Annotated in this window: 65 protein-coding genes (1 of these 65 running past the window's edge); 8 read left to right on the top strand and 57 right to left on the bottom strand. The window is 32.1% G+C overall.

Going from position 1 to position 57,671, the window contains the following annotated elements; translation table 11 throughout:
* The 20 genes from JOC47_RS07150 to pta all read right to left on the bottom strand — a co-directional run.
* A protein-coding gene (locus tag JOC47_RS07150) for an alpha-amylase family glycosyl hydrolase (RefSeq protein WP_204701378.1) crosses the window boundary here: on the bottom strand, positions 1-1,182 show its 5' portion. It extends 1,077 nt beyond the left edge of the window; only the first 1,182 of its 2,259 coding nucleotides appear in the window; the start codon lies at positions 1,180-1,182; its stop codon lies beyond the left edge, outside the window.
* A gap of 69 nt (positions 1,183-1,251) precedes the next feature.
* Positions 1,252-1,938 carry a 4Fe-4S binding protein gene (locus JOC47_RS07145; protein WP_204701377.1) on the bottom strand — a complete coding sequence of 229 codons (687 nt, stop codon included), beginning with the start codon at positions 1,936-1,938 and terminating at the stop codon, positions 1,252-1,254.
* A gap of 336 nt (positions 1,939-2,274) precedes the next feature.
* Entirely contained in the window at positions 2,275-3,852 is a 1,578-nt protein-coding gene (locus JOC47_RS07140; protein WP_204701376.1) for a bacteriohemerythrin, read from the bottom strand.
* Positions 3,853-3,898: 46 nt separating this feature from the next.
* Positions 3,899-5,083 carry a hypothetical protein gene (locus JOC47_RS07135; protein ID WP_204701375.1) on the bottom strand — a complete coding sequence of 395 codons (1,185 nt, stop codon included), beginning with the start codon at positions 5,081-5,083 and terminating at the stop codon, positions 3,899-3,901.
* Positions 5,084-5,203: 120 nt separating this feature from the next.
* Positions 5,204-5,899 (bottom strand): ribonuclease III, encoded by a 696-nt coding sequence (rnc, locus tag JOC47_RS07130; RefSeq protein ID WP_204701374.1) that lies wholly within the window; start codon positions 5,897-5,899, stop codon positions 5,204-5,206.
* Between the two features lie 17 nt (positions 5,900-5,916).
* On the bottom strand, positions 5,917-7,158 hold the full coding sequence (fabF, locus tag JOC47_RS07125; RefSeq protein ID WP_204701373.1) for a beta-ketoacyl-ACP synthase II: 1,242 nt from the start codon (positions 7,156-7,158) through the stop codon (positions 5,917-5,919).
* Positions 7,151-8,122 (bottom strand): NAD(P)H-dependent flavin oxidoreductase, encoded by a 972-nt coding sequence (locus JOC47_RS07120; RefSeq protein WP_204701372.1) that lies wholly within the window; start codon positions 8,120-8,122, stop codon positions 7,151-7,153. The genes fabF and JOC47_RS07120 overlap by 8 nt, the downstream gene beginning before the upstream one ends.
* Before the next feature lie 71 nt (positions 8,123-8,193).
* Positions 8,194-8,421 carry an acyl carrier protein gene (locus tag JOC47_RS07115; protein ID WP_204701371.1) on the bottom strand — a complete coding sequence of 76 codons (228 nt, stop codon included), beginning with the start codon at positions 8,419-8,421 and terminating at the stop codon, positions 8,194-8,196.
* 501 nt (positions 8,422-8,922) lie between these two features.
* Positions 8,923-9,672, bottom strand: a complete 750-nt coding sequence (gene fabG, locus JOC47_RS07110; RefSeq protein ID WP_204701370.1) for a 3-oxoacyl-[acyl-carrier-protein] reductase — start codon at positions 9,670-9,672, stop codon at positions 8,923-8,925.
* Positions 9,673-9,705: 33 nt separating this feature from the next.
* Entirely contained in the window at positions 9,706-10,635 is a 930-nt protein-coding gene (gene fabD, locus JOC47_RS07105) for an ACP S-malonyltransferase (RefSeq protein ID WP_204701369.1), read from the bottom strand.
* Positions 10,636-10,737: 102 nt separating this feature from the next.
* Positions 10,738-11,676, bottom strand: a complete 939-nt coding sequence (gene fabK / locus JOC47_RS07100) for an enoyl-[acyl-carrier-protein] reductase FabK (protein ID WP_204701368.1) — start codon at positions 11,674-11,676, stop codon at positions 10,738-10,740.
* A gap of 15 nt (positions 11,677-11,691) precedes the next feature.
* Positions 11,692-12,684 (bottom strand): beta-ketoacyl-ACP synthase III, encoded by a 993-nt coding sequence (locus JOC47_RS07095; RefSeq protein ID WP_204701367.1) that lies wholly within the window; start codon positions 12,682-12,684, stop codon positions 11,692-11,694.
* A gap of 4 nt (positions 12,685-12,688) precedes the next feature.
* Positions 12,689-13,687: a phosphate acyltransferase PlsX gene (gene plsX, locus JOC47_RS07090; protein ID WP_204701366.1), complete on the bottom strand. Its 999-nt coding sequence runs from the start codon at positions 13,685-13,687 to the stop codon at positions 12,689-12,691.
* Position 13,688: 1 nt separating this feature from the next.
* On the bottom strand, positions 13,689-14,270 hold the full coding sequence (fapR, locus tag JOC47_RS07085; RefSeq protein WP_204701365.1) for a transcription factor FapR: 582 nt from the start codon (positions 14,268-14,270) through the stop codon (positions 13,689-13,691).
* A gap of 164 nt (positions 14,271-14,434) precedes the next feature.
* A complete protein-coding gene (locus tag JOC47_RS07080; RefSeq protein WP_204701364.1) occupies positions 14,435-15,271 on the bottom strand; it encodes a sensor histidine kinase in 837 nt (278 codons plus the stop codon).
* 12 nt (positions 15,272-15,283) lie between these two features.
* On the bottom strand, positions 15,284-15,742 hold the full coding sequence (locus JOC47_RS07075) for a hypothetical protein (protein ID WP_204701363.1): 459 nt from the start codon (positions 15,740-15,742) through the stop codon (positions 15,284-15,286).
* A gap of 151 nt (positions 15,743-15,893) precedes the next feature.
* Positions 15,894-16,061, bottom strand: coding sequence for a 50S ribosomal protein L32 (gene rpmF / locus JOC47_RS07070; RefSeq protein ID WP_204701362.1), 168 nt, complete (start codon positions 16,059-16,061; stop codon positions 15,894-15,896).
* 35 nt (positions 16,062-16,096) lie between these two features.
* Positions 16,097-16,570, bottom strand: coding sequence for a YceD family protein (locus JOC47_RS07065; RefSeq protein ID WP_204701361.1), 474 nt, complete (start codon positions 16,568-16,570; stop codon positions 16,097-16,099).
* A gap of 101 nt (positions 16,571-16,671) precedes the next feature.
* A complete protein-coding gene (locus JOC47_RS07060; RefSeq protein ID WP_204701360.1) occupies positions 16,672-17,865 on the bottom strand; it encodes an acetate/propionate family kinase in 1,194 nt (397 codons plus the stop codon).
* A gap of 55 nt (positions 17,866-17,920) precedes the next feature.
* Complete coding sequence (gene pta / locus JOC47_RS07055; protein ID WP_204701359.1) at positions 17,921-18,919, bottom strand: phosphate acetyltransferase; 999 nt, start codon at positions 18,917-18,919, stop codon at positions 17,921-17,923.
* Between the two features lie 438 nt (positions 18,920-19,357).
* On the opposite strand from pta, the gene JOC47_RS07050 reads away from it, so the two are divergent.
* Positions 19,358-20,647: a nucleotidyltransferase gene (locus JOC47_RS07050; protein WP_204701358.1), complete on the top strand. Its 1,290-nt coding sequence runs from the start codon at positions 19,358-19,360 to the stop codon at positions 20,645-20,647.
* Here JOC47_RS07050 and JOC47_RS07045 read toward each other — a convergent pair.
* From JOC47_RS07045 to mgsA, 4 genes are all read right to left on the bottom strand, one after another.
* The gene (locus JOC47_RS07045; RefSeq protein WP_204701357.1) at positions 20,644-21,645 is read right to left on the bottom strand and encodes a PDZ domain-containing protein; all 1,002 of its coding nucleotides are present in this window, start codon (positions 21,643-21,645) and stop codon (positions 20,644-20,646) included. The two genes, JOC47_RS07050 and JOC47_RS07045, sit on opposite strands and share 4 nt — an antisense overlap.
* Positions 21,629-22,423, bottom strand: a complete 795-nt coding sequence (locus tag JOC47_RS07040; protein ID WP_204701356.1) for a patatin-like phospholipase family protein — start codon at positions 22,421-22,423, stop codon at positions 21,629-21,631. The genes JOC47_RS07045 and JOC47_RS07040 overlap by 17 nt, the downstream gene beginning before the upstream one ends.
* Before the next feature lie 233 nt (positions 22,424-22,656).
* Entirely contained in the window at positions 22,657-22,824 is a 168-nt protein-coding gene (gene fdxA / locus JOC47_RS07035; RefSeq protein ID WP_204701355.1) for a 4Fe-4S ferredoxin, read from the bottom strand.
* 115 nt (positions 22,825-22,939) lie between these two features.
* A complete protein-coding gene (mgsA, locus tag JOC47_RS07030) occupies positions 22,940-23,311 on the bottom strand; it encodes a methylglyoxal synthase (protein ID WP_204701354.1) in 372 nt (123 codons plus the stop codon).
* A gap of 314 nt (positions 23,312-23,625) precedes the next feature.
* Between mgsA and JOC47_RS07025 the strand changes: the two genes are divergently transcribed.
* Entirely contained in the window at positions 23,626-23,886 is a 261-nt protein-coding gene (locus JOC47_RS07025; RefSeq protein WP_204701353.1) for a CPF_0552 family protein, read from the top strand.
* 38 nt (positions 23,887-23,924) lie between these two features.
* Here the strand turns inward: JOC47_RS07025 and JOC47_RS07020 are convergent, their stop codons facing one another.
* From JOC47_RS07020 to JOC47_RS07010, 3 genes are all read right to left on the bottom strand, one after another.
* The gene (locus JOC47_RS07020) at positions 23,925-24,809 is read right to left on the bottom strand and encodes a M15 family metallopeptidase (protein WP_239550976.1); all 885 of its coding nucleotides are present in this window, start codon (positions 24,807-24,809) and stop codon (positions 23,925-23,927) included.
* A gap of 65 nt (positions 24,810-24,874) precedes the next feature.
* A complete protein-coding gene (locus tag JOC47_RS07015) occupies positions 24,875-26,860 on the bottom strand; it encodes a sensor histidine kinase (protein WP_204701351.1) in 1,986 nt (661 codons plus the stop codon).
* Between the two features lie 67 nt (positions 26,861-26,927).
* Positions 26,928-27,881, bottom strand: coding sequence for an NAD(P)-dependent oxidoreductase (locus JOC47_RS07010; protein ID WP_204701350.1), 954 nt, complete (start codon positions 27,879-27,881; stop codon positions 26,928-26,930).
* 181 nt (positions 27,882-28,062) lie between these two features.
* Between JOC47_RS07010 and JOC47_RS07005 the strand changes: the two genes are divergently transcribed.
* The 3 genes from JOC47_RS07005 (at position 28,063) to JOC47_RS06995 (ending at position 30,663) form a co-directional block, all read left to right on the top strand.
* On the top strand, positions 28,063-28,836 hold the full coding sequence (locus tag JOC47_RS07005) for an HD domain-containing protein (protein WP_204701349.1): 774 nt from the start codon (positions 28,063-28,065) through the stop codon (positions 28,834-28,836).
* 95 nt (positions 28,837-28,931) lie between these two features.
* Positions 28,932-29,420: a hypothetical protein gene (locus JOC47_RS07000; protein WP_204701348.1), complete on the top strand. Its 489-nt coding sequence runs from the start codon at positions 28,932-28,934 to the stop codon at positions 29,418-29,420.
* Between the two features lie 55 nt (positions 29,421-29,475).
* Positions 29,476-30,663, top strand: a complete 1,188-nt coding sequence (locus JOC47_RS06995) for an SAM-dependent methyltransferase (protein ID WP_204701347.1) — start codon at positions 29,476-29,478, stop codon at positions 30,661-30,663.
* 65 nt (positions 30,664-30,728) lie between these two features.
* On the opposite strand, the gene fsa is transcribed toward JOC47_RS06995, so the two are convergent.
* From fsa to JOC47_RS06945, 10 genes are all read right to left on the bottom strand, one after another.
* Positions 30,729-31,376, bottom strand: coding sequence for a fructose-6-phosphate aldolase (fsa, locus tag JOC47_RS06990; protein WP_204701346.1), 648 nt, complete (start codon positions 31,374-31,376; stop codon positions 30,729-30,731).
* 63 nt (positions 31,377-31,439) lie between these two features.
* On the bottom strand, positions 31,440-32,384 hold the full coding sequence (gene rbsB / locus JOC47_RS06985) for a ribose ABC transporter substrate-binding protein RbsB (protein ID WP_204701345.1): 945 nt from the start codon (positions 32,382-32,384) through the stop codon (positions 31,440-31,442).
* Between the two features lie 22 nt (positions 32,385-32,406).
* Positions 32,407-33,342, bottom strand: a complete 936-nt coding sequence (locus JOC47_RS06980; protein WP_204701527.1) for an ABC transporter permease — start codon at positions 33,340-33,342, stop codon at positions 32,407-32,409.
* Between the two features lie 44 nt (positions 33,343-33,386).
* On the bottom strand, positions 33,387-34,883 hold the full coding sequence (locus tag JOC47_RS06975; RefSeq protein WP_204701344.1) for a sugar ABC transporter ATP-binding protein: 1,497 nt from the start codon (positions 34,881-34,883) through the stop codon (positions 33,387-33,389).
* Positions 34,883-35,287, bottom strand: coding sequence for a D-ribose pyranase (gene rbsD, locus JOC47_RS06970; RefSeq protein WP_204701343.1), 405 nt, complete (start codon positions 35,285-35,287; stop codon positions 34,883-34,885). The genes JOC47_RS06975 and rbsD overlap by 1 nt, the downstream gene beginning before the upstream one ends.
* A complete protein-coding gene (gene rbsK / locus JOC47_RS06965) occupies positions 35,284-36,201 on the bottom strand; it encodes a ribokinase (RefSeq protein WP_204701342.1) in 918 nt (305 codons plus the stop codon). Before rbsK ends, rbsD begins: the two co-directional genes overlap by 4 nt.
* Positions 36,202-36,267: 66 nt before the next feature.
* Positions 36,268-37,281: a substrate-binding domain-containing protein gene (locus JOC47_RS06960; RefSeq protein WP_204701341.1), complete on the bottom strand. Its 1,014-nt coding sequence runs from the start codon at positions 37,279-37,281 to the stop codon at positions 36,268-36,270.
* Between the two features lie 269 nt (positions 37,282-37,550).
* The gene (locus tag JOC47_RS06955) at positions 37,551-37,907 is read right to left on the bottom strand and encodes a DUF2178 domain-containing protein (protein WP_204701340.1); all 357 of its coding nucleotides are present in this window, start codon (positions 37,905-37,907) and stop codon (positions 37,551-37,553) included.
* A 13-nt stretch (positions 37,908-37,920) separates the two neighbouring features.
* Complete coding sequence (locus tag JOC47_RS06950) at positions 37,921-38,955, bottom strand: threonine aldolase family protein (RefSeq protein ID WP_204701526.1); 1,035 nt, start codon at positions 38,953-38,955, stop codon at positions 37,921-37,923.
* A 13-nt stretch (positions 38,956-38,968) separates the two neighbouring features.
* Complete coding sequence (locus JOC47_RS06945) at positions 38,969-39,487, bottom strand: methylated-DNA--[protein]-cysteine S-methyltransferase (RefSeq protein WP_204701339.1); 519 nt, start codon at positions 39,485-39,487, stop codon at positions 38,969-38,971.
* A 270-nt stretch (positions 39,488-39,757) separates the two neighbouring features.
* On the opposite strand from JOC47_RS06945, the gene JOC47_RS06940 reads away from it, so the two are divergent.
* Positions 39,758-40,498, top strand: coding sequence for a gamma-glutamyl-gamma-aminobutyrate hydrolase family protein (locus JOC47_RS06940; protein ID WP_338035333.1), 741 nt, complete (start codon positions 39,758-39,760; stop codon positions 40,496-40,498).
* Positions 40,499-40,535: 37 nt separating this feature from the next.
* On the opposite strand, the gene JOC47_RS06935 is transcribed toward JOC47_RS06940, so the two are convergent.
* The 11 genes from JOC47_RS06935 to JOC47_RS06885 all read right to left on the bottom strand — a co-directional run bounded on the left by JOC47_RS06935 (position 40,536) and on the right by JOC47_RS06885 (position 50,743).
* Entirely contained in the window at positions 40,536-42,329 is a 1,794-nt protein-coding gene (locus JOC47_RS06935; protein WP_204701338.1) for an alpha-amylase family glycosyl hydrolase, read from the bottom strand.
* A 279-nt stretch (positions 42,330-42,608) separates the two neighbouring features.
* Positions 42,609-43,724 carry an ROK family protein gene (locus JOC47_RS06930; protein ID WP_204701337.1) on the bottom strand — a complete coding sequence of 372 codons (1,116 nt, stop codon included), beginning with the start codon at positions 43,722-43,724 and terminating at the stop codon, positions 42,609-42,611.
* A gap of 86 nt (positions 43,725-43,810) precedes the next feature.
* Positions 43,811-44,464: a 4Fe-4S binding protein gene (locus JOC47_RS06925; protein WP_204701336.1), complete on the bottom strand. Its 654-nt coding sequence runs from the start codon at positions 44,462-44,464 to the stop codon at positions 43,811-43,813.
* Between the two features lie 89 nt (positions 44,465-44,553).
* Positions 44,554-45,354 carry an epoxyqueuosine reductase gene (locus JOC47_RS06920; protein ID WP_204701335.1) on the bottom strand — a complete coding sequence of 267 codons (801 nt, stop codon included), beginning with the start codon at positions 45,352-45,354 and terminating at the stop codon, positions 44,554-44,556.
* 285 nt (positions 45,355-45,639) lie between these two features.
* The gene (locus JOC47_RS06915) at positions 45,640-46,716 is read right to left on the bottom strand and encodes a serine hydrolase domain-containing protein (RefSeq protein WP_204701334.1); all 1,077 of its coding nucleotides are present in this window, start codon (positions 46,714-46,716) and stop codon (positions 45,640-45,642) included.
* 236 nt (positions 46,717-46,952) lie between these two features.
* Entirely contained in the window at positions 46,953-47,912 is a 960-nt protein-coding gene (locus tag JOC47_RS06910) for an alpha/beta fold hydrolase (protein ID WP_204701333.1), read from the bottom strand.
* Between the two features lie 15 nt (positions 47,913-47,927).
* Entirely contained in the window at positions 47,928-48,107 is a 180-nt protein-coding gene (locus JOC47_RS06905) for a hypothetical protein (protein ID WP_204701332.1), read from the bottom strand.
* 148 nt (positions 48,108-48,255) lie between these two features.
* A complete protein-coding gene (locus tag JOC47_RS06900) occupies positions 48,256-49,434 on the bottom strand; it encodes an ATP-grasp domain-containing protein (protein WP_204701331.1) in 1,179 nt (392 codons plus the stop codon).
* A 194-nt stretch (positions 49,435-49,628) separates the two neighbouring features.
* A complete protein-coding gene (locus tag JOC47_RS06895; RefSeq protein WP_204701330.1) occupies positions 49,629-50,240 on the bottom strand; it encodes a GNAT family N-acetyltransferase in 612 nt (203 codons plus the stop codon).
* 14 nt (positions 50,241-50,254) lie between these two features.
* Entirely contained in the window at positions 50,255-50,404 is a 150-nt protein-coding gene (locus JOC47_RS06890) for a hypothetical protein (protein WP_204701329.1), read from the bottom strand.
* Between the two features lie 15 nt (positions 50,405-50,419).
* On the bottom strand, positions 50,420-50,743 hold the full coding sequence (locus tag JOC47_RS06885) for a DUF5412 family protein (RefSeq protein WP_204701328.1): 324 nt from the start codon (positions 50,741-50,743) through the stop codon (positions 50,420-50,422).
* Between the two features lie 169 nt (positions 50,744-50,912).
* Here JOC47_RS06885 and JOC47_RS06880 point away from each other — a divergent pair, with 169 nt between their 5' ends.
* Together JOC47_RS06880 and JOC47_RS06875 are read left to right on the top strand one after the other, a co-directional pair.
* On the top strand, positions 50,913-51,137 hold the full coding sequence (locus tag JOC47_RS06880) for an AbrB/MazE/SpoVT family DNA-binding domain-containing protein (protein ID WP_204701327.1): 225 nt from the start codon (positions 50,913-50,915) through the stop codon (positions 51,135-51,137).
* A gap of 31 nt (positions 51,138-51,168) precedes the next feature.
* A complete protein-coding gene (locus tag JOC47_RS06875) occupies positions 51,169-51,525 on the top strand; it encodes a type II toxin-antitoxin system death-on-curing family toxin (RefSeq protein WP_239550972.1) in 357 nt (118 codons plus the stop codon).
* Positions 51,526-51,826: 301 nt separating this feature from the next.
* On the opposite strand, the gene JOC47_RS06870 is transcribed toward JOC47_RS06875, so the two are convergent.
* From JOC47_RS06870 to JOC47_RS06830, 9 genes are all read right to left on the bottom strand, one after another.
* Positions 51,827-52,135 carry a type II toxin-antitoxin system RelE family toxin gene (locus JOC47_RS06870; RefSeq protein WP_204701326.1) on the bottom strand — a complete coding sequence of 103 codons (309 nt, stop codon included), beginning with the start codon at positions 52,133-52,135 and terminating at the stop codon, positions 51,827-51,829.
* 11 nt (positions 52,136-52,146) lie between these two features.
* The gene (locus tag JOC47_RS06865) at positions 52,147-52,443 is read right to left on the bottom strand and encodes a type II toxin-antitoxin system Phd/YefM family antitoxin (RefSeq protein WP_204701325.1); all 297 of its coding nucleotides are present in this window, start codon (positions 52,441-52,443) and stop codon (positions 52,147-52,149) included.
* A gap of 520 nt (positions 52,444-52,963) precedes the next feature.
* Positions 52,964-53,707, bottom strand: coding sequence for a hypothetical protein (locus JOC47_RS06860; protein ID WP_204701324.1), 744 nt, complete (start codon positions 53,705-53,707; stop codon positions 52,964-52,966).
* 40 nt (positions 53,708-53,747) lie between these two features.
* On the bottom strand, positions 53,748-54,668 hold the full coding sequence (locus tag JOC47_RS06855; RefSeq protein ID WP_204701323.1) for a hypothetical protein: 921 nt from the start codon (positions 54,666-54,668) through the stop codon (positions 53,748-53,750).
* A complete protein-coding gene (locus JOC47_RS06850; protein WP_204701322.1) occupies positions 54,665-55,156 on the bottom strand; it encodes a hypothetical protein in 492 nt (163 codons plus the stop codon). The genes JOC47_RS06855 and JOC47_RS06850 overlap by 4 nt, the downstream gene beginning before the upstream one ends.
* 20 nt (positions 55,157-55,176) lie before the next feature.
* Complete coding sequence (locus JOC47_RS06845; protein WP_204701321.1) at positions 55,177-55,602, bottom strand: hypothetical protein; 426 nt, start codon at positions 55,600-55,602, stop codon at positions 55,177-55,179.
* 513 nt (positions 55,603-56,115) lie between these two features.
* The gene (locus tag JOC47_RS06840) at positions 56,116-56,457 is read right to left on the bottom strand and encodes a HepT-like ribonuclease domain-containing protein (protein WP_204701320.1); all 342 of its coding nucleotides are present in this window, start codon (positions 56,455-56,457) and stop codon (positions 56,116-56,118) included.
* Positions 56,454-56,744, bottom strand: a complete 291-nt coding sequence (locus JOC47_RS06835) for a nucleotidyltransferase family protein (RefSeq protein WP_204701319.1) — start codon at positions 56,742-56,744, stop codon at positions 56,454-56,456. The genes JOC47_RS06840 and JOC47_RS06835 overlap by 4 nt, the downstream gene beginning before the upstream one ends.
* 250 nt (positions 56,745-56,994) lie before the next feature.
* The coding region (locus JOC47_RS06830) for a Fic family protein (RefSeq protein WP_204701318.1) at positions 56,995-57,671 on the bottom strand (677 nt) is incomplete at its 5' end.

The raw sequence follows: 57,671 nt of genomic DNA, 5'->3' as shown, positions 1-57,671 counted from the left end.
TGAACCACTATTATCATCAATTAGCTCCCAGAGCGGATTAAATTGATTAGAGGTATGATTAAACACCTGATCAATAATTACCGCTAATCCATGCTTATGAGCAACATTAACAAGCTTTCTAAAATCATCAGGGGTGCCAAAATCCTGTTCTACAGACATAAAACTACAGGGGTCATAGCCTAACCCAAAAGAACTCCAAGATTCAGATGTAGGCATTAGAGCTAAAGTATTAACTCCTAAATCACTAAAATATCCACTCTTAATTCGGCTAATAACTCCTTGAAAAGTACTTTGGTCCTGCAAAGGTATATCTGAATCTCCATCTGTAAACCCATACACATTTAATTCATAGATAATCAAATCACTCATACTAGGAGTTTGCCATTTATCATCACTCCAGTTAAAAGAAGTCGGGTCTACAACTTGACAATTCAACCTGCGATAGTCTTTACTATACACTCTAGTATAAGGATCATAAACCCATCTTTCTATCCCTCCAGTACCACCTTGTACATAAAATTTATATTCTATTTCATCTATCTCACTTTCAAATTGTTGCGGATCAACTCTAGTCCACCAAATATTAGGCTGGTCATAATAACCACAGTATAAATCTAACTCAATAAATTTTTCTTCTTCTATATTACACGCTTCACAATAACCTGGAGTCTTAAATCCATTAATATTGGACCCTAAATAAACTCTACCTGCGCGCGGATGAAATAAAGCAAAACTAATTGTCCCATCTTTTAACTTATGCGTCCCTAATAATGATTTAGTATTGAAATCAGCTACGTCAGTAGTCGGTAAGTAAAAATTATCTTCAGGAATCAAATCCTTGATTGATAGATAAATATCGTTAATATCACCTTTTATAGTAGCAGGTTTTACTGTGTAAATATTATGCCAATTAGATTTACACCAAATCTCTCCTCCTAAATTAGCACTATAAAATCTATCACTATTATCCGCTTCCCAAATTGTATGCTCTCCTTTTTTATCTTTAAATTTAAAATTAAAACTACTACGATTTAAAATAACATCATAATAATATCCATAATCATCTTTACCTACAGGAAAAAATTCACGTTCTAAACTCCCTGTCCCCTGTGTCCAAACCCATAAAATTGGATTAGCAAAATTGTCACTATTATCGTAATGAATTCTCACTTTTTTACGCATTAAAAAACCTCCTATTCTCATTTTTTATTATGAGCCAATAGGAGGTAAAACATTACTGAATTTATGAAATTAATTTTTATTGACTTTATTTAAAGCATCAACCGGACAAGAATCAATACATTCATTGCAATGTAAACAGTCTAAATTACAATCTCCTTTTTCAGAAAAATTATGTGGTTCTAAATCTAAAGGACAATTTTCTGAACATAAACCACAGTCAACACATTTCTCCTCATCTACTTTAATCTGCATCGGGTTAGATACAAATTTTCTCTTTATTTTAACTACTAATGCAGATAAAGAACCCATTGGACAAAATGCACACCAAGTGCGTTGATGAAATATGACTCCTAAACTAACTGTAATAATTGTAGTTACAAAAATAATTTTATAAAATACCAATCCAATAGCTGCTAAATTTCCATTAGCATTAATAATTCCTGTTACAAAATTATAAATTAAGAATAAGAAAAATCCAATTCTGAAGTAAACACTCTTGAAAAAACTAGGAATTTCTGTACTACGGCTAATCTTACTCAATAAATTATCATTAAATTGTCCCCGGGGACAGTGATTACCACACCATATTCGCCCTTCTTTCCAACTAGCTGCCACTACTGGAGCAATCATACAAAAAACTGCTACTATGCCAATCACTGGGAACTTCCACCCTACTATTAAAAATAACAACAATAACATCCAGGCTGATTCTCCAATTACTTCTGCTAGATTTAACTTTTCTAATATTCTTTCCATTATAATCCTCCTATATCTTATTTTCTTATAACCCCCACCCAGGGAGTATGGGTTATATTTTATAATCTTTGTTACTGTTTGTCAAATTTTTATTAAAATATGTTCATAAGTGACTAAGTATTAACTGTATTTAACTTCTAAATTTCAATCATCAGCTTAAAACTTTAAACTTTCTTCAAAAAATAAACTAGAATAAAAAAATTAAGCCTAAATAATTTCTTATAACAAAGAAACTACTTAGGCTTAAACTAACTGTAAGACTATTTATAATTTTGCTATTACTTTTTTAACTCATGCCTCAAACCTTATAGCTAAAGCTAATTACTGAACATTAACTCATTCTTCCTGCTGTGCAATATGAGCTCCTAATTCTTGATCAATTCCCTTAACATGATTTACTAGCCAGCGACTAACCATTTTATTTAACTTGACTAAATCAGCACTACCCATTTCTCCATTTTCTAATTTAGACTTAGCTTCTTTTACTTCTGCTACAAAATTATCATGAATCTCTTTGTGATGTTCATAGTCTGGATAATTATACTGTTGCTGAATCTCTTCTTCAGTTTCAAAATGATTAATAGTATACTGAGCTAAAAAATCTATGACTTCTTCTATTTCTGCTTGACTTTTATCTTTTTCAGTCATAGAAATTAATTTATTAACCTGTTCAAATAGTTGCTGGTGCTGTTGGTCTATCTTATTTATCCCAATAGAATATTTATCTTTCCAAATTAATGAGTCTACTTCTGTACTACTAAAATTAAATTGATGTAATAACTGATTCAAATCTTCAACTACTCCTCTTAATTCTTGAGAAGAATTAGCAATCTCTCTTGACATCTCATCAATATCGGCCGTTGCTGCTTGAACCTCTTTACTGTTTTCTGCTAAATCTTGAGCCGCATGAGAAGTAGTTTCAATTTTAGCAGTAGTATCTTGACTAGCTTGAGAAATTTGCTTAAATACTTGGCCTGTCTCCTCAATCACTTCTTCCTCTTCTTCGACATAAGATTTAACTTCTTTAATTGATTTTAATCCTTTAGCTGCTTTATTTTGAGTCTCAGTAATTAATCCCGCTATTTTTTCTGTAGCCTGATTAGTATCTTCAGCTAAACTCCTTATTTCCTCTGCTACTACAGCAAAACCAGAACCAACTTTAGCTTGCTCACTGTTTTCTAAGTTGCTACTAGTCGAACCAGCCCTAGCAGCTTCAATAGATGCATTCAAAGCTAACATGTTTGTTTGTTCTGCTATATCTTCAATCAATTCAATTATTTGACCTATTTCTTGAGAATTTTGTTCTAAATCATGAATGATTTCTACAGAATTGCTTACTGAATCATTAATATCATGCATAGTAGATAAAATATCTTCGATTTTTTGCTGCCCTGCTTGAGTTTTAGAGTCAGATTCTTGGGCCAAACTAGTTACTTCCTGTGTACTAGCTGAAATTTGTTGAATACTAGCTGAAATAGTTTCAATCAAATCTGTAGTATCCTCAATTGTAGCATTACCCTCTTCAGAAGAAGCAGATAATTCCTTACTATAAGTTTCTAGTTTATCTAAATTACTCAAAATCTCCTCAATCCTACTTCGTAATTTTTGCTGCATTTGATTCAAATTTTCCTTTATTGCCCCAAGTTCTCCAGTTTCGGTGACTGTTAATTCTTTTACATCTAAATTTCCTGCTGCTAATTCTTGTGTAAAACGATTAATTTCTCCTGTAAATTGGTCTATACTATTATTTAAAAACCGAATACTACTTAATATCACTGCTATCAAAACTATATATGCACTAATTTTCAACCAATTAGACGTTAAATTAGGTACATAAATTACTGCTGCTAAAACTGATAAAACTATAGTTAATATCATAAGCCACATTTTAGTTTTTAAACTAAGTTTACTCAAAAATAAAACACCTCCTTACTTCTAATAACTGATTTTTAAACTGAAATTAATATGTTAACATTAACATATATCCGTGAGCATCAACTTCATATTGACTCAAATTACCAACATAAACTATTTGACCTGGATTAATTTTAGTACTACCTTTTAACGCTCCAGACTTCTTTTCAGCAAATTTCTTAGCTTTAATTTTTTGACCTTGATTATTAATTATCACTGAATAAACTACATCTTTATAACTAATTGAGTTTAGATTACCAAACTTTAAAGGAACAGAAATTACTCCACCAAGGGCAATCTGCCCTGCAGATATTTCTTCAGCAGTATAAAACACAGAATAAGAACTTTTTTTATCCTGTATTAATTTTTCCCATCGCTTTTCCCCAGACTGATTCAACTGTACAACATAAGCAGAACTATGTTCATCATTTGCTTCTCCTACAGCAATTAAATGACCATTCTCTAAAAGTTCTAAGTCATACAATGAACTACTACCCTGAGAAAAATAATTTTTAGACCATTCTTGCTTTCTATCTTTTAGTTTTAGCAGCCATGCCTTTTGCCCCGCCTGCTGATTTGTATGCCCAGCAATATAATAATCTTTAACTCCACTACTTATAATCGCTTGAGCAGAAGTGAAATTACTCCCTCCAAATTTTTCAGTCCATTGTTTTTGGCCTTGAGAATTAACTTCAACTACATAAGCATTGGTATTTAAATCATCTTCTGCAGTTAAATACTCAATTTCACCTACTAATACTATATTATCTTCAGCATTAACTATAAGATCATAAAACACACTAGCAAATTGATTATCGAATTTCTTTTCCCATTCTTTTGCACCCGACTTATCAATTTTCACTACATAAGCATCAGTAGACAAATCCAAAGCCTCAGCATTGCTACCAACTAATATAAAGCCATCAGCTGTCTGCTGAATATTATAAAATTCATCATCCCCAGTTCCGCCAAAACTATGCGACCATAATATTTCTCCCGAAGTATTTATTTTAGCTACAAAGGCATCTCTTCCATCCTCATAAGTTTCACCCTTAACTGTCCCAACTACTACTACCGCATTTGAATTAGTAGTTATAACTTCATTAAATTTAAGTTTTTCTTTAAAATCATAAACAAATCCAGGCTCAGGGCTATTTAATAAACCAGTAGCAACTACAAGATAAATTAAAACTAAAATTATATTAATTACCGTAAATTTAAGCCATCCCATCTCAGCCCTCCTCCATAGTCAAAAAATTATACTTCTTTACTAAAAATTATACTCAATTATTTAAATTAAAGCAATCTTTACTACTTTTTATATACAAAAAAGCAGCCCGTTAAATACGAGCTACCTGTCTAATTTATCAATTGCTTCTTTAGCTGAACTTTGTTGAGCCCTTTTCTTACTAGAGCCAGTGCCAACTCCTAAAACTTCTCCTTTAAATTTAACTTGGACAGTAAAAGATTTATTATGATCAGGTCCTTCTTCCTTGATCACTTCATACTGGGGACGATAGTCAGAATTTTTCTGTAATAATTCCTGGAGCAAAGTTTTATAATCTTGAATATGATTACCTTCTTCTACCATTTGAATATTAGGAATTAATAAATCCAAAATGAAAGTTCTTGCTACTTCTAAACCTTGATCCAAATAAACACTACCTATTAAAGCCTCAAAGGCATCAGCTAGAATAGAATTTCTTTGTCTACCGCCAGTAGCATCTTCTCCTTTACCTAATAAGAGATAATGACCTAAGTCAATTTCTCTACTCTTTTCAGCTAAAGTAGGAGCACTAACCACTACTGACCTAATCTGAGCCAGTTCTCCTTCAGGGTGGTCAGGATATTCAACAAATAAATATTGATTGACTACTAAGTCTAAGACGGCATCACCTAAAAACTCCAAACGTTCGTTATCTTTTAAGTTATTACTCCGTCTTTCATTAGCATAAGATTTGTGAGTTACAGCTCGTTTTAATAATTCTAATTGATTGAACTCAATTTCTAATTTTTCCTGTAGTTCTAATAAATTTTGCCTATTCATATTATCTATCCCCAACTTTATTCAGTATATTCTTTAAACAATAATGTTGCATTATGGCCTCCAAACCCTAATGAATTAGATAATGCTGAGCTAACTTCACTCTCTCGTGCTTCGTTAGGAACATAATCTAAATCACATTCTGGATCTTCATTTTCATAATTAATTGTTGGTGGAATAATATTATCTTTAATTGATAATACAGATGCAATTGCCTCAACTCCACCAGCACCACCAAGTAAATGTCCTGTCATTGATTTTGTAGAGCTTACTGGTAATTGATAAGCATAATCGCCAAATGTCTTTTTAATAGCTGCAGTTTCTAACTTATCATTAGCTGGAGTAGATGTTCCATGAGCATTAACATAATCCACATCTTCAGGGCTCATTTCAGCTTTATCAATAGCCATATCCATTGCTCTAGCTGCTCCTTCTCCACCTGGTGCTGGAGCCGTAATATGGTGAGCATCACTAGACGCACCATAACCAACTAACTCTGCATAAATATTTGCTCCTCTTTCTTGAGCACTCTCTAAAGTTTCTAAAACAAGTACTCCTGCTCCTTCTCCCATTACAAAACCATCTCTTTCTTTATCAAAGGGACGACTTGCTTTAGTAGGGTCATCATTTCTAGTACTCATTGCTTTCATAGAAGCAAAACCTGCACAAGCAGTAGGTGTAATAGATGCTTCAGTTCCACCAGCAATCATAGCATCAGCATCGCCTCTTCTAATAGTTTCAAAAGCTTCTCCAATAGAATGTGTTCCTGTTGCACAAGCAGTAACAATTGAACTACATGGACCTTTAGCACCCGTGTAAATAGATACCTGTCCAGCAGCCATATTAGAAATCATCATTGGAATCAAAAATGGGCTAACTCGATTTGGTCCTCGTTCCATCAATCTTTCATGCTGTTCTTCAAAAGTTTCAATACCACCAATACCAGAGCCAACTAGAACCCCTACTCTTTCTGCAATTTCTTCAACATCTAAACCAGAATCTTCTACAGCTAAATTTGATGCTGCAACTGCAAATTGAGCATACTTATCCATTCTTCTTGCCTCTTTACGATCTAAACCAAAGTCTGCTGGAGAAAAATCCTTTACTTCAGCAGCTATTTGAGTTCTGATTTCTGATGCATCAAAAGAAGAAATTTGATCAATTCCTGTCTCCCCATTAATTAAAGAAGACCAAAATTCATCCAAACTATTCCCAATTGGAGATATAACTCCCATTCCTGTTACCACTACACGTTTACTCATCTTCATCTTCCCTCCCTAAATATTTTTTCGCATCACTAACTAAATCTTTCATTATATCTTTAACAGGTAATATATTATTAATCAACGGAGCTCTTTCACCGGCAAATACTAGACCTTCCTTCATGTTACCATCATGAGCTTGCCGTAATGCTTTCATAATACAAAAATCTTGTGAACATTTTTTCAAACATAAATAATCACATGCATCACCAGTTTCAACAACATCTTGGTCTAAGCGATCAGTAAATTCATTGCTTAAAGCCCGACCTGGTAATCCAACTGGGCTTTCAATTAAAGTATCTTCACCTTCTTGAGCAGATATATATAATTCCTTAAATTCTTTTTCTACTTCACATTCTTCACTAGCTACAAATCTAGAACCCATCTGTACTCCTGAAGCACCAAGCTTAAGATATTCTGCAATATCTTGACCATCAATAATTCCACCTGCTGCAATCACAGGAATATCTACCGCTTTAACAATCTTTTTGACTAATGGTTTAAGCTCTTTATCAGTCCCTAAATGTCCTCCTGCCTCTTTTCCTTCTACAACAATAGCAGAAGCTCCTAACCTTTCAGAAATTTTAGCTAATTTAACCGAGGAAACAATAGGTACAATTTCTACATCATTCTCTTTTCCCATAGAAAATAAATCCCGAGAAAAACCTGCTCCAGCTACAATTAAATCTATTCCTTCACTAATAGAGGCCTGGACTAATTCTTTAAACTTTCTTACTGCAACCATAATATTAACACCTATGATTCCAGAGGACTTTTCTCTTGCTTCTCTAATTTCTTCCTTTATTTCCTCCACACTCATTCCAGAGCCTGCTATTAATCCAATTCCTCCTTCATCTGCTACTGCTGCCGCTAATGGAGCAGTAGACACTCTATATGCCATACCACCTTGCATGATTGGTATTTCAGCTACTAAATCACCGATACGTAGTTTAGGTAATTTCAAATCTATTCCCCCTGACTAAAGTGGATAAATCCCACTGGGAGTGCCCAGTGGGGTCTTTAGTTTAATTTAAATTATAAAATATCTTCAATATAATCTATAGCATCCTGAACAGTTCCAATTTCTTCAGCATCTTCATCAGGAATTGCTACATCAAATTCATCTTCAAAAGCCATTACCACCTCTACAATATCTAATGAATCAGCTCCTAAATCATCAAAAGTAGCATCTTCAGTTACCTCTTCAAGATCAAGAGCTAATTCTTCAGCGATAATTTCTTTTACTTTTTCTGCAACATCCATATCCTTCACCTCCTTAATAAAGATAATTAAAATATAGTTATCAGTTATTAGTAATGAGTAATCAGATAAAACCAAAAAGATAAATTCAAAACCAATAAACCTTCTTTGCTACTTAATAGTAAATATTACTAAGTAAATTAATTTTATTATTAAAAACTACCAATGTCAAGTTTCTACTCCACTAGTATGGTTTGTTTTTTCTGTTTTCTGATTACTGTTTTAATGTTTTTTCTCTTTACTCTTATATCATAATTCATAATCTACTATGCCGTTTATTATTAATTGTTATTACACAGACTTGGCATGCCAAGTCTCTACTTTTATCTCTCATCTTTTATCTTTTATCTCTTCACTTTTTACTCTTCACTAGTTACTGCTTCATTGTATCCTCCGTGTTTTTTAAAAATCAAAAAAACACTTCGTGCAGCCCTAATCTATTTAACCTTTGCATTACTAACTGCGCAATCTATATGCAGTGCTTATTGCTTGACTCTCTACTGGCTACATCGCCATGCCGCCGTCAACTCGAATTACTTCACCAGTAATATATTTAGCAGCATCACTAGCTAAGAATAAAACAGTATCAGCAACATCTTCTGGTTGACCTAAGTCTTCTAATGGAATATTAGCTGTCATTTCTTCAATCACATCATCTGATAGCTCATCAGTCATTGCTGTTTCAATAAAACCAGGTGCTACAGCATTAACTGTGATATTTCTCTTTGCCATTTCCCGAGCAACAGATTTAGTAAAACCAATCAACCCTGCTTTAGAAGCAGAATAATTAGCTTGACCAGCATTACCCATTAATCCTACTACGGAAGCGATATTAATAATTGTTCCTTCACGCTGCTTCATCATAACTCGACTCACAGCTTTAGTAGTATTAAAGGCTCCTTTTAAATTAACATCTAAAACTGAATCCCAATCTTTTTCACGCATTCTCATTAATAATTTATCGCGAGTAATACCTGCATTATTAACTAAAATATCAATCTTATCGAATTCTTTTCTTGTTTCTTTAATCAGCGCTGTTACCTCTTCGCTATCTGTTACATCTGCTTTGACTGCTATTGCTTCAGCACTCAAATCTTTAATTTCATCAACTACTGCTTCAGCATTTTCAGCTTCACCATCTACAGGATAATTAACTACAATTTTAGCTCCATTAGCAGCAAATTTTAAAGCAATTTCTCTCCCGATTCCTCTTGAACTACCAGTGATAATTGCGACTTTATCTTCAATTTGCATAGTGTCACCTCACCTTTAATTAATTTACTCTATTTATAATTTCTTTTTTGTCTTCTGTAAAGATCGTTGATTACGAACATTTAGAGCAGTTACACTTCTATCTATACGGCGCATAAATCCTTTTAAGACCCGATTAGGGCCAACTTCAATAAAAGTATCTACATCATCAGCAATCATCTTTTCAATTGATTCTTCCCATCTTACTGCCCCACTCATCTGTTTAATCAATGCTTTTTTTATCTCTTGGGGGTCAGTTGTCGGCTCAGCATTAACATTAGGTACTACTGGAATCTCAGGCTGATTAAACTCTACATCTTCTAAATAATCAGCAAATTTTTCTCCTGCACTTTCCATTAAACTAGAATGGAAAGGTCCACTAACATTAAGCACTACTGCTTTTCTAGCTCCCGCCTCTTTTGCTAATTCTGTAGTTTTTTCTACTGCTTCTTTTTCTCCAGAAATAACAATTTGACCAGGGCAATTATAATTAGCTGGCTCTACAATCCCATACTGACTGCCTTTGTCACAAACTTCTTCTACTTCAGCAGCATCTAAACCAATTACTGCCGCCATAGTACCATTACCTTCGGGATCAGCTTGACTCATTAATTCGCCTCGTTTGCGAACTAATTTAACCCCTGCTGCAAAATCCAACACTCCTGCTGCTACAAGAGCTGCATATTCACCTAAGCTATGTCCAGCCACTACATCAGGAGTAATTCCTTCTTCTGCTAATAATCTATAAAAAGCAATACTTGTTGTCAAAATTGCTGGCTGAGTATTAATTGTTTCCGTCAATTTATCTTCAGGTCCAGAAAAACATAATTCTTTAATATCAATATCTAAAACTTGATTAGCCTCAGCAAAAGTTTCTGCTACTACATCATACTCTTTAGCTAAATCTTGGCCCATACCCACTCTTTGTGAGCCTTGACCGGGAAAAATAAATGCAAGTTTATTCATGCTCTTCCTCCTATCTCACTATTATTATATCAATAATTATAAATCCTAATTACTCTTAAATAATATTTATATTTAATTTTACCTTATAATCTAATTTTATTCTTAAGCACTATGATTTTCTTTTAAAATTTGTTGCGCTTTAGTAGCCACATCATCTATGATTTCAGCCGCAGGTTCAACTTGTGAAATCATTCCTGCTACTTGGCCCGCCATGACTGAACCTTCTTCTACATCACCATCAATAACTGCTTGCTTTAAGCGGCCGACACCTAATTCTTCAATTCTTTCTTTATCAGCATCTTGCTTCTCTAATTTTTGAATTTTACGCGTTAATTTATTCTTTAAGTTTCTTACTGGATGACCAGTTGAACGACCAGTCACTACTGCATCGCGATCACGAGCATTAATAATTGCTTCTTTATAATTTTCATGAGCAATACATTCTTCAGCACAAACAAAGCGAGTTCCCATTTGTACTCCTTTAGCACCTAAACTCAAAGCCGCCGCAAAACCTCGTCCATCAGCAATGCCTCCTGCAGCAATTACAGGTAAATCAATAGCATCAACAATTTGAGGAACTAAAGCCATTGTGTTTAATCGTCCAATATGACCTCCTGCTTCATTCCCCTCAGCAATTAAGGCATCAACACCATATCTAGCCATCCGTCTAGCAAAAGTAACAGAAGGGGCAATTGGAATCACTTTAGACCCTACTGACTTAAACTTATCTAAATACTTAGCTGGATTTCCAGCACCTGTGGTAACAACAGGAACCTCCTCTTCTACTACTGCATCTACTACTTCATCTACATAAGGAGATAACAACATGACATTAACTCCAAATGGCTTATCAGTAACTTCTTTCACTTTTCTTATCTCTTCTCGCACTACATCGGCTGGAGCATTTCCAGCACCAATAATTCCTAAACCTCCAGCCTGAGAAACTGCAGCAGCTAATTCTCCAGTAGCTACCCAAGCCATTCCTCCTTGAATAATAGGATATTCAATTTCTAATAAATCACATAATTCAGTTTGAATCACAACTATTCTCCCCCTTTAAGTCCATTCTATTACTGTTGCTCCCCAAGTTAAACCTCCACCAAATCCTACTAATACTACAATATCTCCCGATTCAATTTGATTATCTTTAACTGCTTCATCTAAAGCTAATGGAATTGAAGCTGCAGAAGTATTCCCATATTTATCTAAATTAATATAAATTTGTTCTCTACTCAAATCTAATCTCTTAGCAGCAGCATCAATAATTCTAGTATTAGCTTGATGAGGAACTAAAAAGTCAATATCATCTTTATCTAATCCAACTTTTTCTAAAGCTTCTACAGCTGCTTCGCCTAAAATCTTAACTGCAAATTTAAACACTGGTTTGCCATCCATTCTAACATAATGACTACGCTCCTCTAACACTGCTTGAGAAAAAGGCTCCTTTGAACCTCCACTAGGAATTTCCAATACATTTCCTCGTGAACCATCAGCTCCTAAAGTGTTAGATAGTATTCCACCTTCATCACTAGGAGTCAGCACAGCTGCTCCAGCTCCATCACCAAATAAAACACATGTGTTACGGTCTTCCCAGTCGATAACTTTAGATAACACCTCTGTACCTACTACTAAAATATTATCATAAGCACCTGTTTCTACATACTGAGTTGCAGTAGACATGCCGTAAATAAATCCCGTACAGGCTGCTGCTACATCAAAAGCCGGGACATCTGTAATCCCCAATTTATCCTGAAGTACACAGCCAGTAGAAGGAAAACCAGGATGATCTGGTGTAGAAGTAGCCACTAAAATCAAATCTAAATCACTAGCTTCTAATCCAGCATTTTGCAAAGCCTCTCGAGAAGCATGATAAGCTAAATCAGAAGATGCTACATCATCAGCTGCAATTCTTCTTTCTTTAATTCCCGTTCTTTGTCTAATCCATTCATCATTAGTATCAACCATTTCTTCTAAGTCTTCATTAGTTAATATTTTATCTGGAGCATAAGAACCTACCCCAGCAATTTTTGCCCTTCTCTCATTGCTCATACTATTAATCAGTCCTTTCATCTATATCAGCTTTAATTAATTCTGGCAAGTTAGCTTCTGCTGCTTCTTCAGCATTTTTAATTGCATTTGCAATTGCTTTAGCATTTGAACTACCATGACTAATTATTGTCACACCATCAATCCCTAATAATGGCGCTCCACCATATTCTGTATAATCAAGTTTTTGCTTTAATCGTTTCAAAACTGGTTTTAAAAAGAGACCACCAATTTTAGCTAGCCAACTTTTTTCTACTTCACTTTGGAGTAATTTAAAAATAGTTTTTACTAATCCCTCAACAGTTTTCAAAACAACATTACCTACAAAGCCATCACAAACTATAATATCAAATTCACCAGTAAAAATATCACGACCTTCAGCATTACCAACAAAATTTAAATCATTTTGTTCTTCGAGCAATTCATAAGTCTTTTTAGTTAATTTATTTCCTTTTTTCTTCTCTTCTCCAATACTTAGTAAACCAACACTGGGATTATCTATAGCAAAAATTTCTTTCATATAAACATGCCCCATTAAAGCCTGCTGCTCTAAATTTTGAGCTTTGCTATCTACATTAGCCCCTGCATCTAATAATAGAGTTTGCCCTTCTAAAGCTGGAAATACAGTTCCAATTGCTGGCCTTTTAACTCCTTTAATCCGACCAATATTAAAAGTAGCAGCAGCCATCACTGCTCCTGTACTACCAGCCGATACAAAAGCATCAACTTCATTATCTGCAACTAAATTACTACCAATAACAATTGATGAATCTTTCTTTTTCCGCAAAGCTCTTGTTGGAGATTCATTCATAGTAATCACTTGAGAGGCAGGTTCAACCCTAATTTGCTGTTGATCATAATTATAATTATTAAGTTCAGTCCTAATTGCTTCTTTTTGTCCGACTAAAATCAATTCAGCACTAGTATCTCGACTAGCTTTAATTGCTCCTTTAACTATTTCTTGCGGAGCATCATCGCCTCCCATTGCATCAATAGCAATTTTCAATTTATCTGCCTCCCTCTCTAATTTCCTCTTCTTCAAGTGCAAAAACAACGAATTCTCCTTGGAAAATCATTTTATCATTAACCTTAGTTGTTACTTCTATCGTAAACTTATTATCTTCTATAGATTGAACTTCAGCTGTAGCAAGCAATCGTTCTCCAAGACTAACTGGCTGTTGATAACGAATATTAGCCGAACCAGTTACTGCTACATCGGTATCTATAATTGCTACTGCTAATGAATTAGCCTGAGCAAAAATATGATGTCCCCTTACAATTTCCGCTTTTTCTAACACCATATCTGCCGTTGTTTCTAAAACTGATGAACCAAATTTATTCAACTCTATCTCTACCAGTTCACCAATTATTTCTCTACTCTGTACTGACTTCACTTTAGAATAAGTTTGACGTGCTACAGACTTAATCCGTTTTCTAGCTTCAGGTATTTCCAATTCTCTTCTATCTAAACGAATTGTTTGAATACTAACTCCGAATTTGTCTGCTAACTTTTTATCAGTTAAAAAAGGATCATCAGCTAAGAGTTGAGCTAATTTTTCCTGCCGTTCTTCTTTATTTAAATTTTTCATTATTATCACCCGTTCTCATTCTCGATTAATACCTGGTACTAATTTAAACCACTATTATTATACATAATCTCAACCTAAATTTCAAGAGAAAGAAGCAAAATTCCAGCTAAAGAATTATATAACAAAGTTAGACCACTATTAAGTTTAATTAGAAATTAATAGTTTCAGAGCCGACAAATGAATTCTGTGCCATAATCTTCATTAGAGATAATTTCTAAGCTACCATTAGCTTTATCAATTAAAGATTTAATTATGTAAACCCCATAACCTCTATCTTCACCTTTAGTAGACTGACCAGGCTGCTTAATCTTTTCTTTTAATTCTGCCTCTATAAATGAACCATTGTTATAAACAGAAACTACATAGTCATCATCTTCTTTAACGCCTTCAACCTTCACTTGAGGTTCCTCATCGTGAGTAGCAGCTTCTAATGCATTATCAATTAAATTATAGAATAATCTAAATAATTGATTAGTACTCAACTTTTTTATATTAAAACCTTTCTCAATCTGATAACTCAAATCAACCCCTAATCTTCCTGCCTTCTGTTTCTTTTGTTCTACAATCAATTCTAAAGTAGATATCTTATAATCACCCTGTTCTAAATTACTTATTTCTGCCCCTGTTTCCTGCACATAATCCACAATTTGATCAATCTTACCCATTTGAGCCATCATAGCAATTGTCTGCAGTTGATTGATAAAATCATGGCGCTGTGACCTCAATTGTTCAATAAATTTTTGTTGTTCTTCTGCTTTAGTTTTAATAATTTGATAAGATAAGAATTTATTCAATAACTGATCAAAATCTTTTAAAAAATAAAGATTGTACACAGAAGCAACTATGTTACAAACAATAATAACATCTAATACTAAGCCATAGAAGGGAATCATATCTGTCCCCAAATTATTAATTGACAATACATATATCAGAGAAAATGATTGCAGCAAAGTTACAACTATCACACGCTTTATTTTTTCAATTTCTTCTTCGGATTTCATATCGACTCCTTTCTACTCAACTTGTCTTAAATCAGCAATATAAAAATCTGTATAATAAAGCACTAACGCCATTATCAATATCGGTGATTTTATACCCAGACCATATAAATAAAACACAAAATTTTTATTGTGAGCTACCTCTTTAAAAGGCACCCCAGTTATGTATGTTATTAAATCTATACTTATAATTTCCATCATAAAAATAATTGAATAAACTGTCACTATTGGAATAATACTGCTAAACCAACTTTTCTTGAAATAATATCTCAGCCCTAAAATTAAAATTGTAACCCCTAATACTGTCTGCAGCAAAATAGTAGACACAAACACTCTCACTCCAGCAATTATTACTACTGATAAAGCAATCAACTTGATGAATTTATGTTTATCAAAATTAATTCTATACAATTTCAATCCTACATAAAAATTTAGCGACATAGCAAACATTCCAAATATCATATCTACTAACACTTCAACTACCCCCATCCAATTATATTATATGACGAAAAATTACTTCTTTCAATTTTTATCGACATTTTTTATTTATCGTTAAACAAATTCACATTCTTTTATAGCAAAGAAAAAAGCAAGACAGTAAACTGCCTTGCTTTTAATAGCCTCACTATTTTACTTTTCTCCCTTTGTAATGTCCACACTCAGGACAAACCTGATGAGACTTTTTCATCTCATGACAATGAGGACATTCAGATAAATTAGGTGGAGTTAAATTTTTATGAGTTCTTCGCTTTCTTTTTCTTGTTTTAGAAGTTCTTCTCTTTGGTACTGCCATCTCTAATACACCTCCTTAGTTCACATTAAAACTAATTACTCTTTATCTAATAGTTGTCCTAACTTAGCTAAACGAGGGTCAACCTCGTGCATCATGCAATCACAACTATCTTCATTTAAATTAGTCCCACAATTAGGACATAAACCTTGACAGTCTTCATCACACACCGTCTTCATTGGAATAGCTAATGTAATATGGTCTAACCATGACTCCTCTAAATCAAGTTCATCATGTTCGACTTCAGCCTTATCAAACTCAGCCTCATATTCAAAATGAAGCGGCATTTCAAATTTCTCTAAGCAGCGACTACACGGCACCTTAATTCTAAGATCAGCTTTAGCAGTCACCACAAATTCATCTTCAGCATTAATCACACGTCCAACTAGTCTAATATCATCAATAAACATCACTTCTCGACCTTGAATTTCTTGGTCAAAAAATGGGATCGTCAAATCAACCTGCTTAATTGCACCTAGAGTTTCTTTAATTTCTTCTACATCTATCTTCATCTTAATCACCTTCTTAAAACCCGAGATTAAGCTGCAAGGATCTCAATCAAACTAAACACAGCGTTTTAATTATAATACAACTTAAATAATTTTGTCAAGGGTTATTCAGCAACTAATTCTTTAGTATCTCTTGCAATTACCAATTCTTCATTCGTTGGAATTGTAAATACTTTAACCTCAGCACCATCAGAACTAATCTCTTGTGTTTCACCACGTACATCATTCTTATCCTCATCTATTTCAATTCCTAAGTAATCTAAATCTGCGCAAATATCTTCTCTCATAGCAATTGCATTTTCTCCAATACCAGCTGTAAAGACAACTGCATCTACACCATTCATAGCAGCAGCATAAGACCCAATATACTTTCTAACGCGATAAGCAAACATATCTAAAGCTAACTGAGCTCTTTCATTACCTTCTTCAGCAGCTTCTTCGATATCTCTAGTATCACTACTAATACCAGAAACTCCTAAAAATCCACTTTTGTTATTCATAACTTCATCCATCTCTTGTGGCGATAAATCTTCTTTTTCCATAATAAATGGTACTGCTGCTGGGTCAAGGTCTCCACATCTAGTCCCCATCATTAAACCTTCTAATGGAGTCAAGCCCATGCTTGTATCATAAGACTTACCATTTTTAACAGCAGCAACACTAGCACCATTACCTAAATGACAAGTAATAATCTTTAAGTCTTCAATATCTTCGCCCATCTCTTCAGCAGTTCTTTGAGCTACAAATTTATGAGATGTTCCATGGAATCCATAACGCCGTACACTATAATCTTCATAATATTCATAAGGTAAAGCATACATATAAGCTTGTTCAGGAATAGACTGATGAAAAGCAGTATCAAAAGTAACTACTTGTGGTGCTTCAGGAATCAATTCCTCACAAACCTCAACCCCCATTAAGTTCGCTGGATTATGTAACGGGGCCAAATTAGAGCTTTCTTTAATCTTTTCTTTCACATCTTCATCTACAATTACAGAAGAATCAAAATATTCGCCACCGTGAACAACTCTATGACCAACAGCATTAATTTCATCTACATCAGAAATAACACCTTTATCATCATCCGTTAAAGTATTAATTACTAATTCCATTCCTACTTCATGGTCAGCAATTTCTTCTTCAATTTCAAACTCTTCACCAGCAACTTCTTGTTCTAATCTTGAACCCTCAATTCCAATTCGTTCTACTAAACCTTTAGCCAACACAGATTCATTTTCCATATTAATTAATTGATATTTAATTGAAGAACTACCGCTATTAATTACTAAAACTTTCATTGAAACTCCTCCTTATATTATTGACAATTTTAATTTATTTTTCCTCTCCAAATATTTAACAATTTTGAGCTTGTACTGCTGTAATTGCAGCTACATTAACGATATCTTGCACATTACACCCTCTTGATAGATCATTAACTGGCTTAGCAATCCCTTGTAAAATAGGGCCAATTGCTTCAGCATGAGCTAAACGTTGTACTAATTTATAACCAATATTTGCAGCTTCTAAATTAGGGAAAACTAATACATTAGCTTCACCTGCAATTTCACTTTCAGGATATTTTGTTTTAGCTACTTTAGGTACTAGAGCAGCATCAGCCTGCATTTCCCCATCAATTTCTAACTCTGGATCTAATTCTTTAGCTTTAGCAATAGCATCTACTACCTTATCCACTGATTCATGCTGCGCACTACCATTTGTAGAGAAGGATAACATAGCAACTTTAGGATCAATTTTAGTTAAATTATTTGCAGTCTGAGCTGAAGATACAGCAATTTCAGCTAATTGCTCAGCATCAGGGTTAGGATTAACAGCACAGTCTCCAAAGACTAAAACTCCATCTTCCCCATAATCTTTATCGCCAACAATCATCACCAAAGCACCTGAAATAACCGAAATTCCTTCTTTAGTACCAATAATTTTAATTGCTGCTTTAAGTACATTTCCCGTTGCATTTTCTGCTCCAGCAACTTTACCATCTGCTTCACCTTTTTCAACCATCATCGAAGCAAAATAAAGCGGGTCTTTAACTTGCTCTAATGCTTCTTCCTCAGTAATATCCCTATGTTTTCTTAATTCATAATAAGTCTCTCCATATTCCTCTAACTTATCAGATTCAACTGGATTAATAATTTCTGCCCCATCTAAATCAACACCATGTTCTAATGATATTTCTCTAATTTCTTTTTCTTCTCCTAGCAATACAACATCTGCTATCCCTTTCTCTAAAATTAATGGTGCTGCTTTAATCGTTCTTAATTCCGTACCTTCTGGCAATACAATTTTCTGTTTGTCCGATTTAGCTTGTTGATGAATGTTCTTGATAAAACTCATAAATTGTCCCCCTTATTTTTTATAACATCTTATAAAATTTTACTAGCTTTTAACCCCCAATGATTTTCTGCATGAAATTCATTGCCAATAACTAACAACCATATTTAATCATACCCAACATATGAAATACTAGATAAACATGTTAATCTCCTTGTTATTTCATCAAATAATTTAGGATTTTTTAAAGTTTAAATCATTTAATAAATCAAAAGATTAACAACTGTCTGACAATTATTTATTTTATACCTGCCCACCAACTATTCTTTACTAATTAAATCAAATATATGTCAATTGATATTTAACTCATAATTAGATACAATAATACACAGTAACTAGTAAATAGTGAAGAGTAACAAATAAAGTAGTTTTTTTCTATTTACTCATTACTATTTACTGACCACTGATTACTCATAACTGTTTTAAAAAGGAGTTTTTTCTATGAAAATTTTAGGTATCATTACAGAATATAATCCATTTCATAATGGCCATCAAATCCATCTTCAAGAATCTATAGCTGAAAGCGGGGCTGATGCTTCAATCTGTATTATGAGCGGTTCTTTTTTACAGCGAGGCACCCCTGCTTTAATTAATCAATGGGCACGTACAGAAATGGCTTTAGAGCAAGGAGTAAATTTGGTAATTCAACTTCCAATCAGCTATTCTATACGTAGTGCAGAACACTTTGCTTTTGGTAGTGTAAAATTATTAGATGCTACAAATATAGTTGATTCACTCTGCTTTGGCAGTGAAAGTGGAAAAATTCAACCATTACAGTTCTTAGGACAATTATTAGCTCAAGAACCCCCTCAATTAAGTGAACTAATCCAAAAGAAATTAGAATCTAATCTTTCTTATCCTCAAGCAAGGGCTGCAGCTGTTGGAGAATATCTACAGAAACAAAACACAGAAATTGATCTTTCACAACATCAAATTGCAGAAATACTCCATAATTCTAATAATATTTTAGGCATCGAATATATCAAAGCCCTAACTAAGCTCAATAGTTCCATTAAACCGCTTACTATTCAACGTCAAGGAGCAGATTACAATACTCAACATTTAGAACAAGTCTCTAGTGCTACAGCAATTCGCAAACAAATTAAAAAATATCAAGAAAACAATGATCCTTTAATCACTGATCAACTACAAGAAACTATGCCAGCAACAACAGTAAACATTTTAGAAAAAGAATTCACGGCCGGACGAGGACCTATTTATCCTCAAGATTTATCAAATCCATTATTAGCTATTTTAAGACGAAATTCGCGGGCTAAATTTAAAAACTATGAAGATGTTAGAGGGGGCCTAGAAAATCGCATCAAAGACGCGGCTCTTAATTCCTCTTCGTGGGTAGAGCTAATAAATAAAATAAAAACCAAACGTTTTACTCAAACACGAATCCAAAGAATCTTAGCCCAAATTTTACTGAACTTAAAAGAAAATTCCTTAAGAGAATTTGACCAAGCCGGTGGGCCACTTTATTTTAGAATATTAGGTTTTAACCAGCAAGGAAAAGAATTACTACATAAAATAAAATCACAAGGAGACCTACCGTTGATCTCCCGTGTTGCTAATCATTTTAAGAGTAATTACCAACCTCAAAACTTATTACAAAAAATGTTGAGTTTTGATGTACAAGCTACTAATATTTATAATTTAGCTTACCCAAATCATAAGTGGAAGCCAGGTAATTCAGATTATAAACAAGCTCCAATTATTAAAGCTTAATTTTTTAGATAATTAATTATATCACTGAATTTTTCTACTTTAACTAATTTAACCCCATGATTTTTCATCTCTTGGGCCAATTCCCAATTACCAGCAGGGACAAAAAACAACTCTGCTCCTTCCTCTTTAGCAGCAGCAATTTTTTGCTTAATACCATCAATCTTAGAAATTTCTCCTTCTAAATTAATTGTTCCTGTCCCAGCAATTTTATTGCCGTTAGTAATATCTTTTTTAGTCAAATAATTATAAATACTTAAAGCAAACATGCTGCCTGCTGAAGGACCGCCAATCTGCCCAGCATCAATTTCAATCTTAATTGGAAAATTATATTTTCGCTTATAAGGAGAAATCAAAACTCCAATTGAAGGCTCTTTGCTATTTTTCTTAAGCGCTTTAGTCTTAATTGAAAAAGTTTTTTTCTTTTTATCCCGCTTGATTGTAATTTCTACTTTATCTCCTAGCTTTCTATCTTTAATCTTGTTCACAGTTTCAGTCAACAGTTGTACTTTAGCTCCATCTACTTCTACAATAATATCTCCTTCTTGCAAACGTCCATAACCATTACTCTTTTCTAAAACTTGAATTATTTCTACTCCTTGTCCCGTTATTTGTGGTTGATAACCTACTTGCTCTAAGGCTACAGCTTGAGCTTTCAATTGACTCTCTGTCATCATTTCTTTCATTAAATCAAAGTATTCTTCTAATTTAACATCTTCAGGTAAAAAATCCATAGACTGCAGTTCATATAATTCTGGATTAAAGATCTTGACCCATAAATAATCAACTATATTAGCACGCTTCATGGAGACAGTAGTTAACATAATTTGTCCTGCAGTATCATAAGATTGAGCTTCAATATTTATCATTGGAGAAATATCTTTTGCAATTCCTGGTGAAACAAGATAATAATTTATAGGATATAAAAACAAAATTCCTGCTAATACAAGAATAATAACTAATGCGACAGTAAACTGATTATTTTTAATTAGCTTCTTCACTCTCTAACCCCCTAGCTCTTAACTTTTTTATTTTTTCGATATTCTTTTGAGTTGCTTGATAACCTAAATCAATACATTCTTGACTACGCTCTAATTCAGTAGCTCCAATCCCCTTCAGCTTAGGCTCAATTAATAAATCTGCCCCCACCCTTTTACTTTGCGCTAATTCTTGCTGCATAATATCAATAGAATTCAGAATCACATCAAAAATATTATTAACATCTCGTGACTGAGAATCTATAGGACTAACCTCAACTCCAATTACAATATCTGCCCCTAAATTTCTTGCTTCTGCTGTCGGAACGCGGTTTAATAATGCTCCATCCACCAATAATCTATCATCAAGTTTATGAGGTACAAAAACCCCTGGTACAGACATACTAGCTCTTAAAGCTTCTGCTACTATTCCACTATCAATAACTACATTTTCTCCTTTTTCTATATCTGTAGCTACAGCAGCAAAGGGTAATTCTAAATCAGAAAACTCTTTTCTTTTAGTCAGCAATTGAAAAAATTCTTTCATCTTATCTCCAGCTATTAATCCCTGCCGGGGTAATGTTATATCAGTTAAATTATCCCACTCAAGATGAGTTGCTAGTCTTTCTAACATATGCAGGTCTAACCCAGCAGCATAAAACCCACCAATAATCGCTCCTGCACTAGTCCCTGCTATATAATCAATTTTAATTTCTTCTTCCTCTAAAGCTTTTAAAACACCTATATGAGCCAGACCTCGAGCTGATCCTGCCCCTAAAGCTAAACCAATAGTAGGTTCCATTATTTCACCTCACAATTTAAACCTTATAGATTATTTTTTACTCTTTATCTTTTATTATTTACATTTTGCCAATTATTCATAACTATTTATTATATCTTATTTTATAATATTCAATATAGAACTAAATTATCCTTTGCAATTAAAATATGTAATCAAAATCAACTTAAAAAATTAGCTTCTATAATAAAAAAACCCCAGGAAAACCCCGGGGTTTTAATACTAGCCTATGTTACTTACGCTTCAATAGCATCAACTGGACAAGCAGAAGCACACTGACCACAATCAATACAAGTATCTGCATCAATATCGTACTTTGCATCTCCTTCAGCAATAGCGTCTACTGGACAAGTAGGTTCACACTGTCCACAAGAAATACATTCATCAGTAATTGTATATGCCATTTGCGTCACCTCCATAAAATTTTTAAATGTCTATAAATCAGCTGTAAAGATATGTAATGCAATTTACTTTTTAACTCTACAGCTTTTGTTATAATAACACAAATTAATCAATTAGTCAATTTACTTTTAAGCCATTTAATACTAGATGAGCTGTTGATAAGTTAGTCGCTAAAGCAACATTGTGCACATCACATACTCTAAGTAAAGCACTAACATCAGGTTCATGAGGTTGAGCAGTTAAAGGATCTCTTAAGAAAATAACTGCTTCTAAATTATCACTAGCAATTTCAGCCCCGATCTGTTGGTCTCCGCCTAAAGGACCAGATGCTTTACGTTCAACTTCTAGCTCGGTTTCTTCATTTAATCTCTTACCAGTAGTTCCTGTTGCAATTAAGTGATAATTAGCTAAAATTTCTTGATGTTGCTGAGCAAAAGCAATTAGATCTTCTTTCTTTTCATCATGAGCAATTAAGGCAATCATTTTCATTATATTCGCTCCCTTGTAAATATATTAATTATTCCACAGAGTTGTGATGAACAAATTCTTCCAATTCTAATCTAGGTGGACGTTTCTTTTCTCTTTTTTTTCATTTCTGGAGATAAATCAGAATTAATTTCATCAGCTTTTTCTCCTACGGCCATTAAAGAAATCAACTCCATCTCTTTGCTTTTATTGCGTTATTTATTTTTTCTACATAAAATATTTTTTTCCTTCCCATAATAATTATAAAGCAGGAATTTTTAATTGCTACCAGAATTATAAAAAAAGATTAAAATTTTATTCAAAAGGGGGAAATTCATATGGAATGTTCCACAATTATGGCTGTTTTAATCGACAAACGAACCGATGCAGCACCTAAAGTACAAGAGATTTTAACTGATAATGGTTGTATTATTGAAACAAGATTGGGATTACATGAATCAGTAGATCAATGTTCCGAAGAAGGATTAATCTTACTTACTCTCTGTGGTTCTCAAGAAGAGATCGATGAATTACAAGCTGAATTAGAAAAAGTACATCGGGTCAAAGTAGATACAATGCAGCTTAGTTTTTCAGAGTAATTAAAAAAAGACCTGGGCCAAAGCTTAGTCCAGGTCTTTTATGCTAAATATTCTTCTAGAGTTAGATCCTGACTTGCTATTTTTTGAGCTATCTCCTGACCTACATATCTAATATGCCACGGTTCATACTGATAGCCTGTCACTGCATCTTTTCCTTCCGGATAGCGAATAATAAAACCAAAACCGGCAGCATGTTCCTTCAACCATTGACCTTCTTTAGTAACACCAAATTCCTGTACTAATTTAAACTTCACTTGAGGGCTCGTTACATCCATAGCTAAACCAGTCTGATGTTCACTTTCTCCTGGTCGAGCACTAATTTGATTAGCCTGCAGCAATCCATGTTTTTCTACTTGTGATTTAAAAATAACCTCTTGCCGCTGATAAGAACGATAACCTGACACAGCATATAGTTCTATATTATTAGCTTTAGCTGCAGCAAACAATTCTTCTAAAGCTGTAGCTGCTTTAGCAGCCATCAACTTCTTTTCATGAAATCCTTTAAAAATAAATGGCACCTCTGGTACTATTAAATTTAAAGGAGTATAATTATCAGCTAAACTATTGTTTTTATTAACTAATAACAAATCCTTTTCTATTTCTTGAGGCGTATTTTCAAATACTTCTTTAACTTCAGTTTTCAAATTTAACTCCTGACTAGAATCTAAGTCTTTAATTTCTGTTCCCGGAAGTAGTGGGATACTAGCTATTACTAAAGAACCAAGTACTACCCTAATCACCGTCACTTTTAAATCTGGCAACCTATTCTTAACATAAGAATTGACTACCTGTCTTAAATCTTCTTTGTTTTGAAAAGACTCATCAAATTCATCTGCCACCTCTATTAACTGAGGGTCTAAATACAATAAGATTTGATAGCCTTCTTCCTTATTAATCAAGTGATGTCCTATAATTGAAACCATCTCTTCCGCTCCTTTTGAATGATCTCTCAAAATTAATATCATTTATATTATATGCAGGAGTAAGATTATAGATCATACAAATCAGAAAATTCTACTTCTACTCTGTCAAGTACACTAGAGCTATCTACTTGATAATTAATATTTTTTTGCGACTGATTCTTTAATTGTTTCTTAGGCAGTTTAACCTTAAATTCTGTAAACTCACCATAATTACTATCTACTTCTATCACTCCATCATGTAAATCAACCAGTAATTTTACAATTGTGAGCCCAATCCCACTTCCTTCAGCATTGCGATTAAGGGATTTATCAATCTGTCTAAAACGTTGAAAAATTAGATCTTTCTTTTCTTGCGGAATTCCTAAGCCAGTATCTCTAACTGCAATTACAATCATATTTTCCGTTTCTGAAATTTTAACTCTTATTTCATCATCTTCTTCAGTAAACTTAAGTGCATTAGAGAGTAAATTCAATAATATCCGCTCTAGATTAAAAGGGTCACAAGCAATAATTTTATTCGCAACTTCCGTTTCAAATTTTAAACTTTTATTTTGACTTTCAATATAACTTTTAACTGAATTCGTTATCTCCCGCGTTACTTCTACTATCTCAACATTTTTCAAGTCTAAATTAAAAGAATTAGTATCTATTTTTGTAATATCTATTAAATTATTAACTAATCTTAATAACCTTTGACTATTCTGCTTGATAATTTCCGTATAGCCCTGTAAATCTTGATATTCTGCTTCCGATAAATTGTTTTCCTGATATAAGTCAGAGACCTGCAGAGCAGAAAAAATTAAATTCAAGGGTGTTTTTAGTTCATGAGATAAATTAGCAAAAAATTCTACCTGCAATTTATTATATTCTAATTCCTTTTTTAATAGTTCATAGTCAGTAATATCAAGCCCCGAACTTAAAACTCTTTTAATATTCCCCTGTGCATCCTTTGAAATATTGCTTGTCCACAAAATTTTTCTCCGTGCTCCGCTTTTGGTGATAATTTCATTTTGACCATAATGTAATACACTAGACTGTCCATTAGGAGTATCAGCAAAAACTCTTATTGTTTTTTCTTCTTCTTTCTCATTTACAAAATTAGTCCAGGACTGACCTAATAATTCTTCTTCACTATAACCTAAAACTTGACACGCCTTTTTATTAACTTCTGCAATTTTACCTTTCCCATTAATATTTATAATCATAACTCCTGAAACATCAAAATATTTATTTAATTTATCCCTTTCGGCTTTTAATTGTTGATTAGTAGCCGTTAATTCTTTAAATAATGAAGTATAAGGACTTTTCAAACTAATTTCAATAATTGCTTTATAAATTAAATAAAATGAAATTAATTTAAAAATATGTCCTAACATATTTAATAATCCATATACATCAGCATATAAGGTAAAAGATAGTTCAGCTAAAATCGTTGTTATAATCGCCCATTTCATCCAAAGATATGATTTAGGACTTAATTTTTCTCGCCGTTGATAAATTAAAACCATTGCAATTACTAAAATAGTCACTATTAAATATTCGCTAATCTTTTTAAAGGGAGTTAATCCTACCCCTACTCTAAAACAAGCAGGAAAGATATCCCAATAAAATATACTAGAAAGCAAAATTACTGTTAGAGAAGAATAACTATAAATTAATTTCTTTATTTTTAATTTACCACTAATGAATTTAAAAGCTAATAGTAATGATAGAGCTTCAATGAATCTAGCAATAATCCATAATTGAGTTGGCAAATTAGCACCATAGTGAGGAAAAACTCCCATTCCTTTATAAGCTAAGGTATGCAGCAAATCAAAACCACCTACAAAAACATAAGCTACTCCTAAAAACATCAGATAATTATTTTGGGAAATATCCTGCGTATTAATAACTATAATAAACATATTATAAGCAATAATAATACTAAATAGTTCAACCAAAGCATGAAATAATAGATAATTTTTTAATCCTAAATAAGTAATCACCAATAACGCAACTAAGTTCCCCACTATATATTTATTAGAAAAATATTTTGCTGCCCACGATTTCATTAATTCTCCCCCTAAATTTTACTAGAAATTTAAATTAAACAGGCAGGACTTACCTGCCTGCTATCAGTTAAAAGACTACATTTTGAGATTTATTATTTAACCACGCTTTAATGTTAGCAAAAACTGTCTTAGCTCTACGCTGAAATGCTTCTGGAGTAGCAAATGCAACATGAGGAGTTAAAACTGCATTGGAAGTATTAACTAAGGGATGGTCTTTAGGGATCGGCGGCTCCATTTCAAAAACATCAACTCCTGCTCCAGCAATCTGACCTTGCTGCAAAGCATTAGCTAAAGCAGCATTATCGACAATTGGCCCACGGGCTGTATTAATGAAAATACTCGACTCCTGCATTAAATCTATTTTCTCTGCATCAATCAATCCTTCAGTTTCTTCTGTATGGGGGAGGTGCAAACTAACTATATCACTCTTACTCATTAAAGTTTCAAGATCGACATATTCAACTCCTAATTCTTTAGCTCTTTTCTTTTGACTGCGATTATAACCTAGCAATTTACAACCAAAAGCAGACCCTAACTCGGCAACTCTTAATCCAATACTACCAGTACCAATAATTCCTAATGTCTTGCCGTGTAATTCAGGGCCAATCAATCCTGCCCTAGTCTTCTCATGTCTAGTAGCAGCATCGCCAGCAACTATATTGCGCATCACAGTAATCATTAACCCCATTGCCAATTCTGCTACTGCATGAGTAGAATACCCTGGCGCATTACAAACTGTAATATCTTGTTGCCGACAGGCCTCTAAATCAACATGATCTACTCCTGTAAAGGCTACAGAAATCAATTCCAGCTGCGGACAAGCAGTAATTACTTCTTCTGATAAGGCCAAATTCGTAATTACTGCTATTTCGGCATCTCCAATCCGCTTAATAATCTCTTCATCTTCTTGCGGACGATTATCATAAATAACTAACTCATGTCCTTTTTCTTTTAGTTCTGACGCTAAATCTTCAATTACTACATTAGTTACAGATAAAGGTTCTAAAATTACAATTTTCACAAATTATCCCCCCAAAAGAATTGATGTTTTATGTATTTTATTGTCCTATATTATATATTAAATATCACTTTAATTTAACCTTCTTTTAATCCATCTTTTGCAATTTTAAGTTTATTATTGAATAACTAGGCAATACTCGATAAAATTATAATTAGAAGACTATAAGGAGGAGTTCATAACAATGAATCAGCAATTATTATTTAATATTCAAGAGCAATTCGATAATTATGTTAGTCAATTTTCTTTATCTGACCCAGAAGAACAGCAAAATATTGATTTAAAATACCAACATAGCTATCAAGTTTGTAACAAAATGAAAAAAATTATAGATGATATGTTAGAAGGAAAAGAAGCCTATATTGCTCAAACAATTGCATTATTACACGATATTGGGCGTTTTAAACAATATCAAGAATATAAAACTTTTGCTGACGCCAAATCTGAAGACCATGCCCAATTAGGCGTTAGCGTCATCAAAGATAATGATCTTTTAGCCACAGTTGATCCTATAAACAGAGAATTAATCTTAAAAGCAATTCAATATCACAACAAACCATATCTGCCCGAGAATGAAAGTGAAGAATGTTTGTTATATACTAAATTAATTCGTGATGCTGATAAATTGGATATCTGGCGGGTAGTACTGAAGGAATACACTAATCAGTCAGATAATAATACCGTCAATTTAGGATTATCTACAGCAGAAAAAATATCTGATGCAGTCTATCAACAAATCATGGCTGAAGAAGTAGTTAAATATGAAGATTTAGAAACTATCAGTGATTTTAAATTACTGCAAATGGGCTGGGTCTTTGATATTAATTTTGGCCCTAGTTTTACTATCATTAAAGAAAAAGAGTATATAGATCGTTTATATGATACTTTACCCAAAACTCCTGCCACTAAAGAAATTTATTCTAAGATAAACTCTTATCTTGAGCAGCAAAGTAGGTAGTTCTCATTTTAATTTTAATAGAGGAATTTCAACTATTTGTCAATAACATATAATATAGAAACATTAAAGAAATTAAATAAAGGAGCAACTATTTCATGAAGTTAAAAACATTCTTATTTTTACTATTAGTAATATTATTTACTCAGATATCATATGCGCAAGATTCTAATGTAAATCAATACGGCAATTTCTCTTTTCAAACTGATATTATTACTCATCATTGGGAAAGCAAGTTTTACAATGAAGACCCCCGTTTAGTAGTCCTTGAGTATCACAGAGACGACTCTAAACTTTATGGTATTGCTTCATTTGAAAATTCATTTTATCAATCATCATGGTATGTTTATGGAGGGAAAACATATCCTATCTATCAAAAACATGACTTTAGATTACGCTGGAAGTTTACATATGGAATTGTGCATGGTTATGATGATGAAAACGGTAAATACGGTGGTTTTATTAATCAATTAGGCACTTTCCCAGCTGTACTACCTACAGTTGGATTTAATTATAAGCACTTAGTAGTAGAATTAGTACCCTTAGCTAATGAAGGATTTATGATTACTTCTGGACTTCGGTTTTAAACTGATCTACCTGTCTTAGAATTAAAATTAATTTCTTCAAATGAGGAGGGGTAGGATGCAAGAAAAATTTTTAATTTCTTTATTTGAAAAAATTGATAATGCTAATTATCAAGTGGAATTTTGGGATGGAGAAGTAGTAACTCAAGGTACTGCACCTTATAAAGTAAAGATCATTATTAAGAATCCTGTCCCGTGGTCTAGTCTTTTAAATAATCCTATCTTGACTTTAGGAGAAGCTTACATGGCTGGCAAGATTAAGATCAAAGGCAATTTTCAAGAACTTATTAAAATAATTAATCAAGCTAATAATCATCTACCCCTAACTAACTTAATTAAGAAATCATCAGCAGGATTGACTAGACTTAATAATAAACTATTCGGCTATCAACCCCAAACAGAAGTCCAACATCATTATGATATCGGGAATGATTTCTTTTCCCTCTGGCTTGATCAAAGTATGAATTATTCTTGTGCGTACTTTAAATCACCTACTGATTCTCTTTACCAAGCTCAACTGCAAAAGATTGATCATATTTTAAAGAAAATGCAACTGCAGCCAGGAGAAAAGTTATTAGATATCGGCTGCGGCTGGGGAGGCTTGATTATTAAAGCTGCTCAAGAATATAATGTAAATGCTTTAGGAATTACTTTAAGTGAAGAACAATATCAAAAAACTAGCCAACGTATTAAAAAATTGAATTTACAAAAACAAGTAACAGTTAAATTAATAGATTTTCAAAACCTGAGCCCACAAAACTATAAATTTGATAAAATAGTTAGTGTCGGTATGTTTGAACATTTAGGCAAAGAGAATTATCCTGTTTATATGAAAAAAGTTAATCAGCTACTAAAGCCAGGCGGGCTGTCACTATTACATACTATTACTACTTGGGAAGAAGGGCCAACTAACTCTTGGATCAAAAAATATATTTTCCCCGGCGGCTATATTCCTGCTGTTAAGCAAATAGTTTCTTTGTTACCTGAATATAATTTTAATTTATTGCATGCAGAAAATTTGAGACGCCATTATGCCTTAACTTTAGAAAAGTGGCATCGCAATTTCTGCCGTGAAATTAGGCAAGTTGAAGCAATGTTTGACCAAGAATTCGTTCGCATGTGGAATTTATTCCTGCGCAGTTGTGCTGCTAACTTTTGGGTAGGTGGACTGACTTTACACCAGTTTCTATTTACTAAGGGAGTCAATAATCAGATTAATTTAACTAATCAACATATTCACAATTAACTTTATTTAGCACTAAATAAAACAGCCTCTCAGAGATTAAGGAGGCTGTTTTATTCTGCTTAATTTTATTCTTGGGTTTCTTTCCAATCATTTAAGAATCTTTCAATTCCAATATCAGTTAGTGGATGCTGAGACATTTTTCCGATTACTTCAAACGGAATAGTAGCAATATCTGCTCCTACTAAAGCTGCTTCTTTAACATGACGTGGGCTTCTAATACTAGCAGTTATAATTTCACTATCTAGACCATAATTATTAAGGATTGTATTAATCTCTTCAATTAATTTCATACCGTCATGAGCTCTATCATCTAAGCGTCCCACAAAAGGACTAATGAAAGTTGCTCCTGCTTTAGCTGCTAAAAGAGCTTGATTAGCTGAAAAAACTAATGTTACATTTGTTTTAATACCATCTTCTTCTAAAACTTTAACAGCTTTTAGACCTTCTTCTGTCATCGGAATTTTAACTGCTACATTTGGAGCTAAATCCGCTAATTCTCTTGCTTCTTCAATCATTCCTTCTGCTTCTAAGCTAATTACTTCTGCACTCACTGGTCCTTCAACTAATTCACAAATTTCTTGGATTCTAGTATGAAAGTCAACGTCTCCTTCTTTAGCTACTAAACTAGGATTTGTCGTCACTCCATCAATTACACCTAAACTAGCTGCTTCTTTAATTTCTTCTAAATTTGCCGTATCAAGAAAAAACTTCATATTTAGCCTCCTTGAGAATATTCATCAGCAGGTCAAATTTTGACCTGCTGATAGATTATAGTTTTATTGTACATTATCCTTAGTAATTAATTTCAATTTAGCTGGATAATAGTCCTTTAAATCTTTATCATTAGCAATCGTTTGTGCTTTTTCAATTGCCATTTCCCCCATTAAAGAAGGTTGTTGAGCGATAGTAGCATTCATTTCACCATCTTTAATTGCAGTTAAAGCATCATCTATCGCATCAAAACCAACTACCAGTGTACTATCTAAGCGGCCAGCAGATTTAAGTGCTTCTACTGCTCCTAAGGCCATAGAATCATTATGGGCAAACACAGCATCAATTTCTTGATGAGCTTGTAGGATATTTTCCATAACTGTCATACCTTTAGCTCTATCAAAACCAGCTGGCTGACGAGCAATAACACTAATTTCATCATATTGCTCAATTCCATTGTTGAATCCTTCACCTCTATCTCGAGCAGCAGAAGTTCCAGGAATACCTGCCAATTCTACAACTTTGCCCTCTTCACCTAGTTGTTTAGCCATATATTCAGCGGCCATTTCTCCACCTTTGACATTATCAGAAGCAATATGAGTTACTACTTTGCCATCACTTGCTGATCTATCTACAGTAATCACAGGAACACCTTGATCATTAGCAGATTTCACTGCTGGAGCAATTGCATCGCCATTCACTGGATTAATAACTAATACATCAATCTGTTTTACTAATAAGTCTTGAATACTATTCAACTGTTTAGCAGCATCATTTTGTGCATCAGCTACCATCAATTCGACACCCATTTCTTCAGCTCTCTTCTCTGCTCCTTTTTTCATATCTACGAAAAATGGGTTATTCTGTGTCGAAACAGCAAATCCAACTGTTAACTTTTCCTTTTCTTGACCATCATCATCTCCAAAAATCCAGAAAGCACCAGCATTAACTGACAGTGTCAAAACCAATAAAAATGCTAAACTTAAAATTAAACTTTTCTTCTTAAACATTATCTAAAACCCCCTTTAGTTTTTATGCAGCTTGTTTGCTTCGTCTATCTAAATAAATAGCAAGTAAAATAACTGTACCTTTTGCTACTAACTGATAAAAGGAAGATACATTTAATAGGTTTAAACCATTATTAATAACACCCATAATCAAAGCACCAATCAAAGTTCCTGTAATGCCACCACGACCACCAGTTAAGCTTGTACCACCTAAAACTACAGCTGCAATAGCATCTAATTCATATCCTGTTCCAGCTGTCGGTTGCGCCGAATTTAATCTTGAAGCAAGTACAATCCCACTTAATGAAGCCATAAAACCACTAATAGCAAAAACAGTAGTCTTAATCACCTTTGTTTTAATTCCTGATAATTCTGCTGCTTCTTCACTACCACCTATCGCATAAACATAACGTCCAAATGGAGTTTTCTTTAATACAATATAACAAATAGTTAATACAATAACTAAGATTATAACAGGTACAGGAATTGGCCCTACCTTACCACCTCCTAAAAACTGAAATGCATCATTAAAGCCAGAAATAGGACGTCCATCAGTATAAATCAAAGTTAAACCACGAGCAATACTCTTCATCGCCAAAGTAACAATAAAAGCCGGCATTGCTAAACGAGAAATTACTAAACCATTAAATAATCCTAAGCCAGTTCCAGCAATTAAACCACCAATAATAGCAATTACCATATTCATTCCACTAGTCAATAATCCAGCAGTTACTGCACTAGCTACAGCCATTACAGAACCTACGGATAAATCAATACCACCAGATAAGATTACAAAAGTCATTCCAAAAGCTAGTAAGGCATTAATTGAAGTCTGAGTAACTATATTAAATAAATTAGTAACTGTTAAGAAATACTCACTTGAAAGAGATAAAACAACTATAATTCCTAATAAACCAAGACCAGTTTTAAATTGAGTAGCTGATTTTATTTTTTCTAGCAAAGTAGCACCAACTCCAGCTTGAGGTTGTTCTTGTGATTGTTGACTCAATTTATGCTCCCCCCTGTCGCTAAATTCATTATTTTTTCCTGAGTTGCTTGTCCACCATCTAACTCTCCTGCAATTTTATGCTCATGCATCACTAAAATACGGTGGCTTAAATTTAATACTTCTGGTAATTCAGAAGAAATCAAAATCACCGCTACTCCTTGTTCAACAAAATCATTGATTAAGTTATAAATTTCTCGCTTTGCCCCTACATCTATTCCACGAGTTGGATCATCTAAAATCACTACTTCCGGTTCGGTACTTAAAACTTTAGCAATTACAACTTTTTGTTGATTCCCTCCACTGAGACTTTTAACCTCTCTTTTCTCATCAGGAGTCTTTATAGCTAAATCATCAATGTATTTGCGGGCCAATTCCCCTTCTCGATCTTGATCAATCAAACCTATATTTTTAATGCGGTCTAAAATTGATAAAGAAATATTGTGTTCTACACTTTCAGTTAATACCAATCCTTCCTCTTTACGATCTTCACTCAGATAATAAAAGCCTAAATCAATTGCCTCTTTTGGGGAATTAATTTCAATTTTTTCACCTTTATAATATATTTCGCCACTTTCGGGTTTAAAAGCACCATAAATTGTTTTTGCTAATTCTGTTCTTCCTGCTCCCATCAAACCAGCAATTCCTAATACCTCTCCTTTATAAACATCAAAAGTTGCATCTTTTACTTTACCAGGTACAGATAAATTCTTAACTTCTAAAATCTTATCACTACGGTTATTCTCTATTTCAGGAAATCTTTCTGTTATATCTCGCCCGACCATCATTCGGACTAGTTGATCACGATTAGTATTTGCTACTTCTACTTCTCCTACCTTTGCCCCATCACGCAGCACAGTAACTCGATCACAAAGTTTAAATATTTCTTCAATTTTATGAGAAATATAAATGATAGAGATTTGTTGTTCTCTTAAACGTTCTATCAAGTCAAATAACAATTCTGCTTCACCAGGTGTTAAAGATGAGGTAGGTTCGTCCATCACTAGTACTTCTGCCTCTTGTGAAATAGCCTTTGCAATCTCTACCATTTGTTGACTACCGATATTCAAATCTCTAACCTTAGTTTCAGGATCGATATCTACTCCTAATTGCTCTAAAACATCAGCTGTTTTCTCTTTTAAATCAGCAAAATCTACAAAAATACCATTTACCTTTTCTCGGCCTAAGAATACATTTTCTGCAACTGTTAAATCAGGTAATAGTTTTAATTCTTGGTGAATAATCGATAGTCCAGCCTCCTGCGCTTCTCTAGGACCAGCAAAATCTACCTCCTGTCCTTTAAAATAGATTTCTCCGCTGTTCTGATGATGAATACCATTTAATACTTTCATAAGTGTTGATTTTCCTGCACCGTTTTCTCCTAATAATGCATGAATTTCTCCTTTGTACAAATCCAAATTTACATTATCTAAAGCTTTGACTCCGGGAAAAGTTTTAGTTATATTCTTCATTTCCAAAATTAAGTCTTCGCTCATTAAAAATCAACTCCCGAAATTAAAATTATATTAGCAAAGGGGATTACTTCACCACTCCTTACAATTCCTTTAGTAGTAGTAGTTAACTTTTTAAACTCTTCATGAGAGCAAGTTTCAATTTCTTCTACTCCAAATTGAGCCAACAATTGCTTAGTCTCTTCCCACAACTGCGGGCTTTCTTCTTTCATTTCCTGAGCTACAATAGCTCCTTCTACTACTAAATCATCTAGTACAGCCGTTAAGACTTCTTTATATTTTGGAGTACCAGGTTTTAAAGCCAAATCAACTCTTTCTACTGTTTGAGGAATTGGCAACCCTGAATCACAAATTACCAATCTATCTTTATGCCCCATCTCGGCTATTAATCGCGATAACTGATTATTTAAAATACCATCTTTCTTCATTCTTCCAACCCCCTTTGTTGTTTGAATTTTCTGACTTCTTTAGTTGTAGGCAATGATGGTTGAGCTCCTTCTTTAGTTACTGATAAGGCAGCAACTTGAGAAGCAAAATTAATAGCTTCTTTTTCACTCCAACCTTGCTGTAAACCATGGGCAAATCCACCAGCAAAAGCATCGCCAGCTGCTGTTGTATCTACAGCATCAACTGTTACTGCACCATAATTTTTGATTTTATCAGTACTATATAAAGTTATCCCCTGCTTTCCTTTAGTTAACAATACTTTATCTACCCCTAACTCAAGTAACTTATTAGCTCGAGCTCCTCTACTCTCTAGATTAGGAAATAAAGACTCCAACTCTCCCTCATTAGGCAGCAAATAATCTACATTACTATAAATCTCAGCTGTTAAGTCTTTGACTGGAGCGGGGTCTAATAATACTTTAGTCTCATACTGAGCAGCTAAATCAATAATCTCTTCAATAGTCTCTATTGGGATTTCTAATTGCAATAATATTAACTCCGCCTCTTTAATTTCATTTTCATGCTTAGCAATTACTTCAGGTCTTAATTGATTATTGGCTCCGGGAACAATTATAATTCTATTATCACCATCTTCTTCTACAGTAATATTAGCAATTCCAGTACTTACATCTAATCTATGAACATCTTCAGTATTAACTCCACCTGCTTTTAAACTATCCACTACTTCTTCACCAAAGTAGTCATTACCACAAGCTCCAATAAATTTAACTTCTGAACCCAATTTAGCAGCTGCTAAAGCCTGATTAGCTCCTTTGCCTCCTGGAGCTTGAGCAAAATTTTTCCCTACTACTGTTTCACCTTTTTCTGGGAAATTTTTAGTTTGGACTACTAAGTCCATATTCATACTGCCAATTACTAAAATACCTCCTGACATTTCAATTCCTCCTTCCCTTGTAATATCAACCTCGTTAACGTTTTCGAAACCCCACTAAAATCATCATTATTTTCTATTAGTACTCGAATTTCTCTCTACTAATTCTGCTGCTAAAATTCTATCTTCTTGTTCTAATTGCTCATTACTTTCTAAACTATTAATTAATAATTTTGATGCTTCTACTCCTAATTGATATTCCGGCTGAGAGATAGTAGTTAAAGCAGGCCGAATAACAGAAGCTACTTCTATATCATCATAACCAACAATTGAAATATCTTCTGGGATCTTTAAACCTGCTTCAAAAACTGCCTCATAAGCACCTAAAGCCATTAAATCATTAGCAATAAACACTGCTGTGGGTTGTTCAGAAAGATCTAAAAGTTCTTTCATTTCCCTATAACCTGATTGACTACTATAATCACCTTCTCTAATCAACTCTTCTTTACAAGACAGTCCTACTTCTTGAAGGGCTGATTTAAATCCAGCTAATCTATCTTGGGCAGGTTTAACTTCTAAATCACCACTAATATGGGCTATTTTATGATGACCTAAATCTATTAAGTATTTTGTAGCTTTATAAGCAGCAGCCTGATTATCAATTACTACTGCTGGAAAACCTGACTCCGGAATCTTACGATCAATCTGAACTACTGGGAAGTCCTGTGCAGCTAATTCATCTAATTCTTCTTTATTTTGATCATTAATAGCTAAGGAAACAATCATTCCATCAACTTGTTTACTCTTCATCAATTCAATTGCTTCTTTCTCACCTTGGGTGTGATTATCGGTATTACAAAAGATAACAGAATAGCCTGCTTCTTTAGCCTTATCTTCAATTCCCTTTGCTACTTCAGGAAAAAATGGATTACTTATATCAGGAATCACTAGTCCTAAAGTATGTGTTTTATCTAGCACTAATCCCCGCGCTATACCATTAGGATTATAATTTAGTTCATCAATTACTTGTTGAATTCTTTTTTTAGTTTCATCACTCACATCTGGTTTATTATTTAATACTCGCGAAACTGTTGTCGGGGAAACACCTGCCTTTTTAGCAATATCTTTGATAGTGACTGCCACAATATCCACTCTCCTTATTTCGTCTTTGAAAACGATTGCGTTAACGTTTTCACCACTGCTAATAAAAAAAGAATCCACCTTATCTAGAAACAACCTTCTCGCTAAGACGAGAAAGCTTTCCCCCGATAATGTGGATTCTTATTAGTTAATTAGTTATATGGATTATATTCCACTTAAAATTATTACTCTTATTTAATTTCACCTATATTATAATAATCTTATCGAAATTTGTCAAACTTAATTTTGTATTATTCATTAAATTTAGCCGCTTACATTTTTCTTTGATAATAAAATTTAAATATTATAAATAATAATACTATACTGCTGATACTTCTAATCAAGATCATGCCTGCTCTTGTACCCGATAAATAAAGACTAGTCCCACTAGCCGCTAAAACAAATAACATTAAAGTTGATTTAGCTGCTTTTCCTTCAATCTTTGTAGTCCGCTCATCTTCAATCACATTCGTTAATTTACTTTCCATGATCCAAAATAAAACCATACTTATCACAGCAATCGATAATAATATTGTAGGAGAATAATCATTCCATCCTACAACTACTGCCAGCAACATTCCAATAATTATCATCAGTGATAAAATTAATTTAAACTTTTTCTGCGTCATTGTATCCCTCCACTTAATTGTAAGTGCTATACTTTTCTAAATCAGATATAAATCTATCTACCATTTCTTCTTTAGTTGCCCAAGAAGTCACTAATCTTATTGCAGACCGTTGATTGTTAATTTCAGACCAAATATGAAAAGAATATTTTTCACTTAATTTATCAATCAATGTATTTGGGAAAATAGGAAATAGTTGATTAGAGTTAGTTTCAGTTAAAAACTCATATCCTAGACCGGCAATATTTTGACTTAACTTATCTGCCATTGCATTAGCATGTTCTGCTAAAGAGAAAAATAAATCATCTTTAAATAATTCAACAAATTGAATGCCCAATACTCTCCCCTTAGCAAATAAAGCTCCCCGCTGCTTTAAATAAAATCTGAAATCATCTTTTAAATCATCATTATTGATAATTATTGCTTCTCCACATAAAGCACCATTTTTAGTACCACCAATATAAAAGACATCCACTAAATTTGATAACTCAGCTAGACTTAAATCATTTTTAGATGAACATAAAGCAGAACCTAATCTAGCTCCATCTAAATATAATAATAAATCATTTGCTTTACAAAATGAATATAATTCAGATAGTTCTCTTTTAGTATATATTGTTCCTAATTCTGTTGAATTTGAAATAAATACTAATTTAGGTTTAACCATATGTTCATCAGTATGCTGTTCTAATAATGCTTCAATCTTCTCCGGAGATAATTTTCCATTTTTAGTAGCAACCGTATTTATTTTATGTCCTGTAGCCTCAATTGCTCCTGCTTCATGAGTATTTATATGTCCTGTATCAGCTGCTATTACAGACTCATAAGGCTTTAATATTGATGCTATTACTATCAAATTAGCTTGTGTTCCACCTGAAACAAAATGGATATCACTATTTTCATCCTGCACTTCCTTGCGCAAAATATTGCTAGCCCTCTTAGAATAATCATCCTGCCCATAACCAGCCTGCTGTTCTGCATTAGTTTCTGCTAAGGCCTGCAAAATATTAGGATGTGCACCTTCGCTATAATCGTTTTTAAAACTATATATTTTTTCTTGCTTATTATTCATCTTTATCCCCCTTTAAATTATTTTTATCATGTTCTAAGAGCCACTTTTTACGAGAGGTATTAGCCCCGTAGCCGCCAATACCATTACTTCCTACTACTCGATGACACGGTATAATAATTGGAATTTGATTCTTATTGTTCGCATTCCCTACTGCTCTATAGGCATTATTATTTCCTATAGCTATTGCTATATCCTTATATGATACTGTATGCCCATATGGAATTTTCATTAGCTCTTGCCACACATCTTTTTGAAATTCAGTTCCAGTTATTTTTAGTGCTAAGTCAAATTCTTTTCTTTCCCCGCTAAAATAATCATTTAATTGTTTTTGAGCTTCTATCAATGTAGAATCTAATTGCTCCTTATATCTTTTTTCTTTCCTAAAATTAAGCTCAACTATCTTCTCTTGTTTAGATTGAATCTCTAATAGTCCAATTGGGGAATCCAAATATGCTACATATCGATCAAAATTAACTTTTTTTAAATCATCAGATTTGTTTTTCTGACACATCTTTTAGCCTCCAGATTAAATAATCATAATTATTATCATAATAACTCTCAATACAAAATTATTTATCTTAGAGATAATTAACTACTTTAGATAAAAAAATATGGTTCTCTTTCTCTAACCTTAAACAACTGAGAATTATATAATTACTTACTACAAGTTTGGTAATTTAAAGTATTTTATGTTATTATTAAAGCTACAACAAATTATAATATAAAATTAATTTATGAGCAAAAATAAATTCTGCTATAAAAGATAGAAATCATTGGGAGAGTGATCAAAATTAAAAAACCGGTAATTGGAATTACTACATTTTGCAAACAAGAAGTTAATAATAAACATTATAATAAAGTTAGATGTAGCTATATGAAAGTAGTCTCTGAAGCAGGAGGAACTCCGATCTTAATTCCACTGATGAATGATTTGCGCACAGCCATAGATTATATTGAATTAATTGATGGACTTATTTTGAGTGGTGGACAAGATGTATCCCCGCATCACTATGATAATATTGTCACTGACCATGTTGAAGACAATGACCCTCGCCGGGATAGTTGGGAAATGAAACTATTTGAGCTAGCTTTTGAAGAGAATATCCCAATCTTAGGTATCTGTCGGGGAATGCAACTGATCAATGTTGCTCGTGGAGGCAGTTTATATCAAGATATTATTGCACAATATGATGATAACTTAGTCCATTTGCCAGATAAGAGAGATGAAAATTATGTCCATCATACTGTCAAGATTGAAGAGAATTGTAGTTTATGCAATTTTGCCTGCTGCCAGCAGTTAGATGTTAATTCTCATCATCATCAGGCTATTAAAGAGTTGGCCCCAGGATTTAAAGTAATAGCTAAAACAGAAGGAGAAATAGTAGAAGCTATTGAAGCTGTAGATAAAGATTTTGTAATTGGAGTTCAATGGCATCCCGAAGATTTAACCCATCTTCATCCTTGTTTTAAAGAACTATTCAATTTATTAATTAAAGAAGCAAGTAAAAAACACAATATCTAAACTTAAAGCTATTTATCTCTATAAGAAAGATTTTGCTTTAAGATTTAGGTTTATAAACTACTGCTCCACTAGGGGGAACAGATACTTTTATTACATTATTATCTTGCTTGTTATAAATTTGAGACTCAGAACCGATCTGTTCAGCTTGACAAGAATAAATACATTCCCATTTATCTCCTAGCTCATGTAAGTCTTTTTCAACCACTGCTTCTACTTGATGTTTATTTTCTAAACTACAATTAATTGCTAAAACTATCTCTTGAGAACTTAAAATCCTCGACCACACAATCAATCCTGTATATCTAGCTGAATCATTTTTAGTAGGTAGCACAAAATTACTACCATCATAAGAAACTTTTCTTAAATATTGTCGCCCCTGCTGCAAAGTAATATATTCTTTTCTAATTTCTATAATTTTAGATAATTCATCATAAATTTGATTTTCTTGATTAAAAAAATGTTTGCCCTTACTCCGAAATGCTCCAAACTCTCCCCCAAACATAGCCTCTCTAACATATTTATCATCTCTACCACTGCCATCAAAACCTTGTTCAGTTCCATAATAAATACACGGAATCCCTACTGACATTAAATTTAAAAACAAAGCATTCAATAATAAATCAGCCGTCTCTTCATTAGCACAAAACCTTTCTTTTAAATCAGGCTGAGTAGCCATATCATGATCATCAAACATAGTAACAACATTGTCACGATACCATTTATAATGATCTTCAATTGGTAAATTAATATTTTTAAAAACATTAAAAAATTTAGTTGGGCTAGTATATCCTTTAGCTGATTGTTCTAAACGTTCAGGAACTTTATTAATTCCTAAAGCAGCATCAAGACCTGTATGTTTAATTTTATCAATAGCGGCTTCCATTCCACCGGTGATTTCACCAATAATATAAAAGTTCTTCTTCCCAATACTAGTAGCAAATTCATGAATATGAGTAGCAAAATACCGCACTGCTCCTGTCCACAGATGTTTAGCTGTATCTAAACGAAAACCATCTAAATCAGCATAAGCAATCCAATATTTAAATATTTCTGTTAAATTCTTTAACGCTTGTGAAGGAACAAATTCATCACCTTGATAATATCCTGTATCAATATTTTTCAAAGTGAAAAAATCCCCTTCAACATACTCAGGGAAATTATCCCAATCACAGATGACTCCTTTCTGCGAAAAAGTTTCTGCACTCATCAATTCTTTGGGCCAAACTCCACCATCGGGCCAAGCTTTGTCAAAGTCAGGTTCACTAACAGAAATAGTTGGACTACCTGTTCCATCATTAAACCCTTTAATAGAAAATTCACTCCCATCATAACAAGGGCTATTCTCTTGGTACTGAAATACATTTCCAGTATGATTTAATACCACATCTAAAATAACATAAATACCTCTCTCATGAGCAGCATCTACTAATTCCTTAAGCTCTTCTTTGCTACCAAAGTGAGAATCTATCTCTAAAAAGTTCTGGGCTCCATAACCATGATAAGTTTCTTCAAAAGCAACTTGTTTTAAAATTGGACTAACCCAAATAGCAGTAATCCCTAGTTCTTCTAAATAATCTAATTTGCTTTTAATCCCATTCAAAGTCCCGCCGTTCCATCTTTTACCAGCCCGCTCCCAATCTTTGCGACTATCTTCACTAGCAAAAGCACTTTCATAATCTGAATTCGGATCATACTGTTCTTCTTCAACTCCATTAGAGAATCTGTCAACTAACAAAAAATAAAGAACTTCTTCTTCCCAAGCATCAGGAGAAGGATAATAATCTTTATTTTGAATGAGCTTTTTTAAATTAATATTATCTATACTTTTCATTAATAACACCTCATATATCTTAATTAGTTTAACAAACTAAATTTAATTACTATATTTTTTACTAATTATTTTAATTGAAATTAACTATTTCTTTATTGATCAAAATAAAGACTATATGAGAAATAAAATTCTCTATCAATTTTTTAATCTTTACTTCTTCATATGTTAAATTTCTGTTGTTAGAGTCAAATTCCTTTTTTCAAGTTCAGTTTATAATAGTTATTAAATTATTCCTCAATATTCCTTCTCCTTAAGTTTATTCATTTATCATCCCGATCACTACAAATTAAGATCGCTGGCAAGGGGTCTTAATTTGTCTTTCTTAAGGGGAAAACCTACTCCAATAGCTGTGCCAAAAGTAAGCATCACAGAATCATTAATCTCTGCAAAAGCATCTGCAGCTGCAGTACCATCATGGATAAATAAAACTTCTATCTCTTCACCAACTAAATCACTCAACTTCTTTGCTATTACTTGCTGTACATCATTCTCGATCAATCTTAACTTGCCATATCCTCCGCCAAAAAATTTGCCATCGACTAAATTATTAGCTATACTTATAGCAATTGTTCCACAAGGTTTAAATCCTTTACTTTCAACTTGCTCCCAAGTTCTCTTAACAACAGAAATAATATAATCTTTTAACTTTTCTGCTGCCCTTTTTTCCTCCTTTTCATTTTCGAATGTCCTAGCCTCTACATACTTAGATTTTAAAGAAGACAATTGATCAATTGCTTTTAACTTTTCGCCTTGATAATTAGCTACTCCTCGTTTGATTAAAGTTTGACCAAAATCAAATACTAAAGCGCTATTATATTTCTGAGGTATATGCCGGGCTGCCCCTATTATAGATACTAGTGATGGCTTTTGTGCAATCTTGATTTCATACTTGGGAGTGTTTGCCTCATCAAATACTTTCGCTATGTAATATTTAAGCCTTTGGCCCAAATTACCATTACACAACCCACCAGTAAAAATTATATTCTCTACCTGCTGCCAATAATCCCAATGCTTTTGAATCCAATCTTCTCTAGCTTGTTGATTTATCTCATCTCCTCTTTTAAGCACAAGTAAAATATATCCTAAATTTCTCCCTAAACGTCTTGCTATATTTTCTGCAGTCAGCCTAACTTCTAAATCTTCTGCTTCCAAACATTGATTTAAATAAATTGGTAATTCAACTTCAGGGATCTCATCTACATCTAATTTAAGCCGTTGGGCATCATTTTTTATATATTCTATCAACACAGGGCTGGACATAACTTCTCTACCTTTTTTCCCTTTTACCTCAGCATCAATATCAACATCAGGTATATCAATGATTTCCAATCTATTTATAGAAGTATTTTTAGCTAATTTACTATTTTTCAAAAAAGGATTATCTATATTTCCCATATTAAATCGCTCCTTGAATTTTTCTTGTCTTAAATAACAGTTATACCCATCTAGTCCACTATCTTAATTGTCTACATCTATTCTCATTATTCATCAACTTGAACTAATTTGATTTTTTCAGGTGTCTCTCCAAGGGGACAAATTCTTGCACATATTTCACAACTATGAGCGTTATTTAATTCTTCTTGTCTTTCCCTGCACTTCTGACTATCAAAACCATTTTGACTTATAGCATTTGCTGGACAAGCTTCAATACATTTTCCACAATGAATACATACTTCATCCATAGAGTTTTCTTGCTTACTACTTATTTTAGCATCAGTTAATAGAACTCTCAAGTGAATCCAAGGTCCCCAATCTTTATGTAAAAATAAAAAATTATCGCCTATTTCTCCCATATGTGTTTTGGCAGCAAGTTTTTTAAATCTTACCCCACTAACTTCTGGATAAGGAATTATTTTAGAATTATATCCTTCGTCTTCAACATAATTCTTGATTTTCTTTATAATATCTTTAGTATGCAAATCAGCTATACATGTACAATTTCCTCTTTCAGATTTCATGTGAGTCCAGATCCATTCACGAGCATTTATAATATGATGACCTAAAACAATAATTGATTTAACAGAAGGGGCAAACTCTTCTAAAGCTCTTTTTTCCTTTCTATAACATTCATTAATGTCTATTTTAGCAGCAGTACAACATTCAGGTATTAAATCTTCGATTTCTGTTAAATTCAATATTACTTTTCCTCCCTTAACCCAAACAGTATGACAAGTTCACCTTATATGCAGTAAAGCATTATAAAATTTCGATAAGTACAAAACTATTAGTTGTCTTTTTTTATTAATTCTTTAACTGGATTAGTCGTAGAACACGGCACTCCAGACTTACATTTGCCACAAGCATCTCCTACTCCTTTAGAATATTCCGGAGGATCTTCATAAATATGCTCATAACATTTTTCTCTATCAACAAATCCATCTTTATTTTCAGTAGAAATAGCATTAACTACACATCTATCAACACATACCTTGCATTTTCCATTATATTTATATAAACAGTTTTCCTGGTCATCTCTTTCTGTAGGCTTTAATGACAAGTTAGTCACTATACTTCCCATTCGCCCACAACTTCCTTGGTCAGTAATAAACATATTATTAATACCAAATGTCCCCATCCCCGTAATATACCCCACGTGCCGATGAGACCAATCACTTATCAATTCTTCTTCATCATAATTATAAGTTGGCGGCAGGTCTTTAGATGAAGTAGCTTTATAACCCATTTTTTCTATTTCAGCCTGCATATAATCAATTAAATCCTCAATAAGATTATTTGTTTCAATCTTAGCATAATCCCACTTTTTTGAACTCTGCTTATCTTGAATATTACTTTTAACAACCTCTTCTTCAAAGGGCAAGAAAAATACTATTACAGATTTAGCATCATCAATAAAATCAGTAGGTAAAGCATGAGAAGAGCTGATTACTTCTTTTAATTCTAAAAACATCGGGTCATCAGCATCTGCAATACCAATTACTGGATCGCGCCAATCAGTTTCTGTATCTTTTAAGTCTTTATAATTACTTACATAATCTTTGATTAAATGATTAAGTTTATCATTCATGATTACTCCTCCCCATCTGCAATAAATAGTAGTTGTCTTTGATTATATATAAGAAAGGAGATTGATTCAAACGTTTAGCCGTTTTTATTTTATTCTATCTGTATAATAATCTATATTCATTGTACTATCAAATTTATAAACTACTATATGGTATGAATTGCTCTAAATAAAAATTATGCTAGTAATAATTAAACATGCTACTCCCCTTTCAACTTCCTAGTTTCATTTTATTATTAAATGATATCGATAACCCTTTGTTATGTGAAATGTACTACTACAACCATTTTAGTTATGTGCCACTTTTAACAACTTTTTTATTATTTTTATCATAAACTTAAGACCTTTAGTTTTATAAGATAGATCATTAAAATTCCCAATCAAATAAGCATCTAATCCTGGATGGTAAAATATAAATGCCCCTGTTGCACCAACACATCCCCAGCAATTATACTTTTTGGGCATCAAAACTGGAATAGTTTTAAATTGCCAAATGCCATAACCATAATCTATACCAAAATATAATTTATTTGAATCATTCTTCATTGTTTCTAAAGTATCTTTTGAAATTATTTGCCCTGTCACTAAAGCCTTCATAAATTTAAGTAAATCATCATTAGTAGCTACAACTCCACCACCAGCATAGTCAAGTCCAGCAAAGTTTTTAAAATCATTCATTATTGTCTCATCAATACTAAAATGTGCAATTGGATATGTGTATTCTTTTATGGGATCAGAATAGTGAAGCATAGATGATTTATCCATTCCAAGCGGAATAAAAATATATTCTTTCAATACCTCATAAAATGGTTTAGCAGTGATATTTTCAATAATTAATCCTAAAAGATGATAATTAGTATCTGTATATTTTGTCTTCTTCCCAGGTGGACAATAAGGTTTTAAATTGTTTTTACCCCAGATAATAGCTTCTCGTGGATTTATATTAAATTCCTTATCCTTAAGAATCTTATCTAATAGTGGCCAAAAATTATCATATAGACCTGATCTTTGTTTTAAAAGATGTTTGATTTTAATACTATTTGTATAATCTTCACCTTTATAAATATGAAGATTATTCAATAATTCAGCATCTAAATAATTTCTAATGTTATCATTAAAAGATAGTTCTCCTTTTTCATATAAGATACTAATTATAGTTGATGTAAATAATTTACCAACACTAGCCATATAATTAGGTTGTTGCGAATTTGCAGGCATATCACCTGTTGAACCTTCTGCAATATTCATATGAAAATCTAACTTCTTCGAATAAACTAATAAATAAGCATTCTTCACTTTAGAATCTTTTCTTACTTGCTTTCTAAACATATCTTCAATTGATTTTTTTATTTCTCCTTTTTCCATTTGTTCACTTCCTTTTTATATCTAGTGTAATAGTATATTTCACATCCATCTCTGGAGGTTGCAACGTCCCCGATAACGCTTCCAACCTCTAATTTAAAATAAAACTTATATAATTTATCCCCCCCTTAATATATGTTTATAGACTAGGATGTTGTTAATCTGCTGTTATGTGATGAAAATGGTACACTTTTAACCTCACTCTAATTTAATATTATTATAAATAATAATATTAAAATTTATTTTTCAATAAATCCCCTACTCTTTTCTGCAATAAGTTCAGAATAATCAAGATGAATGTAGTGGTGTCCATCTAAAATAGAATATCCTCCATCAATTGCTTTTGTATAAGAAATTATACTTTCTTTCCACGATTCTTCTTCACTACTGTCAGTAGAAATGAAAGCATAGAAAGGTACATCAGGTTTTCCCTGATTAGACACTATCTGAGAGTTGCTTTCTATCATCTCCACTTCTTCTCGCATATTCTTTGTCTGAACACGACGGAAAAATATTGTTTTGGCAATTTCAGCTTCCTCTTCTGTTAAATGTCCTTTTTTCATAGCTACAAAATTCTTTTCAAAAATATCTGGGCCATTTCTCATTAAACCACTACGTGCTAAGAAGGTAATTACAGGTGACAAAGAAACTTTATCTTCTATTTGTTCAATATACCCCGGCACCATAGCATCCAATGAAATAATGGCTTTAACTTCTTCTGAATAAAGATTGGCCCAATGTAATGCCTCTAATCCAGCCATAGAGTGTGGAAACAAAACATAAGGAGGGCTTTCTCCAGCAAGACGCAATGCTCTACGAGTTTCTTCAAGAACAGTATTAATATCTCGGGGACTAGAAGTAATATCACTCCAACCATATCCAGCTCGCTCTAATACAGCAATTCGGTAATCCTTTGATAGTTTCTTGTAAAGTACTTTAAAATCATATACTGGTGAAGCAGTTCCAAGCCCCGCCATAAAAACAAGAGTTTCGCTTCCTTCACCTTCTGCATAGACATGTAGCTTTTTCCCATCGCTATTAACATCCACAAGAGTACCTGGCGCTGGATATTCTTCTTTTTCCTGTTCTACTAACTTCTTATGCTCAAAATAACTACTTCCAATTATAAAAGTTATACTAATAACTAACAAAAATGATATTGCTATTATAGTCCATCTAAATATTTTTCTTTTTTTCATTATTATGCTCCTCTTTTATTTCAGCTTAGTTCTTCTAATATCTTTATTATTATTCAAGAAACCGAACTCATCAATAGCATTGGAATTATAAATCCAATCTAGCATTAATTTTTCTTTTATACTTTCTACGGTTTTATCAGGTAGGTCTCTTTTCTCTTCAATCTTTCTTTTCTTCTCATCAATTTCTTCAAACATAAAATTTCTCCCTGGATTTATAGTTTGCAAATGAAATATATAACAAATTCATAATAAAAATATGTGATATTTTGCCTATCATCTTAACATAGATATTACTAAGCCCATATTATTATCTGAAGTTCAATATTTTGGTTTAACACTTATTTTAATGTTTGAACTTTAAATATTCTCTTAAATCTGATTTTAATATTGTTTCTAATTCTCCCCAATTATCATAGCTAGTTTCCGCAAATAGAAAAGCAAAAACTCCATATTTATTATAATCTATTTTTCTCATTTCCAAAGTATTTTCAAAATAAGAACTAAACTTATCGTAATTAATCTCTATAATATCATTGACATTTATATCATTAGGCAAATCTGCAACAACAATGCTATAAATTTTATCTTTTTTAATTTTAAGTATTTTTTCCCAATTGGGTTCTTTCTGCTTAAAAAAATATTCATATACATTTATTCCATAAGCGTGATAAGCTACATCCGTCGTGCACCAACCCGCAAATCTCATCGGATTTACTTCAATAGGAACTATATTCTCATCATTATCAACTCTAAATTCTATATGCATTGGAAATCCATTTAAATTTATTAATGCTCCCATTTCATTTAAAAAATCTAAAAATGAATTGTGATACTTTTCTATTATTTTTTTAGAAGTTATGTAAACCCTATCATTTACATCTTCTCCCGAAGAAAAAATATGCTCTAAAATATTTAAAATCACTGGTTTCCCTTCATCATTATAATAAAGGTCAATTGCAAATTCTTTTCCTTCTATATTTTCTTCTATAATAAATTCATTTGTATTTATCACTTCTTCTGGATAATTGTCTTTCATATTATTAACTTCTTTTTTTAATTCCCCTCTAACTTTTTCCCATTCTAAAGCACTATTGACTTGATAAACTCCCATACTAAAAAATCCAACTGATGGCTTAATAATAAAAGGGATTTTGACTTCATTTATATCTATTTGGTCTAGTTCATCAAAACTTACTTTTCTAAAATAAAAGTCAGGATACATATCTCTTAATAATTTGCGGAATTGATATTTGTCTTTAAAAATATCAATTTTTTCAGGTAAGTCAGTAAAAGATAAGTGATTAGTTATCCAGTTAATTGGATTTTCTGAATTACTATAAATTAAACTTTCCTCATTTTTAACTTTATTAACAAATTCTTTTTCCTCTAAAAAATTAATATCCTCATTTAATTTAAATTCTTTTGCAGCTTTATTCTTTAAAACGGGTAAATTTAGTTCTAGTATTGTATCTTCTAAAAATTCTGATACATATGGTTTATCTAATATTAACACTATCATCATCCTTTCTAATATTCGTTAAAACTAATAGTCTAATATTGAATTTGATATAACGTCCCTAGTGTTCGCGACGTTCCGCTCCCCCATCTCAATTTACATTCTAACTGCTGAATTTCATAAGTCATCCCTGGTTCCACTTCTAACTAAAAATCTGAATGTAACTAACTCCATGTTATCTGATGTACGAATTTATTCAACTAACTTAAATCAAAAAATAATTCTGTCTTTTCTACTGCTTTTTTAAATCCACATTTCTTATACATTTCTTTTGCAGTATCTTCACTGTCAGTAATAAGATAAACTATATCAATTTCCCTTTTATTTGCCTCATTTAATAAATGTTTGATGACTGATGTTCCAAATCCCATTCGTTGATATTTCTTTAATATATCAAAGTCTTCTATCTTAGCAATTTCATCATTAAGCATAAACTCGCAGTTTCCAATGGGGGAGTTATCATAATAACAAACATATAAGTTTAAATCTATATCTGATTTCTTATATACTTCTGCTTTTCTAGATATTCGCCTGTTTGCAAAATCTTTTCCCATATCAGGTTCATTTGCTACAATATCCACTTCTATTCCATCGTCTAAAACAGCTCGTGATACTGCTTTTCTAATAATGCATTTTTGATTACCAATTAATTTGTCACCTAGCTTAGGATTTATATACATATAATCATATTTTGTTACCTGTGGTTTTATAAATAATTCATTCAATAGGTCATTATCTAAAGAAAAATTAAATTCAACTCTTAAAAAGTTTGACCCCACTTTTTTTCTTTGTTCTAATTCGCTTAAAATCATCTCTTTAGTTTTGGCTACTCCCTGATTTTTTTTATAAATACAAAATTATGAGTATACATATCTGGTATATAATCATCGCCAAACCTTATAATATTATTACTTTCATAACTTTGCGAGAATAACTTAACATATTCTACTTCTGTATTATACATTTTTTTCAACAAATTCAACATCTCCTTTTAGCAAAAATATAATAACTTAATAATATTATTATCAATCCATGCAATTGAAGGTCTTTCTCCCCAACGTCTTTTGTATAAAGTTCTTACATTAGTATCTTTCTTATTAGTATTAATTTTAACTAAATTTATTTCAATACTTCCCCCTAGTGCACCTTCATCATATTCTACACACACAATATTATAATTTTGGTTGGGAGAAGTAATAACATCATATTCCTCTTGAGTAGCTCCTAAAGCTAATGCAAAGCAAAAAATAATAAAAATTAAAATATACAATAAGATTACTGTTCCTCTACTTTTGCTTATCCACCTAAATTTCATAAGTCAGTGCTGCAACTCTGCCCTATCTTCTATACCTAGATGTTGCTAAGCCCATGTTATGTGATGTTTTGCTTAAAATATTTCTAACGATTTTTCTGATGCCTATCAATTTTAATTTTGCTTGAATATTATATAATACAAATGTTATAATATAAGTGAGGTGATAATAATGCAAACTATAAAAATTCGTAAAGTTGGCAATAGCTACGGTTTTACTATTCCAAAAGAACTTATGGAAAAATACCATTTAGAAGAAGGAGAAGAACTTCATCTTATTGAACAAAAAGATGGGTTCACCTTAACTCCTTATGATCCTGAATTTGAAGAGTGGACTGAATCATTTGAAAAAACCAATAAAAAATTCAAAAACACATTAAAGGAATTATCTAAATGAAAAATGTAAATTTCATTCCTAAAAAGTTATATTGTATTTTCATGAACAATTAATACAAATTTATGGAGGAAGCCCAAGTATCCGGGATGAAAGCCTCCTTGATTCTGCTATTCAACAACCCAAAAGTTCTTTTGATGGAAACTATTTGCATAATAGCATCTTTGAAATGGCATCAGCTTATGGATTTAATTTATGCAAAAACCATCCATTTATAGATGGTAATAAACGTGTCGCTTTAGTTGCTATGGATACTTTTCTACAAAATAATGGCTATGAAATATCTGCTTCTGAAAAAGAAACTTATAAAATTATAATAGAACTATCAGCTGAAAATTTATCTAAAAGTGAATTAACACAATGGTTAAAACAAAATACTACTTCTATCTAACTTCTTAGTATTTGATTTTACCTAAGAAGTTTTTATTTTTTTAAGCCCAATTACCTTCAAGCAAAATGTCACATAACGTCCCTAGGGTTCGCGACGTCTCATTGTTGGTCCTATACTTTGCCTATTCACCTAAATTTCATAAGTCATTGCGTCCCCCTGCCCTATTCTCTATACCTAGATGTCGCTAAGCCCATGTTAAACGATGGAACGATCCCCCATTAAACAATATTTATCATATGCAAGATTTTAATAATAATCTTGTATGATTTATCCGATTGATATCTAAAAAAAGAAAAGAGGATTATTCCTCTTTTCCTTCTTTCAATATTCTTTTATAAGCATTAAAATATACTACTTCTGCTTCACGTTTCCCTACTGACCAAATAATAATTTTATTATTGTCTAAAATTTCATATACTACTCTATATTTTTTGCTATTAAAATACATCTTTAAACAGCTCGATAAATCAATTTCTCCTTTATTCCCTAATGGCTTTCCTAATCTGGGAGCTCTTTTTATTTTCTTTAAGGTCTTTTTAAATCTTTTTCTCACACTCCCATCTAATTCTTCTATATCTTCTTTGACTTCTGGATGAAAAATTATTTCCATTTCTAAGCCCCCTATTTATCCAACATCTCCATAATTTCTTCTTCTTCAATTGCATCGTCTAAATCAAATTCTTTTTTTCTATCCTTGATTCCATCTTCAATATACTCATCTTCTAATAAGTTTTCTAAATACTCTATTTTTTCTAATAACATCTCATACTCTTCTATATCCATCATTATTCCTTCAATATCATTATTTCTCATAATAAATAATGGATTTTCTTTAGATTTATCAAGCATTTTACTAAAATTACGTACAACTTCAGAAGAAGAAACCATATTATCTCGATCTATCTCTAGCATTGCCATTTCCTTCACCTCCACAATATATTATATACTCTTATTCACAATTGTTTCATGATATATTATTTTCTTTTCTTAATAATATTATACATAAAATTTTATGTATAATCAATCAAATAATTATTTTAACACTTTACAAAATAATTTTAAATATCAATCTCTTCCTTTAATTCTTTAATTATTACATCAGATTTGAGTTCTTTTAATTCATCGACCTTTTCTTTATTCACGAAATCTTACCTCATATATTAAAAAAGTATGTAAATCATATCTCTCATCTATCAATAATTTATCAAACTATTTTATCTAGTTTAGTTATTTGTTTCATACTTATTATTTATCAAAAAATAATTCCTATAAATGAATTTAGTTCTTTCGTCTAACGTCCCTAGGGTTCGCGACGTATCGTATAATAATAAAAATCTGAGCTTAAAAAACTCAGACTTCATAAATTTTAGCAGCTATGCTTTATGCTATTAAATTAGATGTCGCTAACACTATGTTAGGTGAAGTCTCTTTCAAAAGATCAAACTCCATAATGATCTTTTCTTCTTTTTAATTTATGTCCTCCATCTTCATAAACAATAATGAAACCTTCTCTTTTTTTAATTCTTTCTTTTGCTTCTTTTCTCCTTTTTTCAGCTAATTTTATCCGCTTTTTCCTTTCTTTCTCTTCTTTTATTTTTTCTAATTTTTGTTTCTCTTTTTCTTCTTTCTCAGCTAATTGCTTTTCTTTATCTTCTTTTGTAATAAAACTTTTAAAAAACTCATGACTCTTTTTTATATCAGGAGCATTAAATGGTCTAGGCTTAAAATTATCTATTAATTTCTCCTTTAATTTACGGTCTTCCAAATCTTTATTATTGTCATTTTTATAGGCTAGTCTTTTATAACCACCCTTTTCTTTAATAACTTCTTCTAAAGTTTCTTTACATCTGTTTTTTAGCCCTTTGATTGACTTATATAGCTCATCATCTTCGCCCCTCACTCTCTTTTCTTCTTTTTCTGCATTTATTACTAACTTATTCATTAAGGGAAAAATCAGGATATCATTGTCTTTTTCAATCTTTTTAACACTATGATAAATTGGTCTTTCTTCATCTAATACTATGCCATATTTTTCATCATATTTCTTTAAAAAATTATAAGTTAGATTATCTAACTCTCTATCATTATTTTCCGCTTCATTTTGAATTTCTTCTACTGGATCTATAGCATCTTCTAATTCAGTAATAATATCTGACACCTCTGACATTTCATCGCCAACCATTCTAGAATCTTCTACCAAGTCAGGAGAATAATAATTATCTTCAAAAATGTTCTGCTATCGCTTCAATACTTGAAACTCCATCCTTTTCTATATCATCATCTCTTAATTTTTCTAAAATCCATCCTGCTTCTTCACTGGTTAATTCATCCCCATCATATAAAGTATCTACTTCATCTTCATCATATGCAAATAATCCAAATATATCCCCTTCACAGTATCTTCTTTTAGCTAATCCTCTACCCCCTGGTTCTTCATTCCAAGCTTCGCTACTACTATTATATCTAAGTTCATACCAAACTCTTGTTCTAGCTTTTAATGCTTCTTCCATATTGTCATCATTTTTATTATCAATATAATCTCTTAAATTTTCTGTAGAATTGTAAGGATCATTAAAATCAATGTTATTATCTTCATCTTTTCCAAAAAACAAATTATAACCTGAGTTATAAACCATTGAAAATATTGCACTTTTTTCTCTTCCAGTTAAGTCACTGTGATAATCTTCATCAACTCCATTATTAGCAACTCCTTCTACATAACTATACATATCGCTTGCAACTACATCAAATAAAATACTAGCATATCCTACGCTCGGTAATTGCAATTCTTCTGAATGTTCTCTCATAAATATATTTAATCTCTGTTCATGATTTTCTTCAGCTAAACGTTTTACTTCTTCTACTGCATCTAAAAAATCGTCATAATCAAAAATATCTACTTCATTGTTATTTATAGCTTGATTATTAGTTTCATCAAGTACGTCTTCAATTTCTCCTCTGTCACGTACTGATAAATCTAACCCATAACCTACAGCAAAATTATCTGTGCTATCTTCATGAACTTGTAATTCTTCTCGATTTATACTTAAGTCTTCGTCACCAATTTCAACTGCATATAAATCAGCATTTTCAAAACTTTTAATTAAATTAATAGCTTCGTCTATAACTTCATCATAACTCATTTTTTAATTTCCTCCTTGTTAATGATTGAAAACTTTATGTTTTTAATTTTGCCTTTATAATCAGGAATTTGATTTACTTTAATTACAATAGTTTTTTTTCTAACATTACCACTTTTAATTGAAAAACCTTTTAAAGCTCCAATATATTCTAATTTAGGAGCATAAATTTCATCTAACTTTTTATTTTGACCTATATAAAAACCGCTTTCTGCAAGTTGTAATTTGTTTAAATAAACATTTTTTAAAAAATCATTATCTGCTATCGCTATATGATTAGCAATTTTCAAATTACTTAAATTCAACTTTTTTATATTAGTATTTCTAATGGTTAAATTACCTCTTTTTGGGTCTGTTTCCCTTAAAGAACTTAGATTAATGCAATTAACTTTATCATTGCGAGATATACTTATGCCACCTACTTCTTTTAAAGAATTAAAATCTATAGATTTTAATTCTCGGTTATCAGCAATATTAATACTTCCTCCCACATATTTTAGATTAGGTAATCTTAATTTTTGAAAAGTTTTAAAAACATGTCTAACACGTATTCCATCTTTGATTTTTTTAAACTAGGTAAATATAATTCTTCCAAATTCACAGGAACATTTATATTATATGATATTAATAAATGTCCCATTTCTTTTAATTTAGGTAGATTTATTTTTTCCACTTTACTACTTTGATTTATTATAAATAAAGCTTTTCCGATTTTTTCTAAATTAGGCATATCAATTTCTCTTGCTTTAAATCCTAAATAACCCTTTATTATTTTTATTTTTTCCGCTTCTTCAACATTTTCTTCAGTAACCATATAATTTCCATAAACCACTCCATTTTTAATTTTGGTTTCTTCAGCAGCCAAAACAGTTATACACAAAACATTTAAAAAAACAAAGATTAAAAGTAATATACAAGTTAACTTTTTATTTAACAATTCAATCCCTCCACAAAATCGCAAAAGTTTTAAATACCATTATTTTTATAATATATGAATATTATAACATTTTATTAAGTTGATTTCCGCCGATAAACTAAAAAATCCCATATATGAGAAGTGGGTATTTCACCTAACTGAGGTTTTAATGAAAGATTTTCAAATCCAATTTATTTTCTTTTTAAATAAGTAACTAAAAAAGCTCTATTATCTTCTCTAATTTTCTATTAAAAATCTTAAACCTACAAAAAAATCACTATTTCCTAACCTTCCCTCGAAAATAGTGATCTCTTACTTGTTGGATTCTATAACTAAAAATCAATATCTTAGCTCTTTCATATAACGTCCCTGGAATTCGCGACGTCTCGCTACTGCTCCTATACTTTGCCTATTCTCCTAAATTTCATAAGTCAGTGCGTGACCCTGCCTCCCCCTCTTTCCTAGATGTCGCTAATCGCATGTTAGACGAAGTCCTGTATCCTCATAATAAATAAAAAGCAGGTTGCCCCGCTTTTATAATGGATAATCTTTTAATATCTCTTTAATTTTAGGTTTAGTTTCTGGTAAATTAACAGTAATAACTTCCCAAATAATATCTAAATCAACACCAAAATAATCATGAATAACTATATTCCTTAAACCTATCATTTTACTCCAAGGAACATCTTGACAATCAGACCTCATTTCATCAGAAACTTTATTAGAAGCTTCACCTATAATTTCAATATTTCTTAAAACAGCATCAATTACTAATTCGTTTTTCTTAAATTCTTCTTTATCCATCTCTTCAGTATATTTGAAAATTTTATTCATAGCATCCAGTATATCTTCTATAAATAAATTGTCTCTTCTCATTGATAAATCACATCTTTTAATATCTCATCTTTTAATTGAGGCTTTAAAGCATTCATTGTAACTAAATCTACTTCAGTATTTAAATTATTTTCTAAAAAATCTTTTAAATCTAAAAACTCCCAACCTACATCACCAGAAAATTCTACAAGTATATCTACATCACTATCTTCATTAGCCTCATTCCTAGCATAAGAACCAAAATAACCAAGCTTTTTAACTTTATACTGTTTCTCTAATAAAGGTTTTAATTCTTTTAATTTATTTTCTAGTTCTTTTTTGCTAACCATAATTATCCCTCGCTTTCCTTGTCTATTCCTATATTACTATTATAACAATTACAGTATTTTTTAACAAAAAATATTTGTTTCAAAAGATAAAACAAAGAATTTCGTCTAACGTCCCTGGAATTCGCGACGTCTCACTATTGCTCCTCTATTTTTGCTAATCCTCCTGTATTTCATAAATCAGTGCTGCACCCCTGCTCTATCCTCCATACCTAGATGTCGCTAATCTCATGTTAGCCGAAGTACCTCGTGATTACTCTAATCTCTTCCATTTAGCATTTCTTCCTTTTCCTAATAATTCAATTATTTCTTCTTCTTTTAATTTTTTAAATACTCTATTAATTGTAGATTCTGAAACATCTGGGCAGGCATTCCTTATATCTTCTTTTTCAAATTTTCCTACTGTACTTTTAATTGCTTTTTCTACTCTAAAACTTTTATTTCCCTTCTTATTTTTTACTAAACCTACTCTGTCTTCAAATTCTCTGTATGCTGCTAATAGGGTCCCCAAAAAATAATTTAACCAAACAAAAATATTATGTTCCCCATCATGCCAACCTATAGAAGATTTATTGAGAGATTCATAATAACTTGATTTGCTTTCTGCAATCACTTTTTCTAAACTTATATATCTACCAACTTTATAGTCATATTTATATAATAATAATAATGTTAATAATCTAGCCATCCTTCCATTACCGTCATTGAAAGGATGAATACTTAAAAAATCTAATATAAATGTTCCGATTAATATTAGTGGTTCAATATTTTCTTCTTTCATTTCTCTACTTAAATAATCGCACAATTCTTCTACAGCTGCTGGAGTGTTCGCTGCAGATACTGGTTTGAACCTTACATATCTTTCTCCATTCGGTAATATCTCTTCAATAACGTTATCTTGATTCTTCCATTTTCCTCCTTCAGCAGAAA

The organism is Halanaerobacter jeridensis (assembly GCF_016908315.1).
Lineage (GTDB): Bacteria > Bacillota > Halanaerobiia > Halobacteroidales > Halobacteroidaceae > Halanaerobacter > Halanaerobacter jeridensis.
This window is presented reverse-complemented; position numbering and strand designations above follow the sequence as displayed.

Excerpts from the sequence above, each read along its gene's own strand:
- JOC47_RS07145 (WP_204701377.1), bottom strand. The coding sequence starts at position 1,938 with ATGGAAAGAATATTAGAAAAGTTAAATCTAGCAGAAGTAATTGGAGAA.
- JOC47_RS07135 (WP_204701375.1), bottom strand. The coding sequence starts at position 5,083 with ATGGGATGGCTTAAATTTACGGTAATTAATATAATTTTAGTTTTAATT.
- rnc (WP_204701374.1), bottom strand. The coding sequence starts at position 5,899 with ATGAATAGGCAAAATTTATTAGAACTACAGGAAAAATTAGAAATTGAG.
- fabF (WP_204701373.1), bottom strand. The coding sequence starts at position 7,158 with ATGAGTAAACGTGTAGTGGTAACAGGAATGGGAGTTATATCTCCAATT.
- JOC47_RS07115 (WP_204701371.1), bottom strand. The coding sequence starts at position 8,421 with ATGGATGTTGCAGAAAAAGTAAAAGAAATTATCGCTGAAGAATTAGCT.
- fabG (WP_204701370.1), bottom strand. The coding sequence starts at position 9,672 with ATGCAAATTGAAGATAAAGTCGCAATTATCACTGGTAGTTCAAGAGGA.
- fabD (WP_204701369.1), bottom strand. The coding sequence starts at position 10,635 with ATGAATAAACTTGCATTTATTTTTCCCGGTCAAGGCTCACAAAGAGTG.
- JOC47_RS07095 (WP_204701367.1), bottom strand. The coding sequence starts at position 12,684 with ATGAGCAATGAGAGAAGGGCAAAAATTGCTGGGGTAGGTTCTTATGCT.
- fapR (WP_204701365.1), bottom strand. The coding sequence starts at position 14,270 with ATGAAAAATTTAAATAAAGAAGAACGGCAGGAAAAATTAGCTCAACTC.
- JOC47_RS07080 (WP_204701364.1), bottom strand. The coding sequence starts at position 15,271 with ATGAAATCCGAAGAAGAAATTGAAAAAATAAAGCGTGTGATAGTTGTA.
- rpmF (WP_204701362.1), bottom strand. The coding sequence starts at position 16,061 with ATGGCAGTACCAAAGAGAAGAACTTCTAAAACAAGAAAAAGAAAGCGA.
- JOC47_RS07065 (WP_204701361.1), bottom strand. The coding sequence starts at position 16,570 with ATGAAGATAGATGTAGAAGAAATTAAAGAAACTCTAGGTGCAATTAAG.
- JOC47_RS07060 (WP_204701360.1), bottom strand. The coding sequence starts at position 17,865 with ATGAAAGTTTTAGTAATTAATAGCGGTAGTTCTTCAATTAAATATCAA.
- pta (WP_204701359.1), bottom strand. The coding sequence starts at position 18,919 with ATGAGTTTTATCAAGAACATTCATCAACAAGCTAAATCGGACAAACAG.
- JOC47_RS07050 (WP_204701358.1), top strand. The coding sequence starts at position 19,358 with ATGAAAATTTTAGGTATCATTACAGAATATAATCCATTTCATAATGGC.
- JOC47_RS07040 (WP_204701356.1), bottom strand. The coding sequence starts at position 22,423 with ATGGAACCTACTATTGGTTTAGCTTTAGGGGCAGGATCAGCTCGAGGT.
- fdxA (WP_204701355.1), bottom strand. The coding sequence starts at position 22,824 with ATGGCATATACAATTACTGATGAATGTATTTCTTGTGGACAGTGTGAA.
- mgsA (WP_204701354.1), bottom strand. The coding sequence starts at position 23,311 with ATGAAAATGATTGCCTTAATTGCTCATGATGAAAAGAAAGAAGATCTA.
- JOC47_RS07025 (WP_204701353.1), top strand. The coding sequence starts at position 23,626 with ATGGAATGTTCCACAATTATGGCTGTTTTAATCGACAAACGAACCGAT.
- JOC47_RS07020 (WP_239550976.1), bottom strand. The coding sequence starts at position 24,809 with ATGGTTTCAATTATAGGACATCACTTGATTAATAAGGAAGAAGGCTAT.
- JOC47_RS07015 (WP_204701351.1), bottom strand. The coding sequence starts at position 26,860 with ATGAAATCGTGGGCAGCAAAATATTTTTCTAATAAATATATAGTGGGG.
- JOC47_RS07005 (WP_204701349.1), top strand. The coding sequence starts at position 28,063 with ATGAATCAGCAATTATTATTTAATATTCAAGAGCAATTCGATAATTAT.
- JOC47_RS07000 (WP_204701348.1), top strand. The coding sequence starts at position 28,932 with ATGAAGTTAAAAACATTCTTATTTTTACTATTAGTAATATTATTTACT.
- JOC47_RS06995 (WP_204701347.1), top strand. The coding sequence starts at position 29,476 with ATGCAAGAAAAATTTTTAATTTCTTTATTTGAAAAAATTGATAATGCT.
- fsa (WP_204701346.1), bottom strand. The coding sequence starts at position 31,376 with ATGAAGTTTTTTCTTGATACGGCAAATTTAGAAGAAATTAAAGAAGCA.
- rbsB (WP_204701345.1), bottom strand. The coding sequence starts at position 32,384 with ATGTTTAAGAAGAAAAGTTTAATTTTAAGTTTAGCATTTTTATTGGTT.
- JOC47_RS06975 (WP_204701344.1), bottom strand. The coding sequence starts at position 34,883 with ATGAGCGAAGACTTAATTTTGGAAATGAAGAATATAACTAAAACTTTT.
- rbsD (WP_204701343.1), bottom strand. The coding sequence starts at position 35,287 with ATGAAGAAAGATGGTATTTTAAATAATCAGTTATCGCGATTAATAGCC.
- rbsK (WP_204701342.1), bottom strand. The coding sequence starts at position 36,201 with ATGTCAGGAGGTATTTTAGTAATTGGCAGTATGAATATGGACTTAGTA.
- JOC47_RS06955 (WP_204701340.1), bottom strand. The coding sequence starts at position 37,907 with ATGACGCAGAAAAAGTTTAAATTAATTTTATCACTGATGATAATTATT.
- JOC47_RS06945 (WP_204701339.1), bottom strand. The coding sequence starts at position 39,487 with ATGTGTCAGAAAAACAAATCTGATGATTTAAAAAAAGTTAATTTTGAT.
- JOC47_RS06935 (WP_204701338.1), bottom strand. The coding sequence starts at position 42,329 with ATGAAAAGTATAGATAATATTAATTTAAAAAAGCTCATTCAAAATAAA.
- JOC47_RS06930 (WP_204701337.1), bottom strand. The coding sequence starts at position 43,724 with ATGGGAAATATAGATAATCCTTTTTTGAAAAATAGTAAATTAGCTAAA.
- JOC47_RS06920 (WP_204701335.1), bottom strand. The coding sequence starts at position 45,354 with ATGAATGATAAACTTAATCATTTAATCAAAGATTATGTAAGTAATTAT.
- JOC47_RS06915 (WP_204701334.1), bottom strand. The coding sequence starts at position 46,716 with ATGGAAAAAGGAGAAATAAAAAAATCAATTGAAGATATGTTTAGAAAG.
- JOC47_RS06910 (WP_204701333.1), bottom strand. The coding sequence starts at position 47,912 with ATGAAAAAAAGAAAAATATTTAGATGGACTATAATAGCAATATCATTT.
- JOC47_RS06905 (WP_204701332.1), bottom strand. The coding sequence starts at position 48,107 with ATGTTTGAAGAAATTGATGAGAAGAAAAGAAAGATTGAAGAGAAAAGA.
- JOC47_RS06900 (WP_204701331.1), bottom strand. The coding sequence starts at position 49,434 with ATGATGATAGTGTTAATATTAGATAAACCATATGTATCAGAATTTTTA.
- JOC47_RS06895 (WP_204701330.1), bottom strand. The coding sequence starts at position 50,240 with ATGATTTTAAGCGAATTAGAACAAAGAAAAAAAGTGGGGTCAAACTTT.
- JOC47_RS06885 (WP_204701328.1), bottom strand. The coding sequence starts at position 50,743 with ATGAAATTTAGGTGGATAAGCAAAAGTAGAGGAACAGTAATCTTATTG.
- JOC47_RS06880 (WP_204701327.1), top strand. The coding sequence starts at position 50,913 with ATGCAAACTATAAAAATTCGTAAAGTTGGCAATAGCTACGGTTTTACT.
- JOC47_RS06870 (WP_204701326.1), bottom strand. The coding sequence starts at position 52,135 with ATGGAAATAATTTTTCATCCAGAAGTCAAAGAAGATATAGAAGAATTA.
- JOC47_RS06865 (WP_204701325.1), bottom strand. The coding sequence starts at position 52,443 with ATGGCAATGCTAGAGATAGATCGAGATAATATGGTTTCTTCTTCTGAA.
- JOC47_RS06860 (WP_204701324.1), bottom strand. The coding sequence starts at position 53,707 with ATGGTTGGCGATGAAATGTCAGAGGTGTCAGATATTATTACTGAATTA.
- JOC47_RS06855 (WP_204701323.1), bottom strand. The coding sequence starts at position 54,668 with ATGAGTTATGATGAAGTTATAGACGAAGCTATTAATTTAATTAAAAGT.
- JOC47_RS06840 (WP_204701320.1), bottom strand. The coding sequence starts at position 56,457 with ATGAGAAGAGACAATTTATTTATAGAAGATATACTGGATGCTATGAAT.
- JOC47_RS06835 (WP_204701319.1), bottom strand. The coding sequence starts at position 56,744 with ATGGTTAGCAAAAAAGAACTAGAAAATAAATTAAAAGAATTAAAACCT.